This window comes from Pseudomonas sp. PI1 (assembly GCF_000812405.1).
Classification (GTDB): Bacteria; Pseudomonadota; Gammaproteobacteria; order Pseudomonadales; family Pseudomonadaceae; genus Pseudomonas; species Pseudomonas citronellolis.
Genome location: NZ_JWMC01000036.1, coordinates 1 through 56,500, shown reverse-complemented (window position 1 = coordinate 56,500; position 56,500 = coordinate 1). Strand labels below are relative to the sequence as shown.

General features: G+C 57.0%; 48 protein-coding genes. 33 read left to right on the top strand and 15 right to left on the bottom strand.

The genetic code is table 11. The features are described from left to right. Positions 1-139: 139 nt before the first annotated feature. Complete coding sequence (locus tag RN02_RS33245) at positions 140-1,042, bottom strand: hypothetical protein (RefSeq protein ID WP_152623755.1); 903 nt, start codon at positions 1,040-1,042, stop codon at positions 140-142. 853 nt (positions 1,043-1,895) lie between these two features. Between RN02_RS33245 and RN02_RS32310 the strand changes: the two genes are divergently transcribed. From RN02_RS32310 to RN02_RS33240, 3 genes are read left to right on the top strand one after another with little or no spacing between them, the layout of a single operon-like run. Next, a complete protein-coding gene (locus tag RN02_RS32310; protein WP_082033786.1) occupies positions 1,896-3,731 on the top strand; it encodes a Mu transposase C-terminal domain-containing protein in 1,836 nt (611 codons plus the stop codon). Then, positions 3,731-4,597, top strand: a complete 867-nt coding sequence (locus RN02_RS32305; RefSeq protein ID WP_082033785.1) for a TniB family NTP-binding protein — start codon at positions 3,731-3,733, stop codon at positions 4,595-4,597. Before RN02_RS32310 ends, RN02_RS32305 begins: the two co-directional genes overlap by 1 nt. After that, the gene (locus tag RN02_RS33240) at positions 4,594-5,712 is read left to right on the top strand and encodes a TniQ family protein (RefSeq protein WP_152623754.1); all 1,119 of its coding nucleotides are present in this window, start codon (positions 4,594-4,596) and stop codon (positions 5,710-5,712) included. The genes RN02_RS32305 and RN02_RS33240 overlap by 4 nt, the downstream gene beginning before the upstream one ends. A 474-nt stretch (positions 5,713-6,186) precedes the next feature. Here RN02_RS33240 and RN02_RS12735 read toward each other — a convergent pair whose 3' ends face one another. Continuing rightward, on the bottom strand, positions 6,187-6,633 hold the full coding sequence (locus RN02_RS12735) for a hypothetical protein (protein ID WP_043314832.1): 447 nt from the start codon (positions 6,631-6,633) through the stop codon (positions 6,187-6,189). An 84-nt stretch (positions 6,634-6,717) separates the two neighbouring features. Here RN02_RS12735 and RN02_RS12730 point away from each other — a divergent pair, with 84 nt between their 5' ends. Beyond that, the gene (locus tag RN02_RS12730) at positions 6,718-7,005 is read left to right on the top strand and encodes a helix-turn-helix domain-containing protein (RefSeq protein WP_043314830.1); all 288 of its coding nucleotides are present in this window, start codon (positions 6,718-6,720) and stop codon (positions 7,003-7,005) included. Positions 7,006-7,600: 595 nt separating this feature from the next. Here RN02_RS12730 and RN02_RS12725 read toward each other — a convergent pair. Together RN02_RS12725 and RN02_RS12720 are read right to left on the bottom strand one after the other, a co-directional pair. Next, positions 7,601-8,710 (bottom strand): hypothetical protein, encoded by a 1,110-nt coding sequence (locus RN02_RS12725; protein ID WP_236695183.1) that lies wholly within the window; start codon positions 8,708-8,710, stop codon positions 7,601-7,603. A gap of 475 nt (positions 8,711-9,185) precedes the next feature. Next, positions 9,186-9,809 carry a TetR/AcrR family transcriptional regulator gene (locus RN02_RS12720; RefSeq protein ID WP_043314829.1) on the bottom strand — a complete coding sequence of 208 codons (624 nt, stop codon included), beginning with the start codon at positions 9,807-9,809 and terminating at the stop codon, positions 9,186-9,188. Positions 9,810-9,995: 186 nt separating this feature from the next. Between RN02_RS12720 and RN02_RS12715 the strand changes: the two genes are divergently transcribed. From RN02_RS12715 to RN02_RS12615, 21 genes are all read left to right on the top strand, one after another. Then, a complete protein-coding gene (locus RN02_RS12715; protein WP_052267724.1) occupies positions 9,996-11,444 on the top strand; it encodes an aldehyde dehydrogenase family protein in 1,449 nt (482 codons plus the stop codon). Positions 11,445-11,472: 28 nt separating this feature from the next. Next, on the top strand, positions 11,473-12,309 hold the full coding sequence (locus RN02_RS12710; protein WP_043314828.1) for an enoyl-CoA hydratase-related protein: 837 nt from the start codon (positions 11,473-11,475) through the stop codon (positions 12,307-12,309). A 46-nt stretch (positions 12,310-12,355) separates the two neighbouring features. Continuing rightward, the gene (locus tag RN02_RS12705) at positions 12,356-13,876 is read left to right on the top strand and encodes a phytoene desaturase family protein (RefSeq protein ID WP_043314827.1); all 1,521 of its coding nucleotides are present in this window, start codon (positions 12,356-12,358) and stop codon (positions 13,874-13,876) included. After that, positions 13,869-15,032, top strand: a complete 1,164-nt coding sequence (locus RN02_RS12700) for an FAD-binding oxidoreductase (protein WP_043314826.1) — start codon at positions 13,869-13,871, stop codon at positions 15,030-15,032. The genes RN02_RS12705 and RN02_RS12700 overlap by 8 nt, the downstream gene beginning before the upstream one ends. Positions 15,033-15,108: 76 nt before the next feature. Then, positions 15,109-16,785 (top strand): AMP-binding protein, encoded by a 1,677-nt coding sequence (locus RN02_RS12695; RefSeq protein WP_043314825.1) that lies wholly within the window; start codon positions 15,109-15,111, stop codon positions 16,783-16,785. 43 nt (positions 16,786-16,828) lie between these two features. Continuing rightward, positions 16,829-17,626, top strand: coding sequence for an SGNH/GDSL hydrolase family protein (locus RN02_RS32300; RefSeq protein WP_236695182.1), 798 nt, complete (start codon positions 16,829-16,831; stop codon positions 17,624-17,626). A 115-nt stretch (positions 17,627-17,741) separates the two neighbouring features. Beyond that, on the top strand, positions 17,742-19,571 hold the full coding sequence (locus RN02_RS12685; protein WP_043314822.1) for a DUF1302 domain-containing protein: 1,830 nt from the start codon (positions 17,742-17,744) through the stop codon (positions 19,569-19,571). A gap of 20 nt (positions 19,572-19,591) precedes the next feature. Beyond that, a complete protein-coding gene (locus RN02_RS12680; protein ID WP_043314821.1) occupies positions 19,592-20,941 on the top strand; it encodes a DUF1329 domain-containing protein in 1,350 nt (449 codons plus the stop codon). A gap of 173 nt (positions 20,942-21,114) precedes the next feature. Continuing rightward, positions 21,115-23,151: an NADPH-dependent 2,4-dienoyl-CoA reductase gene (locus RN02_RS12675; protein ID WP_043314820.1), complete on the top strand. Its 2,037-nt coding sequence runs from the start codon at positions 21,115-21,117 to the stop codon at positions 23,149-23,151. Positions 23,152-23,186: 35 nt separating this feature from the next. Next, positions 23,187-23,621 (top strand): nuclear transport factor 2 family protein, encoded by a 435-nt coding sequence (locus tag RN02_RS12670; protein WP_043314819.1) that lies wholly within the window; start codon positions 23,187-23,189, stop codon positions 23,619-23,621. A 54-nt stretch (positions 23,622-23,675) separates the two neighbouring features. Further along, on the top strand, positions 23,676-24,860 hold the full coding sequence (locus RN02_RS12665; RefSeq protein WP_043314818.1) for a saccharopine dehydrogenase family protein: 1,185 nt from the start codon (positions 23,676-23,678) through the stop codon (positions 24,858-24,860). Then, positions 24,857-25,975, top strand: a complete 1,119-nt coding sequence (locus RN02_RS12660; protein ID WP_043314817.1) for a DUF2855 family protein — start codon at positions 24,857-24,859, stop codon at positions 25,973-25,975. The genes RN02_RS12665 and RN02_RS12660 overlap by 4 nt, the downstream gene beginning before the upstream one ends. 147 nt (positions 25,976-26,122) lie before the next feature. Continuing rightward, entirely contained in the window at positions 26,123-26,707 is a 585-nt protein-coding gene (locus RN02_RS12655) for a TetR/AcrR family transcriptional regulator (RefSeq protein WP_043314816.1), read from the top strand. Positions 26,708-26,833: 126 nt separating this feature from the next. Next, entirely contained in the window at positions 26,834-27,871 is a 1,038-nt protein-coding gene (locus RN02_RS12650; RefSeq protein ID WP_043314815.1) for an NADP-dependent oxidoreductase, read from the top strand. A 126-nt stretch (positions 27,872-27,997) separates the two neighbouring features. Beyond that, positions 27,998-28,240 (top strand): hypothetical protein, encoded by a 243-nt coding sequence (locus RN02_RS12645; protein ID WP_052267723.1) that lies wholly within the window; start codon positions 27,998-28,000, stop codon positions 28,238-28,240. An 88-nt stretch (positions 28,241-28,328) separates the two neighbouring features. Further along, positions 28,329-28,796 carry a (2Fe-2S)-binding protein gene (locus RN02_RS12640; RefSeq protein ID WP_043314814.1) on the top strand — a complete coding sequence of 156 codons (468 nt, stop codon included), beginning with the start codon at positions 28,329-28,331 and terminating at the stop codon, positions 28,794-28,796. After that, positions 28,783-30,975, top strand: coding sequence for a xanthine dehydrogenase family protein molybdopterin-binding subunit (locus tag RN02_RS12635; RefSeq protein ID WP_043314813.1), 2,193 nt, complete (start codon positions 28,783-28,785; stop codon positions 30,973-30,975). Before RN02_RS12640 ends, RN02_RS12635 begins: the two co-directional genes overlap by 14 nt. Before the next feature lie 10 nt (positions 30,976-30,985). Beyond that, a complete protein-coding gene (locus tag RN02_RS12630; protein ID WP_043314812.1) occupies positions 30,986-32,206 on the top strand; it encodes a cytochrome c in 1,221 nt (406 codons plus the stop codon). 13 nt (positions 32,207-32,219) lie between these two features. Continuing rightward, entirely contained in the window at positions 32,220-33,407 is a 1,188-nt protein-coding gene (locus RN02_RS12625; protein ID WP_043314811.1) for an XdhC family protein, read from the top strand. Positions 33,408-33,432: 25 nt separating this feature from the next. Continuing rightward, on the top strand, positions 33,433-33,771 hold the full coding sequence (locus RN02_RS32295; protein WP_082033784.1) for a putative quinol monooxygenase: 339 nt from the start codon (positions 33,433-33,435) through the stop codon (positions 33,769-33,771). Then, positions 33,768-34,736 carry a GTP 3',8-cyclase MoaA gene (locus RN02_RS12615; RefSeq protein WP_043314809.1) on the top strand — a complete coding sequence of 323 codons (969 nt, stop codon included), beginning with the start codon at positions 33,768-33,770 and terminating at the stop codon, positions 34,734-34,736. Before RN02_RS32295 ends, RN02_RS12615 begins: the two co-directional genes overlap by 4 nt. A 55-nt stretch (positions 34,737-34,791) precedes the next feature. Here the strand turns inward: RN02_RS12615 and RN02_RS12610 are convergent, their stop codons facing one another. The 10 genes from RN02_RS12610 to RN02_RS12565 form a co-directional block, all read right to left on the bottom strand. After that, on the bottom strand, positions 34,792-36,069 hold the full coding sequence (locus RN02_RS12610; RefSeq protein ID WP_043314837.1) for an outer membrane protein transport protein: 1,278 nt from the start codon (positions 36,067-36,069) through the stop codon (positions 34,792-34,794). A 283-nt stretch (positions 36,070-36,352) separates the two neighbouring features. Further along, positions 36,353-37,477: an alkene reductase gene (locus RN02_RS12605; RefSeq protein WP_043314836.1), complete on the bottom strand. Its 1,125-nt coding sequence runs from the start codon at positions 37,475-37,477 to the stop codon at positions 36,353-36,355. 91 nt (positions 37,478-37,568) lie between these two features. Further along, on the bottom strand, positions 37,569-38,960 hold the full coding sequence (locus tag RN02_RS12600) for an NAD-dependent succinate-semialdehyde dehydrogenase (protein WP_043314808.1): 1,392 nt from the start codon (positions 38,958-38,960) through the stop codon (positions 37,569-37,571). Between the two features lie 69 nt (positions 38,961-39,029). Then, complete coding sequence (locus tag RN02_RS12595; protein WP_043314807.1) at positions 39,030-40,130, bottom strand: NADH:flavin oxidoreductase/NADH oxidase; 1,101 nt, start codon at positions 40,128-40,130, stop codon at positions 39,030-39,032. Between the two features lie 113 nt (positions 40,131-40,243). Further along, positions 40,244-41,329 carry an L-dopachrome tautomerase-related protein gene (locus tag RN02_RS12590; RefSeq protein ID WP_177331056.1) on the bottom strand — a complete coding sequence of 362 codons (1,086 nt, stop codon included), beginning with the start codon at positions 41,327-41,329 and terminating at the stop codon, positions 40,244-40,246. Between the two features lie 124 nt (positions 41,330-41,453). Continuing rightward, positions 41,454-42,275 (bottom strand): NADPH-dependent oxidoreductase, encoded by an 822-nt coding sequence (locus RN02_RS12585; RefSeq protein ID WP_043314806.1) that lies wholly within the window; start codon positions 42,273-42,275, stop codon positions 41,454-41,456. A 71-nt stretch (positions 42,276-42,346) separates the two neighbouring features. Further along, complete coding sequence (locus RN02_RS12580; protein WP_043314805.1) at positions 42,347-42,649, bottom strand: DUF1330 domain-containing protein; 303 nt, start codon at positions 42,647-42,649, stop codon at positions 42,347-42,349. A 10-nt stretch (positions 42,650-42,659) separates the two neighbouring features. Continuing rightward, the gene (locus RN02_RS12575) at positions 42,660-43,337 is read right to left on the bottom strand and encodes a type 1 glutamine amidotransferase domain-containing protein (RefSeq protein WP_043314803.1); all 678 of its coding nucleotides are present in this window, start codon (positions 43,335-43,337) and stop codon (positions 42,660-42,662) included. A 71-nt stretch (positions 43,338-43,408) separates the two neighbouring features. Beyond that, positions 43,409-44,566, bottom strand: coding sequence for an iron-containing alcohol dehydrogenase (locus RN02_RS12570; protein ID WP_043314802.1), 1,158 nt, complete (start codon positions 44,564-44,566; stop codon positions 43,409-43,411). Positions 44,567-44,631: 65 nt separating this feature from the next. Beyond that, positions 44,632-45,234 (bottom strand): TetR/AcrR family transcriptional regulator, encoded by a 603-nt coding sequence (locus RN02_RS12565; RefSeq protein WP_043314801.1) that lies wholly within the window; start codon positions 45,232-45,234, stop codon positions 44,632-44,634. Between the two features lie 359 nt (positions 45,235-45,593). On the opposite strand from RN02_RS12565, the gene RN02_RS32290 reads away from it, so the two are divergent. The 8 genes from RN02_RS32290 to RN02_RS33225 all read left to right on the top strand — a co-directional run bounded on the left by RN02_RS32290 (position 45,594) and on the right by RN02_RS33225 (position 54,217). Further along, positions 45,594-46,364, top strand: a complete 771-nt coding sequence (locus tag RN02_RS32290; protein ID WP_082033783.1) for an RNA polymerase sigma factor — start codon at positions 45,594-45,596, stop codon at positions 46,362-46,364. Beyond that, on the top strand, positions 46,361-46,924 hold the full coding sequence (locus tag RN02_RS33235; protein WP_152623753.1) for a hypothetical protein: 564 nt from the start codon (positions 46,361-46,363) through the stop codon (positions 46,922-46,924). Before RN02_RS32290 ends, RN02_RS33235 begins: the two co-directional genes overlap by 4 nt. Further along, positions 46,925-50,314 carry a UvrD-helicase domain-containing protein gene (locus tag RN02_RS32285; protein ID WP_082033782.1) on the top strand — a complete coding sequence of 1,130 codons (3,390 nt, stop codon included), beginning with the start codon at positions 46,925-46,927 and terminating at the stop codon, positions 50,312-50,314. An 88-nt stretch (positions 50,315-50,402) separates the two neighbouring features. Continuing rightward, on the top strand, positions 50,403-51,158 hold the full coding sequence (locus RN02_RS32280; RefSeq protein WP_082033781.1) for a multiubiquitin domain-containing protein: 756 nt from the start codon (positions 50,403-50,405) through the stop codon (positions 51,156-51,158). Next, positions 51,133-52,314: a ThiF family adenylyltransferase gene (locus RN02_RS32275; protein ID WP_082033780.1), complete on the top strand. Its 1,182-nt coding sequence runs from the start codon at positions 51,133-51,135 to the stop codon at positions 52,312-52,314. The genes RN02_RS32280 and RN02_RS32275 overlap by 26 nt, the downstream gene beginning before the upstream one ends. After that, positions 52,311-52,784: a DUF6527 family protein gene (locus tag RN02_RS32270; protein WP_082033779.1), complete on the top strand. Its 474-nt coding sequence runs from the start codon at positions 52,311-52,313 to the stop codon at positions 52,782-52,784. Before RN02_RS32275 ends, RN02_RS32270 begins: the two co-directional genes overlap by 4 nt. 37 nt (positions 52,785-52,821) lie before the next feature. Next, positions 52,822-53,487 (top strand): hypothetical protein, encoded by a 666-nt coding sequence (locus RN02_RS33230; protein ID WP_152623752.1) that lies wholly within the window; start codon positions 52,822-52,824, stop codon positions 53,485-53,487. 79 nt (positions 53,488-53,566) lie between these two features. Continuing rightward, positions 53,567-54,217 carry a hypothetical protein gene (locus RN02_RS33225; RefSeq protein WP_152623751.1) on the top strand — a complete coding sequence of 217 codons (651 nt, stop codon included), beginning with the start codon at positions 53,567-53,569 and terminating at the stop codon, positions 54,215-54,217. A gap of 226 nt (positions 54,218-54,443) precedes the next feature. Here the strand turns inward: RN02_RS33225 and RN02_RS12535 are convergent, their stop codons facing one another. Beyond that, positions 54,444-55,739, bottom strand: coding sequence for a tyrosine-type recombinase/integrase (locus RN02_RS12535; RefSeq protein ID WP_177331055.1), 1,296 nt, complete (start codon positions 55,737-55,739; stop codon positions 54,444-54,446). Between the last annotated feature and the right edge of the window lie 761 nt (positions 55,740-56,500).

Sequence of the window (56,500 nt, the reverse complement as noted above, 5' to 3'; positions counted from 1 at the left end):
TGTACGAATGCCTTAAAAGCTGTAAAAGCATACGTCTTTGATTTTAAAGAATTTTATTAATCTTCAGCCATTAAAAGGTGGAAAAAACCTCCTTGCGATGTGCAGGTTCCACCTTTTAGATGCTCAACGAGGCCTGTCTCTAATCCGTTAGGAATAGGCTCTCAAAAACCACCCAACTCTTGGGGCCCATCAGTTTTAAAATGGCCTGGGCTTGATCGTGCCATGACATCTTGTGACGTTTCTCTTGAGCACTGTTGAGGGCGAGATGGTGGAGCGACATTGCGTCGGCCATGATCTCGTCGGTTCTTCTGTAGATGCTATTACTAGGCGATGGATCCAGTGACAAGACATTCTGCAAAAAATAATCGAGCAGAGGACGCGCAAGATTCCGCTCTTGGAAAAGCATCGCGTAGATAAGAAGGATCCTGTAAATGGCGATCGCCAATCGACTTACTCGGCCGGGGTTATCGTCATAGGCGGCTTCATACAGCAGCCAGACGAGCGCCGTTAAGGCGTCAAGACTGGGCACGCGAAGCAAACGATTTACTAACCCCACTGAGAACGGAGTACGTCGCCAGCCGTATGGCGAGTTTTTGTATAAGAGTTGCTGGATATCGGGCGATAGCCTGAGGAGCAGCGCTTCGTCACAGGCCCCATTAGCTGGGCGATGCTTCAACACACTCCAGAGTGGGTGGTTGAGTTCGTTTTTTGATCCTGGATACAACCCCTCCAGCCGCGAGACCAGTCTGTTTTGTGGGGTATTAACACCTGCCTTGAAATTTTTCCATTTTCCGGAGTTGCAGCTCTTGCCGCTCTGATGCCGACGCTTGATTAGGTCAGGCTCCAGCTTCGCCTCAATGGCTCCTGGTGTGTCAAGTCCAAGCCGCATTCGCAGCCCCTCATACCAGTAGCGCACCCGAATCACATCGATTAGATCTCGAGTTGGAGCGGATTTTTTTCCCGCGCTGGAATTTCGCATCTCAATGCGAAATTCTGAGTAAAGATTAGAAACCTCTTCAAAATCAAATGCTTGTGCTCGCATTGCTAGTCCTGGGTACAGTAAAAAAGCACTGGATTATATGGGTTTTACGCCTGTCTCCTGTGCTCTAGAATCCGAGCAACAAATCTGAACTGGGCGAACATGAGCGAACCAGGCGATATCCAACAGAAATTGGCGAACGAATTGGAGCGCTCGCTCACTGAACGGTATGGGGAAATTCTCAATACTGCTGCGCTTGCGCGCGAGCTGGGATATCCGTCCACAGCCGCATTCAGAATGGCGGTACTGCGCGGAAGAATTGATCTGCAGGTATTTGAGATACCCAATCGGAAAGGGAGATTTGCGCTCGCTAGAGACGTCGCCGTCTGGATTGCACAACTACGCCATCAAAAATAGAGGGGAGCCCAAGGACTAGGCTGGATTCTTGAAAGATTTTACGAATTACGGAAATGCAAAGGGCCTGGAGTTGCAGCTCCAGGCCCCTGCGGATGTCAGGTAAGGACCATGACCTGCTCATTCTGCGTTTCCCTGTGCTCAGAGTCAATCCCTCTGAGTGGACGGTCGTTCTGACCATTCGAACCTAATCGAAGACAACTTGCAGTCTAACTGCACGTGTTGGAAGGGAAATTACATGAAAGCTGCCCTCTTATATTTCTGCCCGCAATAAATTGACTTTACACAAACCATCGATCTGAACGCTTGCTTCAGTTACAGCAAGCGTTCAGCTCTATTGATGTCTGAGTAATTTATTATTGCGTTCATTCGTTAGGCCTGCGGCTGGGTCTTAATTAACAGCCATAAACTCTGGAAGCACACTGCGAATGCACATTCGATGGCGTTTGTCGGCGTTGCTTTGCCAGAAAATTTACCATGCATGTACTAATCAGGAGTGTGTATGTTGAAGGAAGAATTACGGCCAGGACTGGTCGTGATTGCACGCGGTACTGCGGCAACCGTGGTGCACTGCCTTCCCGATCTAAAGGTTCAGGTTATCACCAACCTGCAAAGAGAGACATTAATTGTCGGAGTTGATGAGCTGGAGATCTTGCCTGTTAGGAGTGAGGAGAATATTGGGGCGATTTCGAGCTCTCTGGTCGCACGAGCGGAAACTGCCGATGCAGAGGAAATTGAGGCCGCCAAGAATAGATTTAAGGTTATTTCTCAGTACCTAGAAAAAAGCATATCAAGGAAACAGGCAGTACAAGAATTGGGCGTTTCAAATAGCATGTTTTATAAGTTGTTGAGGCTCTGCGAAGGGGAGTCGGGCTATTTAAGTCTTCTTCGCATGAAGAGAGGACGACCGGATGGCGTGAAATTACTGGGCGAGAGGATGGAGGATATTATATCCAAGGCAATCAACGAAAAGTACCAAGGGAAAGCGGCAACCTTTACTGTGGTTTGGCGGGAAGTAGAAAGGCTTTGCCTGAAGGAGGGTATACCCGTTCCCTCACAAAAAACGGTGACCGCTCGAATCAAGTCTCTTGATGCCAGAGAACTACATCGCCTCAAATTTGGCGCGGAATCCGCTAGCCAGAAATTTGATGCGCGATCTGGAAAACTAATAACCACGGCTCCGTTGGAGTTCGCCCAAATGGACCATACTCTCGTGGATGTGATTGTGGTCGACGACGTGTACCGGAAGCCGCTTGGTCGTCCATGGTTAACCGTAATCATCGATAAGCATACCCGAGTGATTCTTGGCTATTACCTAAGTCTCCATCATCCGTCGACTCTATCTGTAGCCTGCGCCATCACTCATGCAGCGCTGCCAAAGCGAAAATTTCTCGAACGAATGAACCTGCCGGATACGGTTTATCCTTTTTATGGTATTCCGAAAATTATCCATATGGATAACGCCAAAGAGTTCAAAAGCGCAAAACTTCAGCGAGCATGCGCCATTCACAAGATCGAGCCTAAGTGGCGTCCGTACGGAGCTAAACACTATGGTGGACACGTTGAACGCCTCATTGGAACACTCATGACTGATTATGTCCACTTCCTACCTGGGAGCACTTACTCCAACGTTGTACAACGTCGTGGATACAATAGTGAGGAGAAGGCTGCATTGAGTTTCAAGGAGTTCTGCCGCTGGTTTGCAGGGGAGGTTGCTGTTTACCATGGCCGCCGGCATAGAGAACTAGGATGCTCTCCGAGAAAGGCGTGGGCGAGACACTTTGGCGAGAATCCTACAGGGATACGACATCCAGAACTCATTTCAAAGCCATGGGAGTTTAGACTTGATTTTATGCCCGAAGAGTCACGGGTCGTCCAGCCACAAGGCGTTGCGTTTAATGGAAAGTGGTACTGGAGTCCTGCGTTAGTCCCGCATATTCGACGTGGAAAAGTAACCGTGAAGTACGATCCATTTTCGATGGGGACGATCTGGGTAAAATTAAATGGGGAATACCTTTCTCTCCATTTTGCCGATGCCACGAGCACGGATTTCTCATATGAGGAATACAGAAATTCACTATTGGCAGACAGGATTTCTGGTAACAGCAAGGCCCCACGTCTTGAAGACTTGTCGCTCGTCAATGTGATGGCCGGAAACGACAATATTATCAAGGAAAGTGTTAAGAAAACCAAGGCTGTTCGAAAGAAAGAAGCCGCCAAGAAAGAGTACTTGGAAAGCTCTAGTTTGGGCATTGACTCTATGCCTAAGCGTGATATTCGGATCATGGAAAAGCCGGACTACTCAAAGCGGGCTGTTCCCTTTTCAAGGAAGAAATAATGACTCACATGGAACATCTTGTGCCGAATAGACGCTCCCTTCTTTCCCTATCGGATGAAGCGAGAATTCATGAGATTCAAAAGGATGATATTTATATAGATTCACCCGCTCCGATGAGCATTATAAGTATTCTGAGGAATATGCTAAAAACCTCTGATAGAGTTCAAGCTCCTTGCTTGATCGTTACCGGAGAGGGGGGGTCAGGAAAGACCAGTATTATCAGACAGATTCAGGCGGATCGCCTTATGGGTGAGCAGCTTGTTTTTGTGGCATTGAATGTTAATCCTTATAACTTGAAGTTTGGGGAGCTGCTAGTAGAAGCCTTGGGTGTTCCTCCTGGAAGTTCTGTGTTTGGCAAGCCACGCAAGGATCTGCTGCCACGCGAACTTGCGGAGCTCATCAAGTTGCGTGGTATTAAGGGCTTGGTCATCGATGAGCTACATGATGCCATGTTAGTTCCGCGTGCAGAGCAGCAGCGCAATTTGTCAATTTTAAAAGGCTTGTCAAACTCACCCTATGGTTTAACAGTGGCAGGATTTGGAACGTCCGCTGCGAGAAACGCGTTGAGTTATGATTATCAACTGAGCCGCAGGTTCCATAAAGTAGAGCTGGGTGACTGGTATGAGTCGGAAGATTTTCGCTCATTTCTCGCTGGAATCGAATTCAATCTCCCGCTACGACTGCCCTCCGGTTTGGATGGGCCTGAAATGGTTTCAATGTTGATTGAGATGACAAGTGGGAGAATGGATGATGTCGTAAAACTTATTAAGTCTGCTGCTTGCTATGCAATATGCAACGGGGATGAACGTATCACGCTCGAAAATCTGCGTGTGGCTGTTGCATCCCCATGGGGGTATGAGCAATGAACGCACTGTTGCTCATGCCGCCTGTTGCTGATGAAACCTTTTCTTCTTGGGTGTTTCGTTATATTAATAGCAGTGATGCCCGAAAGCGCGGCGTCGTCAGGGCTGACGACTTTGCGATGTTAGAGTCGGACGATCCAGACTTTGATGGGCACTCATCTTTTTTAGCGCAAGTGAAGAGTATTCTGGTGGATGTGGAGTTTCGCGAGGATATATTCGGAGCCAAGTCAGATTGGCTGCTGCCTTGGATGGATAGGCGCCATTATTGTCATAAATGCTTGCGTGATGATATTGCACAGAAGCGGCTGCCGTCCTGGCGAAAAAGCTGGTGTTACGTATTTTCGACACATTGCGTAGAACATCGTTGCCCATTGTCCTATTATGATTTCTATGAGTCGTCCATTGATAAAGGCTGGGAAGCTTTTGCTGCTCATATATGGCCTGGCGCAGAAGATCCCGCAAAGGTCCGTCTATTGGGACCGAGGGACCGAGGAAGGCTGGATAGAATTCTCTATGTGCTCGTTAGGAAAGCCATAACTTGGTATTTGTGCACGCCTCCTGAACAATTAGAGGAAGTGGACGATTTTCTCGGGCGGCGCCAGTGTTTTTTGGCGTTTTTTCGGATATTTCTTCAGCTTAAGACTAAAAAGATACCAGTTTCTTTGGTGCTTGATGACTTCACAGGGGGGCGTCGAGGATATTCACTTTCCAATTTTGGCTACCCAATGGCTATAGATCTCGGGGTGTATCTTAGTACGGCTCATCAAAGAGCATGCTCGATAATTATGGCCGGGATCCTCATGTCAGCTTTCTCTCCAGCCGAAGTGGACTTGCTGCACCGAATAGCCGAAGAAACGAAGTGTTGGTTCTCAGCGCCGCAAGATTATATTGGGCGAAGCGCCATCTCTGTTTGTAAAGTAAGTGACTACTACTACATTCGCTCCCTGTTCTCAGGGGTATCGTCTGTCGTCCTGAAGGAGGTTAGTGAGTTTATCTGGGGGGTGGAGTCCAAAACGTGGATTCAGGGTGCTCCTGTCAGTTCTAGGTACCGGGAGAAAGTATGGATGAAATGGCAATTCGATCCACATGAGACGCCTGAAGCTTGGGCTTATCCTTGATAAGCGTCAACGCAGCCCGCTCAACGCCTGGGGGACCTCGAAAGGCTTCGACGCCACCAAACTGACCTCTCGAAGAAGCGCTAGGTTGCGTTGCAAGAGGAAGAGTGGGTAGTTGTACAGGATGAGGGTGGGATAGAACGTGGGCGCTTCTATTCGCGCCATCGCGCCAGGCTTGGTAGATCAACCGCAAAAGTCAGCTCTGGAGTTCAGCGGAGGCACTCGCCGCTCAGCAGATTCCCGTCGATATGTTCTGCCCCTTGAGGCCGTCGCCAGCGTAGCGCTTGATTTCGGAGACGGAATTATTTGATGTTCTATGCCCAACCAATCTTGGACATGGCATGCAAAGTTACGCTTCTCGCTTGGTTTGTTTGCCGCGATGCACGGTCTGGAGCCACCGACAGTGCTACTGCGTCTTTCGAGCGCACGGTAGATTCCGGTCGATGTTTTTTTGGGGGGGAAGCGTCGGCGAATGGGTCAATTACGACGCAGGTCCGACTCGGCCGAGAACAGTACCTTCACCAGAGTCAGATCATCCAGATTTCGCTGTGAGTGCAAGGAATAGCGTGTGTCGCTCTCGGCGCGGAACACAAGACCTCGCTCGCCACTTCCATCCTGCATAAGACAGACTTCGCGTAACGGCTCCATTGCCCAACCTGCATTTCCGTTGAGATGTGCCGGTATCACGATCTGCACCTGCTCGATCCAGGCCTCGGGTGTCTGCTGGCTGACCAGATATTCCAAGTCATGCGAGTACTGCAGGAACAATGTGTTGACGATCACATCCTCCATATCGCGTCGGGCGATCTGAACCAGGAACCACGGCCATTGGATGTCCAGCTCAACTGCAGCCCATAGTTGGCCAGGGGTGAATTCAAGCCTCGGATCTAGGCAGGCCTCGGCGTGACGATACGTGATGAACATGGTTGAACCTCCAAATGAATCCCATAGATTGTAGTCCTATAGTGTACGAAAGGGCTTCATCGTTCCTTTTGCGGAAAAGGCAAAATGGAACTGACGACTGCATTCGGCTTGGCCCTCAAAAACCTACGTAAACAGCGCGAATTGACCCAGGAGGATTTCTCGACGGTGAGTAGTCGAACCTACCTCAGCACCCTGGAAAGAGGGCAGAAGGCGCTGACAATTGAAAAGCTCGAGCAGTTGGCGGGCGTATTGGATGTGCATCCCGCCACCTTGCTGATTGCGGCTTACCTGCAGAAAGAGCCGCAGGAGGACGGTCGCGCGGTCATCGCCCGCCTAAAGAACGAGCTGCAGGCGCTCGGCCTTGCCTATTAGCGCAGCCAGATGGCAGAACTTTCACAGGCAACTGAATTGGTTTGCTTGCTTTCAGCAACTGGCTGATTGTTCTGGGAGATCTCATCCCTAAGTGGTCATGCAGAGGGACTGTCCTTCGCGTTCTGGGTAGGGACTTCCAGTGATGAACTCCATTCTTCAGCAAGGCTCGGTGGCGATCGGTCAGGTTTGCGTTGCGCACGCAGACGGCTCTCTCCGGCCAAGACTCCAACCGGTTCCATCGTCTGCCCCCTCGACAAGGCCACCGCTATCCAGCGTCGCTCGTTCTCGCTCGCGCCGCCGGCCAGGCGGCGGGCCTCTGCTTCGAACTCGGCAATGAGTTCCGCTTGCATTTTAGACTGTCGCTTGGACATATTCGCTGCGCCTGTTTGGGCTTTCGCTGATGCTATTTCGGAGAGACGGGGAGGGCAAGAAGCAAGAGATGGACGATATCTGATGCATCCTACGTCCGTGTGCACTAACTACTGCCCCTGTTAGACCTGAATGAGCAGTCCGCCTCTAAACCGCAAGGTGCCATTCGCCGGCCTCGTACCTCCATAGGCAGCGGAGCTGTTTATCCCAACTGCGATCTGAGTTTTTAGAGCGCCTTCCATTTCAGCGCTAGTTTCTCTCGGAGATGGATCGCCAATTCCTTATTTCTTCCACGCCCGTCGAGCAGATCGAGATACTGGATATATGGACTGGCGAAGTAGCCGGGATACAACTCATGGCGCTCTCGAAACTGCAGACTGGTGCCGCCACGCTCGATGATCGTGACGTTGCTGCCTTTCGGAGCAGGTTTCATCTTCAGGGCCGCCCCCAGAATGACTGCATGCCCAGGGGGAACGATGATTTCAGCTGAATCAATACTGGTGAGCAAGGGGGCATAGAGGTTCGCCGCCGCAGCCCCGGTAAAGGCCCAAGGAAAGTTGACTCCGGACTCCTTCACCAGATCGGTAAGCCGATCGATCAACAGGCGCGGGTTTTCCACGAAGACGTACCCACGGCTTCTACTTACACTGGTCTGTTGCCAATGTGCGGCCCAATCATCCAAAAGCAGGTCCGGCTGAATGAGCCTGCGCCGCTTGGTTCTACCTGAGCCTTGAGTTTCGCACCACTGGCGGCGCTCTAGCTCCTGTAGAACAATCGAGCAGGTGTAGGTGGAGGTCTGCGATTGTTCGGCGAGGTCGGCTCCTGCCATCCATCGGAAGGCGTTTTGGAGTAGTCCATGTACGGCCGCTTCACGGGCTTCGGTGAACACATCAACTGCGTGTAAACGGGCTGGCGACTTCGATGGGCGCTCGATGTTGATGAGCAGTTCTTCCGTGCGCAGGAAAAGACTGCCGCTGCGCTCGAAGAAGGCGTAACCGTTGTTTTTGAGTGTCGACTTCGCTCCGGGGCTGAGATGCTCCGCTGCGACCAACTTGATGAGCGTTCCTGTCTTTGCTGTTCCTGGGCACAGTGCGAGCTCTTCAAGGCGCCAGACCACCCCATGGATATCTCGGGGATAGGCGGTTCGGATGACCTCAACCGCCACAACTACAGGTTTTCCATCCCAGTCGAGTTCGAGTACGCCATCGGGGCGCCCGGAAGTCATGAATGGGGAGTCGGTTGCTAGCTGCACGTCTCTGTCGAAAGCCTCGATCAGGGCCTGCCTGGCGAGCTCAAGCATCTCTCGCTTGAGGCGAAATTGCCGGTGCTCGTCCAAAGTGCGCCTCCGCAGATCTAGTCATCTAGGTGCCTAGCGGGCCAGTACGCCAAGCTAATTCGCTATCTAGCTTAGCGAAAACCCTATGATTAGCTGTACAGCTAATCAATGAAAATGGCGAATAAAGACGAGGACGAGCCCCGCAGGCCAGTGGTCTAGGTCTGCGGTGAGGCAGCACGCAAGATCCTGACCAGGACGACCTCTGGTCTTGGAGGAGGGGAAGCCTGATTTCGGGCGCAGCCGCGGGTAAGTCGATACAAGCAGCTGACGTATTGGAGTGGACTGTTCACCACGATCACTGAGCATGGATTCGGATTCGGATTCGGAGCTTCTGAGTAAGAGCTACCAGCCTCACTTGAGCGACAAATTAGCGACTATGGATTCAACCGGCTCACACCAGATCCTGCGCGTTGCGTGAGCCGGAGATGGTCCTGATCGTCTCGCGCTGAGACGCGCTATTCGGACAGCGTGGACATCAGCGCCGCTGTCCCGCAAGGAAAAGTTGCTCCAAGCCTTGAAGAGTGCTGTCTACGAAACGCTCGTTGGTGGTGCCGGCAGGGAAGTGCAGCACATTGTGAATCACCAGCGAGGCCAAGCCGTGGATGTATGACCAACTGGAGAGCGATGCCCGCCGCACTTCGGCGCTGTCGACCTTGCTCTCAAGTAGCTCGGCGATGATACGGCGGAGTTCGCCAAAGGCTTCTTCACGCGCGTTTTTCAGCTCGATTGTCATGTTCCCATCCGCGAATTCCGGGCCAAACATCAGCTGATATAGGGCTGGATTACTTCGAGCGAAGGCAAAGTAGGCGAGGCTGGCGTTGCGCAACCTCTGCGTGCCCGCACTGTTCGCATCCTTGATGATCAGAACACGAGCCAGTTCCCTGAATCCCTGTGCAGCCAGGTGGCCGATTAGCTCCGCCCGATTGGCATAGTGGTGATAGGCCGCTGTGGCGCTAACCCCCACTCGCTCCGAGACCGCTCGGAGCGAAAGCTTCGTCGGCCCCACTTCCTCAAGCATTTCCCGTGCGGCAGCCAGTAGCTGTGGGGCCAGGTTGCCCACGTGGTAGGTGTCACGAGTGCGGGGGGCGGTCTTGGACATCGGCGAGGACGCATGGTGATCTGAAGGTGGACTGGATCTTAACATGGGAAAATATCTTGACAGTGTAAAGATTGAATCTTAACTTGCGCTTCATAACAAAGCCGCTGGGGGTTTCCCCCTTGGCAACAGCCCGGAAGCCGGTGTGTGCAGGAACCCTCCCACGCATTGCACAACCAGGAGCAGAAAATGACCGCCAACACGCCTGAGCTCGAACTGCCACTCGATCCTCTCCGCCAGAGGATCCATAGGGCCTTTGAGTCCCAACGAGTCTTCGCTCCGTCCTTGCGCGGGAGCACCGCCAGCGAGCGCATCACCAAGATTCGTCGACTTAAGACGACATTCCTGGCTTCCCTGAATGAATTGAGAGCTGCTGCACAGGCGGATTTCGGGAAGCCTTCTGCCGAAGTGGATTTCTGGGAAGCCACCGCCGTGGTGGCGGAAGCGAACCATGTGATTCGCAACTTGGCGCGCTGGATGAGGCCGCGCAGAGTTGCCTCGACACTGGCACTGATGGGGACCTTCAGCCAGGTTCGTTGCGAGCCACGGGGTGTTTGCTTGATCGTGGCGCCGTGGAACTATCCGTTCAACCTCAGCTTCGTTCCGCTGATTGACGCAATCGCTGCTGGCAACACAGTAATCCTCAAGCCGTCGGAATTGGCTCCGCACATGTCGGCGGTCATCGCGAAGATTGTTCGAGAAACATTCGATGAGCATGAGGTGGCAGTTTTCGAGGGAGATGCTGAAACAGCAGGGGCGTTGTTGGAACTGCCCTTCGATCATGTTTTTTTCACCGGCAGCCCTAGATTGGGCTGCGTGGTGATGGCGGCCGCCGCCCGGCATCTATCGAGCGTCACCCTGGAGTTGGGTGGCAAGTCACCGGCAATCGTCGATGAGAGCGCCGACTTGGATCATGCGGTGAGTCGGTTGCTGTGGGGCAAGTTCAGTAACGCTGGCCAGACCTGCTTTGCTCCGGACTACGTGCTAGTGCACGAGAACGTGCAGGAGGCATTCCTGGCTCGCTTCAAGGCCGCGATCGAGCGCACTTATGGCCAGGATGCCGAGTCGCGCATGGCCAGTGGCGACTTCGCCAGGATCGTCAATGACCGACACTTCCTGCGCCTGCGATCTCTGCTGGATGATGCCAAACAGCGTGGGGCCAGGGTGGTCGTAGGAGGGGAGGTGAGCAGCCCCGACCGCTACATCGGGCCGACCGTGATCGCTGGTCTTCCGTCCGATGCGGCGGTGATGCAGGAGGAGATCTTCGGTCCCTTGTTGCCCGTACAGAGCTTCCAGCACCTGGATCAGGCGATTGCCGAGATCAACCGGCGCGATAAGCCGCTGGCGTTATACCTGTTCAGCAAGCAACGCAAGCGCATCGGACAAGTGCTGACGCAGACCTCTGCCGGTGGAACCTGCATCAATGGCACGGGCCTGCAGGCGATGAACCCCAATCTGCCCTTTGGCGGCGTGAACTCCAGCGGTATCGGGGCCTACCACGGCATTCACGGCTTTAGGGCGTTTTCCCATGAGCGCTCGGTGATCCGCGTTCGGTTCACCAGTCTCGATATGTTCCACCCTCCGTACACGAACCTGGTGAAACGCATGATCGCTTTCTCCATGAAGTGGTTCGTCTGATCCTCCTTGCCTAACGCGAGAACCGACCATGGCTGCACCCTACGAATGTTTCGAGATTTCCGTCGAGGACGGAATCGCCCACCTGCAACTGAATCGTCCGGACAAAGCTAATAGTCTGACTTTGGCCTTCTGGAGCGAACTACCCGAGGCAATCGACAGCCTCAACCGATCCGGCAAGGTGCGGGCGCTGGTGGTGTCCGCCCAAGGCAAGGTGTTCTGTGGTGGTCTGGACTTGCAGATATTTGCTACGTCAAAGGAGTTTCATGCCACCAGCCCGGTGGAGCGTGAAGCCATGCAGGCCGGTCTGGAGAAGATGCAGGATGCCCTGAACGCCTTGGAACGGGCCCGCTTCCCGGTCGTTGCCGCCGTACAAGGAACCTGTGTTGGCGCGGGGTTCGACCTGATTGCAGCTTGTGATCTGTGCTTTGCCTCGGAGGCCGCCAAGTTCCGCATCGAGGAAACCAACGTGGGCATGATGGCTGACCTCGGGGTGCTGCAGCGTCTGCAACACCTGGTGCCCGCCGGCGTGGCTCGCTACTTGGCACTGACAGGTGAAACCCTGTCAGCAGCCGAAGCGTTCCGTCTCGGCCTATTGGTGAATGTCTTCCCAACCAACGAGGCGCTGCTGGATGGTGTGTTTGCAGTCGCCAAGCGTATTGCCGAGCGTCCGCCAGTCGCTATCAGCGGTATCAAGAAGGCGATGCTCTACAGCCGCGACCATGGCGTCTATGAGTCGCTGCAGCATACGGTGTTGCTACAGAGCGCCATTCTCAGCGGCGAGGACATCCTGCGCTCAGTGCAGGCCAGGGCGGCGGGTACGCCTGCACGCTTCGCCGACCTGGCAGCGCTAGGGAAGGCCTTGTAAGCCATTTTTTGACTAAATCTTAGCAGTGATAAGTTTGAGGTGAGAAATGAAGCACTATGACGCCGTAGTGATCGGCGCCGGGAATGCCGGGTTAACGGCGGCGGCGGCCTTGCAGCGAGGAGGTTGCAGAACGCTGCTGCTGGAGCGGCACAACATCCCCGGTGGCTGCGCGACTTCCTTTGTGCGCGGTGACTTCGAATTCGAGGTCGCTTTACATCAGCTCAGTGGTCTGGGCACCGAGGACAAGCCGTTCATCATGCGCAAGCTCTTCGAGAAGCTCGGCGTGATGGATAAGGTGGAGTTCGTACAAGAGCACGCTCTGTATCGTCTGGTAGTGCCGGGCGAGATCGACGTCACTCTGCCGGCGAGCTGGTCCGGATTGAAGCGCACGCTGCAGGAGCTGTTCCCTGCGGAAGCCGAGGCAATCGAACGTTTCCTGGTGGTTTGCGAGAAGGTTACGCTCGAGAGCTTCACCACCTTGCCCCAGGCGCGTCGGGCCAACAACGAGGAAGCACTGAAGTCGATGTGCCCGTACTTCGTCGAGTACGGCTTCCGTTCGGTGAAGGAGGTGCTCGACGAGTTCTTTGTCGACGCCAAGCTGAAAAGTGTGCTGGCGACTTACTGGCTCTACCTCGGCGTACCACCGAGCATGCTGCCGTTCCCTGATCTGGCCGCGATGATCTACGCCTACGCGGTGTTCAAGCCCTGGCACATCAAGGGTGGATCCCAAGCGATGTCCACCGCGCTGGTGGAGTCCTTCCTCGAGGCGGGGGGCGATGTGCGCTTCAACTGCGCCGTGGAGAGGATCATCACTGATGATGGCCGCATCTGGGGTGTGCGGCTGGAAGATGGTGAAACCATCACTTGCGCGGCGGTGGTTTCCAATGCCAGCCCGCTGATCACCTTCAACGAGTTGCTGGACCTGGATCAGCCTCTGCCGAAGATCCAGCAGGACTTCAAGTCGCGTCGCATGGGGACATCCGCCTTCGTGGTGTACCTGGGGCTGGACTGCACGCCGCAGGAGCTGGGCGTGGAGACGGCTTCCAGCTTTATCTACGAGACGCTGGACGAGGAGGCGATCCATCAGCGCATGGGCAGCCTGGAGCCACCGCTGGGCGGCATGCTCACCTGCTACAACCTCGAAGATCCCGACTTCGCACCGGCCGGCAAGAGCCAGGTCGTACTGGTGTGCCTGCAGTACGGCGACGTGTGGAAGTCAGTTCCGGCAGAGCGCTATGCCCAGACCAAATATGACTTCGCCGAGAAACTTATCGAGGTGATCGAGAAGGTCTACCCGAAAGTTCGCCAGTACATCGAAGAAGTCGAGGTGGCGACCCCGCTGACCATGATGCGCTACCTGAACACCCCCGGTGGCGCGATCTACGGCTTCCAGCAGAGTGCACAGGATTCCCCGCTTCTGCGCGAGCGCCTGGACGCTGTGCCAGGTCTCTACATCGCCGGATCCTGGACGTCCATGGGGGGCTTCCAGCCGACTTACATGGCGGGCGAGTCCACCGCTAGGGCAGTGCTCAAACAGTTGAAAGTAAAAGAGGTGCAGCATGTCTGAGCAGAACCCGATGAACCTGGTAGCCGGCTATAGCGAAGTTAGGCAGGCCAAGGACGCGCTGGAACGTAGCGGAACCGATTTTCACGAGGTGCGCGGTGATGTGCGCAGTACCGTCGTACAGCTGCATCCCAAGCGCCTCGAGCTGGAGGTTGCCGAGGTCATCGAGGAAACCCCCAGCACCAAGACTCTGCGTCTGGTCGCCGCCGACCGCAGGGCTTTGCCACCGTTCCAGGCAGGACAGTACATCAACCTGTTCGTGACCATCGACGGTGTCGCGACAGCACGGCCCTACGCGATCTCATCGTCACCATCGCAACGGATTTACTACGACCTGACGATCAAGCGCGCGAAGGATGGTTTCGTTTCCAACTACCTGCTGGATCAGGTTATGGAGGGCCAGCAGCTGCTCAGCTCGGGTCCGATGGGGACGTTCCACCACAATCCGTTGTATCACGGTGATGACCTGGTGTTCCTGGCCGGTGGTTCCGGCTCCGCACCGGCACGCAGCATCCTGCGAGACCTTATCGATCGTGGGTTGAGACATCGATTCCACCTGATCTACGTGAACAGCTACCTGGATGATGTGATTTTCGACGAAGAGCTCCGTGCGCTGGCCATGCGCCACGAGCAGTTTACGCTCTCCGAAGTGATCTCTCGGCCGCCAGCGGGATACCGAGGGTACATGGGGCGCCTCAACCAGGAACTGTTGCAGTCGTTGCTTGGCGAAATCGGCAACAAGATGTTCTACATCTGTGGTCCGACGCCCTTTAACGACAGCTGCATCGAGCTGCTCACAAGACTGGGTGTCAATAGCCGACGCATCCGTGTTGAGGCCAACGGCGCGCCAAAGGCACCGAACGAGCAGCCCGGCTGGCCAGAAGGAATTGCCCTGAACGATGAAGTTACCGTAACCGTTCAAGGTCGCGGCAGCTTCAAGAGTCGCGTTGGCGAGCCGTTGCTGAACGCCTTGGAGCGAAACGGCTATTCCGCGGAGAACGCCTGCCGGTCCGGCGAATGCAGCCTGTGCCGGGTCAAGCTGGTGTCTGGATCGGTGTTCAATCCTCAGGAAGCCCATTTGCGCAAGTCCGATCGTGACTTTGGCTGGGTGTACTCCTGTGTGGCGTTTCCGACCAGCGATATCGAAGTCCTCCTCTAGTGCGCGAGCCTGACGCCGGGCAGGGATGCCCTGTCCGGTAGCTCATCGACAACAAGAACGAGTCTGGAGACTGGAAATGAATACTGCCCGTCGTTGGGAAAAGAGCTATCCGGCGAGCTTGCAAGGTTATCGACTTGCCCCCGAAACACTGCTAGGAAATGTTGCCGACTTCGCCCGTACAGGTGCCGAACGCTTCGGAATGGCTCCTGCATTCACGCTTGTGCTGCCAGGCGGCCTACAGGCGGATCTCTCATTCGAAGAGGTGGATCGCCTGTCGGACGCATTCGCCGCTTACCTCGTGCGGGAGCGTGGCATGGCAGTAGGGGAGGTAGTGGCTATCCAGCTGCCAAACAGCCTGCACTATCCAATCGCGGTGTTGGGGGCCTGGAAGGCCGGCCTGATTGTGACCAACGTTAACCCGCTGTACACCGAACGCGAGCTGAATCTGCAATTGGCCGATAGCGGAGCCCAACTGTTGATCGCCTGCGACCTCTTTGCCCAACGTGCAGAGTCTGTCGTGAGAGAGCGTGGGATCGGGTTGGTACTGACGAGTCTGGGGGACTTCTTCCCGAGTGCTGTCGGCCAGGCCGTTCAGCAGCGCCTGGAAGAACAGGCAGGGCACAACCTGACACCCAACATCGCTTTCCAGCGATTCGATACAGCCTTGTCGATCGGTAAGGAGCTAGCGCCAGCGGAAGCCAGGCTTCATCCGGTGGCACTGTATCAATACACCGGTGGCACCACCGGCCGTAGCAAGGGGGCGGTGCTGACTCACGCCAATCTGCTCGCGGTTTTGCGCATGGCAGAGGATTACATCAATGCCTTCGGTGCCTTCATCGAACCCGGCGACACCATCGTTACGGTGCCGCCGCTCTACCATATCTTCGCCTTCAACTTTAACTTCCTGCTGTTCCTCCAGCGCGGCGGCCGAAACCTGCTGATTCCCAACCCGCGCCCACTGGCAAATGTGTTCCCGGCCTTCGACAAGTTCCCTGTGCGTTGGATGACCGGCGTTGACACGCTGTACGCCGGGCTGCTCGCCGAGCCCTGGCTGCAGGCTAATCCGCCGAAGCTGAAACTGGCAGTCTCTGGCGGGACGTCGTTGCGCCCCACCACAGCTGAACGCTGGCTGGAGACGGTAGGCCCTATCCTGGAGGGCTATGGTCTGACCGAGACCAGTTGCTTCGTCTCGTTCAACCCACCGGGCGCCGTCTCGCGCCCTGGCACTGTGGGTCTGCCGATGCCGGGTAGTGACGTGCGTGTTGCGAGCGCCGACGGTGATGAACTGCCAGCCGGTACGCCAGGTGAGCTACTCGTGCGGGGCCCGCACATCATCGAGCGCTACTTGAACCGCCCAGAGGAAAGTCGCGAGGCGTTCTTCGATGGTTGGTTCCGTACCGGCGATGTCGCGGTGATGGATGAGGATGGCTACATCCGCATCGTCGACCGCAAGAAGGACATGATCCTGGTTTCGGGTTTCAACGTGTATCCCAACGAGGTCGAGGATGTGATCGCCGAGCATCCTGATGTCAGCGAGGTCGCGGTGATCGGGGTGGCCGACGACAGCACCGGCGAAGCCATCCGAGCGTTCGTGGCCTTGCACCGGCCCGGCCTTGATGGCGAGACATTGATCCGCCACTGCCGAGAGCGCCTGACCGCATACAAGGTGCCCAAGCAGATCGTGTTTCGCGAGCAGCTACCCAAATCACCGATCGGGAAGATTCTCCGGGCCGCTTTGCGGGTAGAAGGTTGACTCTTTTAGGCCGCCATAAACGAGCGTGAAGGAGGCCGGCGGGATGCCACGCCATCCCGCTTTTTTTATTTCAAGGCAGGGCCATGACCCCGGCCGCATCGATGACCTCGACATGTTTGAACTGCTGACCAAGATCACGTTGGGGCCTCTGCTCCTGGCGCAAGGAATGTATACCCGCTGGAGCACGCCAAAATTGCCGGAGGCAGAAGGCGAGCGCGATGGCGTAATGGGTGAGGGAGCACCGCTTCGCCTGCTCATCCTGGGTGACTCCGCTGCTGCGGGTGTAGGCGCCAAGACTCAACAGGAAGCACTGGCGGGTAAGCTGGTCGCGAGGCTTGCGAAAAACCATCGGATTACCTGGAAGCTACTAGCGCAATCCGGGCTCAATTCGAGGGAACTCGTGCAGCTGCTGGAGCGCAGCCCGTCCGAGCGTTTCGATGTAGTAGTGGTTTCGGTGGGTGTTAACGATGTGACTGGCAATGTATCGCCGAACGCTTGGGCAGTCGCACTGAGCCGCCTGATCGATCTGCTGCGCTGGAAGTGCGATGCCTCGCTGATCGTGTTTTCCAGGGTGCCACCGATGCATGCCTTCCCCGCCTTGCCGCAACCCCTGCGTTGGTATCTGGGGGCTCGGGCCAAGCGTCTGGATCACCGTCTGGCAAACATCGTGGAGCACCGTCGTGGCTGCGTACGACTCAATAGCCGTTTCCCCTTGCTAGAAGAGTTGATGGCCGCAGACGGATTTCATCCCGGGCCACCACTTTACTCCCTCTGGGCCGACGACGTGATGGCACTACTAGGCCGTCACTGGAGCGCGGACATCACCCCCATTTCGCCTTAAGGAGACTGGAGCCAATTCAGCAGGCCGGGATCCGCCCAAATCTTATCAGTGTAAACATCAAGGCTGTCAGCTATCGCCGGCAGTTGTTTCCACCACCACAGATGGAGTTGCGTCAATGACAAGAACAAGAACGCCATGGCGCCCGGCACTTCTGCCGTTGGCCTTTGGGTTGACGACGAACCTGATTACGCCGGCTTACGGGAGTACCTTCCAGATTGGCGAAATAGAGGGCCGCTTTGACTCTTCGCTGTCGCTTGGCGCCAGCTGGAGCACCAGTACGCCCGACAAGGATTTGATTGGCTCGGCTAATGGCGGAACGGGCTTCACCCAGACTGGAGACGACGGTCGTCTCAACTTCAAGCGTGGCGAAACCTTCTCGAAGATTTTCAAAGGTATCCACGATCTCGAGCTGAAGTATGGCGATACCGGCGTATTCGTGAGGGGTAAGTATTGGTACGACTTCGAGCTCAAGGACGAGAGCCGTCCCTTCAAGGACATCGACGACCATAATCGCAAAGAGGGGGCTAAGTCTTCAGGCGCCGAGATTCTGGACGCGTTCGTCTACCACAACTACATGCTGGGCGAGCTACCGGGCAGCGCACGCGTGGGCAAGCAGGTGGTTAGCTGGGGCGAGAGCACGTTCATTCAGAACTCCATCAATAGCATCAACCCTATTGATGTTGCTGCGTTCCGCCGCCCAGGCGCTGAGGTCAAGGAGGGGCTGATCCCCGTCAACATGCTCTATTTGTCTCAGAGCATGACCGATCAGTTGTCGGCCGAGGCGTTCTACCAGTTGGAGTGGGACCAGACCGTCATCGACAACTGCGGCACTTTCTTTGCGCCAAACGATGTACTGGCTGATGGTTGCACGCGCAACTACCGCGTGCTGGATCGCGCATCTCTCGCCGCCCTCCAGGCAGGCCCCGGCGCCCGGGTGCTCGCCGGGCGCGGCGTAGACATCGATCGCGAAGGCCTCTTGGTGCCTCGCAGCGCAGATCGAGATGCGCGCGACTCAGGGCAGTTCGGCGTTGCACTGCGCTGGCTTGGCGACTCAGCCGAGTACGCTGCCTACTTCATCAACTACCACAGCCGGACCCCTAACGTCGGTTACCGCAATGCCAATGCTGCCGACATTCGGACAGCGTTGACGGGTCTAGGGGCCCCTGCGTTGACGGCGCCCACGCTCTTGGGACGCGGTAGTTATTACTTGGAGTATCCGGAGGACATTCGTCTCTACGGTCTGAGTTTCTCCACGACCTTGCCTACCGGCACGGCTTGGCAGGGGGAGATCAGCTACCGGCCGAACATGCCGCTGCAACTCAATACCACAGACATGACCGCGAAGCTGACCAGCCCTGCATTGGCCGCTCAGGCTGCTGGCGGTGGGGCTGCGGGGATGGCTGCTGCCCTGGCGCTCGCTGACGCAGATAACCGTGGTTACAACCGCAAGGAGGTCACCCAACTTCAGACGACGCTCACCCATTTCTTCGACCAGGTGCTGGGGGCCGAGCGTCTGACCCTGGTGGGGGAGGTCGGTTACACACGCATTGGTGGTCTGGAGAGTCTGAGCGAGGCTCGCTACGGCCGCGACTCCATCTATGGCTCGCCGTACGGCACACAGGCCTCGAATGCGCTGGCCGCGCAAATGTACGGCTACCACGGCTTCCTCACCTCATCGTCGTGGGGTTACCGCGCGCGCGGCATCCTCGACTACAGCAACGTATTCGCCGGCATCAATCTCAAACCGAATCTCGCCTGGTCCCATGACGTTGACGGCTATGGCCCGGTATTCAACGAGGGCTCCAAGGCCATCAGCTTCGGCATCGATGCCGACTACCAGAACACCTACACCGCCAGCCTCTCGTATACCGATTTCTTTGGCGGGGACTTCAACACCACGACCGATCGCGATTTCGTCGCGCTGAGTCTCGGCGTGAATTTCTGAACCAGCAGGAGACAGAACCCATGCATTTGAATATTCCTCTGAAGGCACTTTGCCTCGCTCTCGGAATGGCCACTGCGCCTGTTTTTGCCGCTGTACCCGCCAGCGAAGCAGCGAAGTTGGGGGCTTCCCTGACCGCAGTGGGAGCCGAAAGCGGAGGTAGCGTAAACGGCGAGATCCCCGCGTGGAACGGCGGGCTGCCCAAGAGCGCCGGTGCCGTCGATGCCAAGGGTTTCCTTGCTGACCCCTTTGCCGACGAAAAGCCACTGTTCGTAATCACTTCGCAGAATGCACAGCAGTACAAGGAGCATCTCACCCCGGGGCAGCTAGCTCTGTTTCAGCGCTACCCACAGAGCTACCGCATCCCCGTGTACAAGACGCACCGTAGCGCCACTTTGCCCGACCAAGTGCTCCAAGCGACGAAGGGCAATGCCGTTAATGTTCAGCTCGCGGAAGGAGGCAATGGTCTGGTGAACTACCATGCCGGCGTTCCCTTCCCGATTCCCCAGAGTGGCCTGGAGGTGATCTGGAACCACCTCACCCACTACCCGGGGGGCGGCATGCGGCGCCTGTTCATCCAGGCCACGCCGCAGCAGGGTGGTGACTTCAATCCGGTCCAGTTCCAGGATGAGATTCTTTCGTTCTACAAGATGAAAGATCCAGGTAATCGCCTGTTCCTCCTGAAGCAGGAGGTCACAGCTCCGGCACGCTTGGCAGGGAACGTCCTGCTCATCCACGAGACGCTCAATCAGGTGGAAGAGCCTCGCCAGGCTTGGCTCTATAACGCAGGGCAACGGCGAGTACGACGCGCTCCGCAGGTCGCTTACGACGGTCCCGGAACGGCATCGGATGGAATGCGCACCAGCGACAACTTCGATATGTATAACGGCGCGCCAGATCGCTACGACTGGAAGCTTGAGGGGAAGAAGGAAATCTATATCCCCTACAACAGCTATCGCCTTGACTCGCCGACTCTGAAGTACGCGGACATCATCAAGGCAGGGCATATTAATCAGGACCTGACACGCTATGAACTGCATCGCGTGTGGCATGTCACAGCGACCCTGAAGCCAGGTGCCCGTCACGTTTACGCTAAGCGCGACTTCTATATCGACGAAGACACCTGGTTGATCGCCGAAGCTGATCACTATGACGGCCGTGGAACGCTCTGGCGAGTTGCCGAGGCTCATCCGCAGTACTACTACCATCGTCAGCTGCCCTGGTTCACCTGCGAGACCTTATACGACCTGCAATCAGGCCGTTACCTGGTGCTCGGTCTGAAGAACGAGGAGAAGCGCGCCTGGGACTTCGACTACTCCCCTGTCGAAAGCGAGTTCACCCCGGCCGCCCTGCGTCAGGACGGAGTGCGCTGAGCCGAGTCGGAGCGCTATCTAGCGAGCGCTCCGGTTGCCTTTCTGTGCACTGCGATCATTCGACTGTCGTTTTCGATCATTGAGAGAGCGACAGTCGAGACGTATCGTCGCCTGACAATAACTTAACAGTGCAAAGATTAATTTGCCGCGAATTGCAAGCCTGGAGAATATCCATGACATCTTCGTTGTACCCACACCTTCTTGCGCCTCTCGACCTGGGCTTCACCACCCTGCGTAACCGCACCCTGATGGGGTCCATGCATACCGGTCTGGAGGAGAAACCCAATGGCTTCGAGCGTATGGCTGCGTTCTTCTCCGAACGCGCCCGTGGGGGCGTCGGCCTGATCGTCACTGGCGGTATCGGGCCGAATGAAGAGGGGAGCGTCTATGCGGGGGCGGCCAAGCTGACCACAGAGGAGGAGGCGGAGAAGCACAAGATCGTCACCCGTGCGGTGCATGAGGCTGATGGCAAGATCTGCATGCAGATCCTCCATGCGGGTCGCTATGCCTATAGCCCGAAGTCGGTCTCGGCAAGTGCTGTCCAGGCTCCGATCAATCCGTTCAAGCCACGTGAGCTGGACGAGGAGGGTATCGAAAAGCAGATTCGCGACTTCGTCACCTGTTCAGTGCTGGCGCAAAAGGCGGAGTATGACGGGGTTGAGATCATGGGTTCGGAAGGCTACTTCATCAACCAGTTCCTGGTTGCCCATGTGAACCAACGTACGGACCGTTGGGGTGGCAGTTTCGAGAACCGCATGCGCCTGCCGGTGGAGATCGTCCGCCGTGTGCGCGAGGCTGTGGGGCCGAACTTCATCATTATCTACCGTCTGTCCATGCTCGATCTGGTGGAGAATGGCAGTACCTGGGACGAGATCGTCACCTTGGCCAAAGCCATTGAGCAGGCCGGGGCGACCATCATCAATACGGGGATCGGTTGGCACGAAGCGCGTATTCCGACCATCGCCACGAAGGTGCCGCGCGCTGCATATGCCAAAGTCACTGCCAAGCTCAAAGGCGCGGTATCGATTCCCTTGGTTGCCACCAATCGTATCAATACTCCGGAAGTCGCCGAGCAGGTGCTGGCCGAAGGCGATGCCGACATGGTCTCCATGGCTCGTCCGTTCCTCGCCGATTCGGACTTCGTGAACAAGGCTGCCGAAGGTCGAGCTGATGAAATCAATACCTGTATCGGCTGCAATCAGGCCTGCCTGGACCATACCTTCTCCGGAAAGGTCACCAGTTGTCTGGTGAACCCGCGCGCCTGCCACGAGACCGAACTGAACTACATCCTGACCACCCACGTGAAGAAGATCGCCGTGGTCGGCGCCGGCCCGGCCGGGCTGTCCGCCGCCACTGTGGCCGCCGAGCGTGGCCACGAGGTGACTCTGTTCGACGCGGCCGGCGAGATCGGTGGTCAGTTCAACGTCGCCAAGCGCGTGCCGGGCAAGGAAGAGTTCTACGAGACCCTGCGCTACTTCAAGCGCAAGGTGGAAATCACCGGCGTGGACCTACGCCTGAACACCCGCGTCAGCGTCGACGACCTGGTCGAGGGCGGTTTCGACGAGATCATCCTGGCCACCGGCATCGTGCCGCGCACCCCGGCCATCCCGGGCATCGACAACGGCAAGGTGATCAGCTACCTGGACGCGATCCTCGAGCGCAAGCCGGTGGGTAACCGTGTGGCGGTGATCGGCGCGGGCGGTATCGGGTTCGACGTCTCTGAGCTGATTACTCACCAGGGGGAGCCTACGAGCCTGAACCGCGATGCATTCTGGCAGGAGTGGGGGATCGACCTCTCCCTCGAGGCTCGCGGTGGTATCGCCGGAGTCGAGCCCCGGCCGCATGCGCCGGCGCGCCAGGTATTCCTGCTGCAGCGCAAGAAATCCAAAGTCGGAGACAAGCTCGGCAAGACCACTGGCTGGATTCACCGGGCAGGGCTGAAGAGCAAGCAAGTGCAGATGCTCAACAGTGTTGAATACCTCAAGGTCGACGATGCCGGCCTGCATGTGAAGATCTCCGACTGGGAGCCCCAGTTGCTGGCGGTGGACACCGTAATCGTTTGTGCCGGTCAGGAGCCGCTGCGCGAGCTCCACGATGGTCTAGTGGCCGCTGGGCAGAACGTGCACCTGATCGGTGGCGCAGATGTTGCTGCAGAGTTGGACGCCAAGCGTGCCATCAACCAGGGCTCACGCCTGGCAGCCGAGCTGTGAGCACTTTCCCGAACGACAACAAGGAATCATCTCTGATGTCCGAGCTTCAACTTAATCCGCGGGCGTCTGCTTCGCTACAACGTTGGCATGCCATGGTCGCTCAGGGCGATCTATCTGCATTGCCTGAAATACTGGCCTCCGATGTTGTATTCCGCTCCCCCATGGCCCATGTGCCCTATCCAGGGAAGATGGTGGTCTCGACCATCCTCAATACGGTCAGCCAGGTCTTTGAAAACTTCGCCTACCATCGTGAATTGGCTTCGGCGGACGGGCTGAGTGTTGTGCTTGAGTTCAGTGCCGACGTAAGCGGTCGGCAGCTCAAGGGTATCGACATGATCCGATTCGACGAGACTGGCAAGATCGTCGAGTTCGAAGTCATGGTTCGGCCACTTAGTGGCCTGCAGGCGCTCGGTGACGAGATGGGACGCCGCCTGGCACCGTTCCTGGCGGCCGCCAAGGGCAAAGGCTGATCGTTCAATCGGGGGAGCCGGTGCTCCCCTTCGTTTATCGCCAGGAGTATGAGGATGACGCAACAACCCGAGTTCGACCTCGTTGTCTATGGCGCTTCCGGATTCACCGGTCGTCTGGTGGCAGAATATCTGGGCCGCATGCGGTTGGCAGGCAGCAAGATTCGCTGGGCCATGGCCGGGCGCGATGCCGCCAAGCTAGCAGCGGTGCGCAGCGAAATCGGTCTGCCTGAGACCATTCCACTGGTGATCGCCGACACCGCCGACCCAGCCAGCCTGCGATCGATGGCAGAGCGTACGCGTCTTGTGCTGACCACCGTCGGGCCCTATCAACTGTATGGGGAGTCGCTGTTGGCCGCCTGTGTCGAGGCGGGCTGCGATTATGTGGACCTGTGTGGAGAGCCGGCCTGGATGCGGAGAATGATTGATCTGCATGAGCAAGCAGCCCAGCGCAGTGGGTCGCGCGTGGTGTTTTCCTGCGGCTTCGACTCCATTCCTTTCGACCTGGGAGTGTTCTATCTGCAGCAAGCGGCACAGCGGCGTTTCGGCGTTCCGTTGGGGCGAATCAAAGGCCGGGTTAGCCGGATGAAGGGCAGTTTTTCGGGGGGCACTGCCGCCAGCCTTCAAGCCACCCTTGCAGCCGCCAAGGCAGACCCGCGGATACGTGAATTGCTGGCTGATCCGTTTGCACTGACCCCGGGCTTCAATGGACCTCGTCAACCGGCAGCTGACAAGCCCGAATACGACGAGACCCTGGGAAGCTGGGCTGCTCCCTTCATCATGGCGGCTATCAATACGCGCAATGTCCATCGCTCCAATTTCCTGTCGGGGCACACCTATGGCGAGCAGTTCGTCTATGACGAGATGCTGCTAACAGGCGCCGGGGAGCAGGGAAGGGCCATGGCTGAAGCGGTTGCCTCGGATCGATCAATGGCGAGCGACAAGGCGCCCAAACCGGGCGAGGGGCCGAACCGGGAGGAACGGGAGAGCGGCTTCTACGAGGTGCGCTTCCTAGGCGAGACGGCGGACGGTAGAACGCTCGAAGCCATCGTTGCCGGCGATCGTGATCCGGGCTATGGCTCTACCTCAAGAATGATCTCGGAGGCCGCGCTATGCCTGCTGCATGATGCCGAGCGCACACCTGGCGGCATATGGACGACGGCGCCCGCTATGGGGCAGGCGTTGATTGCCCGATTGACCGAGCATGCAGGATTGACGTTCCGCTTGAAGGAGGACGCATGAGCCTTATCACCATGCAGGAATTCTTGGTTGATCGTAGCGACCTGGCACATTGTGAGCTTCGCCAGCCGAAGTTGGACTTAACGACCCTGCAGCCAGGTCAAGTCGTGCTGCAAATCGACCATTTTGCACTGACCGCCAATAACATCACCTATGCCGCCATGGGGGAAAGCATGCGCTACTGGCGGTTTTTCCCAGCACTGCAGGGGTGGGGAAGCATTCCGGTGTGGGGCTTTGCAGAGGTACTGGCGTCCCGTTGCGAGGGGGTGGCAGTCGGGGAACGGGTATATGGCTTCTACCCAATGGCCAGCCACCTGGTGATTGCACCAACCCAGCTGCGCAGCGGGAGCTTTGTCGATGGCAGCCCGCACCGTCAGGATTTGCCAGCGCTGTATAACCAGTATCTTCGTTGCGCAAAGGATCCCCTCTACAACCCGGCCAACGAAGGGCTGCAGATGCTTTTGCGCCCGTTGTTTACCACCTCCTTCCTGCTTGATGACTTCTTGACCGAGCAGAACTACTTCGGCGCCGCAACCTTGGTGCTGACCAGCGCCTCGAGCAAAACGGCCATCGGCATGGCCTATTTGCTGCGCCAAGGCCGCGAAGGGAGAGGGCAGCAATACCAGATTGTCGGTTTAACTTCCCCAGGGAACCGGGCTTTTGTAGAGACTCTGGGGTGCTATGACCGGGTCTTGGCTTATGACCAGTTGGCGGAACTGGATGCGCAAACAGCAACAGTGACAGTCGACTTTGCGGGCAATGGCGAGTTGCTTGGGGCTCTGCACGAACGTTTTTCCAGTCATTTGCGCTACAGCTGCCTGGTTGGTGCGGCACACTGGGATAAGCGTCGCGGGTTGCCGAAAGAACTGCCGGGGCCTGCTCCCCAACTGTTCTTCGCGCCGGCGCAAGCCGAGAAGCGTCTCAATGAGTGGGGGCCGTTGACCTTCCAGCAACGACTGACTGGTAGCTGGCAAGCATTCACGGCTTTCGTTGAACCCTGGATGCAGGTGGAACAGCAAAGTGGTCCTCTATCGGTGGAGCGGGTATACCGCCGATTGCTTGCAGGAGAGGCGCATCCGCAGTGCGGATATCTTCTCTCATTGGCAACTGCCGGCTAGATTTTCCGTGTTTGCGGAATGGTGACGCCACTATCTCCATTCCGCCTTTTTCCAGACGCTCCGCAGCAATCAAGCGCTAATGCTTATAATGGTGCAATCGTATTGATGATCTAGACGACTGGTCTAATCTTGGATATCCTGCGCACCATGAAACCCAGCTACGACGACACCCGCCAGCAATTGCTCGACACCGGCCATCGAATGATGGCTGTCAAAGGTTTTACCGGTGTCGGTCTTAACGAGATCCTGCAGACGGCGGGCGTGCCCAAGGGCTCGTTCTACCACTACTTCAAATCGAAGGAGCAGTATGGGCAGTCGCTGCTGGAGGACTATTTCCATGATTATCTGGCCGATATGGATCAGCGGTTCGCCGCTCCGGAGCAGAGTGCCCGTGAGCGGCTGATGGGATATTGGCAGAAGTGGTTGGACAGTTATTGCGAGCCCTGTGACGAGCAAAAATGCCTGGTGGTCAAGTTGAGCGCTGAGGTTGCAGATCTTTCTGAGGCCATGCGTATCACCTTGCGTGATGGCGCCGATCGGATCATTGATCGGCTTGCCGATTGCATCGAGCAGGGCCAGCGCGAAGGGTCTCTGACTCAAGGCAATGCTCACCGCACAGCTACGGCGCTGTATCAGCTGTGGCTCGGTGCAAGCCTGTTGAGCAAGCTGCATCGCAACGGGCGTCCGCTGGAGAATGCCATGGCCACGACCAAAGTCATGCTGGGCATCTAAGCCGTCCAGCCAAAAATACCCGCCCGAATGGGCGGGTATTTTTTCGATCAGAACTAGTTGACTGGTCTAATTATTAGTAAGCACAGTGCGTTGTCCTACGCAATCACCGAGCAAAGGAGTCTGATGATGTCCCAATCCAAGCAGTTCAATCGCAGCATCGTCCTGGCATCGCGTCCCCATGGGGCTCCAGTACAAGCGAACTTCCGCGTCGAACAGAGCCAGCTCCCTGAACCTGGCGATGGGCAAGTACTGCTGCGTACCGTCTACCTCTCTCTTGACCCCTACATGCGAGGTCGCATGAGTGATGCACCTTCCTATGCTCCCCCGGTAGAGGTGGGTGGTGTCATGGTTGGGGGAACCGTGAGTCGGGTGGTCGCCTCGAAGAATCCCGGCTACCGGGTTGGCGATTGGGTGCTTTCCGCGAACGGTTGGCAGGACTATGCACTATCCGACGGCGCCGGTTTGACGCGCCTGGGGGAAGCGCCCGAGCACCCATCCTACGCTCTGGGAGTATTCGGCATGCCCGGGTTCACCGCCTACATGGGGCTGCTGGACATTGGCCAGCCCAAGGCGGGGGAGACCCTGGTTGTCGCTGCAGCCACAGGGCCAGTGGGTGCCACGGTAGGGCAGATTGGCAAGATCAAAGGTTGCCATGTGGTCGGGGTCGCCGGTGGCCAGGCCAAGTGCCGCCATGCGGTGGACGTGCTCGGCTTCGATGCTTGTCTTGACCACAACGCCCCTGATTTCACCGAGCAACTGGCCAAGGCCTGCCCGGCAGGAATCGACATCTACTACGAGAACGTTGGCGGCAAGGTGTTCGATGCGGTTTTCCCGCTGCTCAATACTAAGGCGCGCATCCCTGTCTGCGGCATCATCGCCCACTACAACGACACGGAATTGCCTGCAGGCCCTGATCGCCTGCCCGCTCTGATGGGCGCCATTCTGCGTAAGCGCATCAAAGTGCAGGGTTTCATCATCTTCGACGACTACGGACACCGCTTCGACGAGTTCCAGCGTGACATCAGCAAATGGTTCGCCGAGGGGCGCATCCACTATCGCGAGGAGCTGGTCGATAGCTTGGAAAATGCCCCGCAGGCATTCATCGGACTCCTGGAGGGAACGAATTTTGGCAAGTTGGTGATCCGTGTGGGGACGGATGACTGAAGCAGCATTTTCGTTCTCTGGTCGCCAGAGAGAAGCGTGCCAATGTTTTGCCTCGCCACTTCGAGCTCCTGGGTGGCGGGGCGTTTCTTCCCCCGACTGGCGCAGAGCGCCTAAAGGTAATTTTCCATGCAGTCGCGTAACAGCAGTGGACTGAGATCGGTCCCTGCGCTGAAACGGATTCTGGTGGGCTACCTGGGGCTGTACCCGACCTTGCTGGTGGTGCTCAGCATCCTGACACCTTTCACTCGGCACCTGAGTTTCCCTCTCACGGTTTTGGTCGAAGTACTCGTTCTAGTACCTATTACCCAGTTGCTGTCCTACCCCTTGGCCGGCTGGCTGGTTGCGCGCGTGCGCCGCCCCCAACCCTAAGGAGCGAGCGGTTGCTTGCCAGGGCCCACCCTCAACGACCGTCACAGAAGAAGTGACGGCGCTACCAAAATCAGCCTGAGGAAAGACCATGCAAACGTTAACGATCAACGACCAACCACGGCAGGTCGATGTACCCGACGACATGCCGCTGCTATGGGTTTTGCGCGACGCACTGGGCATGACCGGCACCAAGTATGGCTGTGGCATCGCCCAATGCGGCGCATGCACCGTGCATCTCGATGGACAGCCGATCCGTGCCTGCGTGACCCCGGTGGCCGCCGTGGCCGGGCGCGCGATCACGACTATCGAGGCGATCGGTGAGACCCCGGTTGGCCAGGCCGTGCAGCAGGCCTGGTTGGAACACGAAGTAGTGCAATGCGGTTACTGCCAGTCAGGGCAGATCATGGCCGCCACCGCCCTGTTGCAGCACCAGCCACACCCCGACGACCAGGCCATTGACACCGCCATGGCGGGCAACTTGTGTCGCTGTGCGACCTACACACGCATTCGCGCGGCCATCAAGAGCGTAGGGGAGAAGACAAATGCAAAAGCCTGATGAGCAAACGCTGGCGCTGTCCCGTCGCCGACTCCTTCAGGGCGGCGGTGTCGCCCTTGGTGGGCTGGTGCTGAGTACCTGGCTGCCGCCGCTGGTAAGCCGTAGCGCCGCAGCTGAGGCAGCCGCTGCGGGACAACTGGGCGATCGCACTGCGGAGGGCTTCGGCGCCTTCGTGCGGGTGGCCCAGGATGGTCGGGTAACGGTGATCTCGCCAAAGATCGAAATGGGGCAGGGCGCCCAGACCGGTATCGCCATGATGGTCGCCGAGGAGCTGGAAGTGGGCCTGGATTGCGTGAGCATCCAGGAAGCACCGCCGAACTCAGCGCTGTATACCGACAGTATCCTGCAGTTCCAGGCGACCGGAGGCTCCACGTCCACCCGCTATACCTGGGAGCCACTACGCCGGGCTGGCGCCACTGCGCGCATTCTGTTGGTGCAGGCGGCGGCCCTGCGTTGGAAGGTGGCGCCTAGCCAGTGCCGGGCGGAGAACGGTCGAGTGCTGGGACCTGATGGTCAGCAGGCTGATTACGGTGAATTGGTCGATGCCGCCGCGACATTGCCGCTGCCGCAGAGCGTACCGCTGAAAACACCGGAACAATTCAAACTGTTGGGCACACCCGCCCGTCGCCTGGACACACCGGACAAGGTCAACGGCAAGGCCCGTTTCACCATCGACCTGCAGGTCCCAGGGATGCTCGTTGCCTCCAGCCTCACTTGTCCGGTGCACGGCGGACGCCTGCGTTCTCTCGATGAAGGCCTGGCCCGCCAGGTTCCCGGAGTGCTCGATATCGTGCGGCTGGACAATGCCGTGGCGGTCACCGCGAGCAATTTCTGGGCGTGCCAACAGGCGCTCAAGGCCTTGCGCATTGAATGGGATCTGGGGCCGCACGCCGGCACCAGTTCCAAGCAATTGGACCAGGCGCTGATCGAGGCGAGCAGCCGCGATGGCGTGGTGGCCAAGCGCGCAGGAGATATTGAGCAGGCCAGGAAGCAGGCTACGAGTCAGTTCGAGGCAGTCTACGAGCAAGCCCTGCTGTCTCATTCGCCGCTGGAACCGATGAGTTGCGTGGCCCACGTGCGCGCCGACGGTTGTGACCTCTGGGTCGGAACCCAGGTACCCGTCTTCGCCCAGCAGACTGCAGCCAAGGTCACCGGCCTGCCAGCGGAGAAGATCCAGGTGCACAACCAATTGATCGGTGGTGCCTTTGGCCGTCGCCTGGAGTTCGACTTCATTACCCAGGCTGTTGCCATTGCCCGCCAGGTGAGCTACCCGATCAAACTCATCTGGAGCCGCGAGGAGGACATGACCCATGACCTCTATCGCCCGCTCTACGCCGACCGACTGCAAGCCGCGCTGGATGAGCAGGGCCGTCCCCTGGGCTGGGAGCATCGCATCGCTGGCGCCTCAATCCTTGCCCGCTATGTCGGCAGCCTGCCCCCCAGCGGAGTGGATGCCGACGCGGTAGAAGTGGCAACCGATCCCATCTACCGACTGCCGCATCTCCAGGTGCGCTACATCCGCCAGGATCCGGAGGTGGTTCCCGTTTCCTGGTGGCGCGGTGTGGGTCCGCTGCGTAGCACATATGCCTTGGAGTGTTTCATCGACGAGCTGGCGCACAACGCCAAGGCCGACCCACTGAACTACCGCCTGGGCCTGATGGAGGGCCAGCCGCGCGCCCAAGCAGTGCTTCGTCTACTGGCCGAGAAGAGCGACTGGAGCCATCCGCTGCCGGCAGGGCAGGGCAGGGGCGTGGCAGTCAGCGCAGTGTTCGGCAGCTATGTTGCGACCCTCGTCGAGCTGGAGATGCACGGCGATTCGGGCTTGCGCATCAAGCGCCTGGTCAGCGTAGTGGACTGCGGCTTCGCTACCAACCCAACCTCAGTAGTCGCGCAAATTGAGGGTGGCACCTTGTTCGGCCTGTCCGCCTCGTTGTTTAACGAGATCCTCGTCGAGAACGGCCAGGTGCAACAGAACAACTTCCATACCTACCGGCAGCTGCGCATCAGTGAAGCGCCACCGGTGGAGGTGCACCTGGTGCCTAGTCTGGAAGCGCCAGGCGGCGTTGGCGAGGCCGGCACCGCCCTGATCGGGCCCGCGCTGGTCAACGCCCTACATGCTGCGTCCGGCAAGCGTATTCGCCGTCTGCCGTTGAGCCGTTCCGGCTACTACCCGGTTTGAGGACTCTCCAATGAAGCTAATAACGACCCTGATGGCATTGGCCGGCGGCGCTTTGCTAGCGCAGGCAGTGCAGGCCGATGACGAACTGCTGAGAAAGGGTGAATACCTGGCCCGCGCTGCCGACTGTGTGGCCTGCCACACGGCACCGGGCGGCAAGCCGTTTGCTGGTGGCGTCGAGTTCAAGCTGCCGTTCGGCTCGCTGTTCTCACCCAATATCACCCCCGACAAGGACACTGGCATTGGTGCGTGGACCGATGACGAATTTGTCAGTGCCCTGCAGAAAGGTGTTGGACTCGACGGTAAGCACTATTACCCCGCGTTCCCCTATACGTCGTACACGAAGATGTCACGGGATGACATCCTGGCCATCAAGGCCTACCTCGGCAGTCTGGAGCCAGTCAGCCAGACGCCGCCGGAAAACACCTTGGGCTTTCCGTACAACCAACGGTGGGGCATGGTCTTCTGGAACTTGATGTTCCTCGATGATCAGCGCCTGCAGGCGGACTCCCAGCGCTCTGCGGAGTGGAACCGCGGCCGCTATCTGGTGGAGGGGCCGGGCCACTGCGGCGAATGCCATTCGCCGCGCAATCTGTTCCAGGCTGTGAGCGCCGACCGCTCGCTGGCCGGCAATCTGATCCAGGGCTGGAACGCCTACAACATTAGTTCCGATCCGAGTCACGGCATCGGCGCCTGGCCTGCGGACGTGCTCGCTCGCTACCTAAAGGAAGGCGCCGCACCTGGCTGGGGCGTTGCTGCCGGGCCAATGGCCGAGGTGGTGGAGCACAGCCTGAAACACTTGAACGACGCGGACCGCCAGGCGATTGCCGTGTACCTCAAGGACACGCCAGCCCGGGATGAGGGCGTGGCGCGCCCGCAGCACCCAGCAGTGTTAGAGCAGACGGCAAACAATCCGCTCGGCCACAAGCTCTTCGCTGATGCCTGCGCCAGCTGCCACCGCTGGGATGGGACCGGTGCGCAGAGCCCCACGGCAGCACTGGTGGGCCTGAAGACGCTCAACGACCCCAGCGCAAGTAACCTTCTGGGCATGCTGTTGAGCGGCCACGGCTCGGGCGATGCCAGGGTGGATCGGCGCATGCCGGCGTTCGGCAAGATCTACGGCGACCAAGAGCTTGCTGCCTTGAGTACCTTCCTGCTGCAGCGTTTTGGCGAAAGCGGCGCCCAGGTGTCGGCGCAGGCGGTCGCCACGCGCCGCGGCGAGTCCCTGCATTGACAGGACGTTGCCCATGTCCAGCCTGATCTCACTGCTGAATGCACTGCTGGCCGAGCGCGACACCGGCCATGAAAGCGTGCTCGCCACTGTCGTCAAGGTCGAAGGTTCCGCCTACCGGCGTCCCGGCGCGCGCATGCTGGTCTCGCGCTTCGGCCGTCCGGAGGGGACCATAAGCGGCGGCTGCCTGGAAGCGGACGTGGCCAGGAAAGCCTGGTGGCTGACAGAAAAAGGGCCTGTGGTACGCAGCTACAGCACGGCACTAGAGGACGAGGACGGCGAAGAGGCGCTGAGCTTTGGCCTGGGCTGCAACGGCAAGGTCCATGTTCTGTTCGAGCGGCTGCCGGCCAGCGGGCCCTGTCCTCTGCTCGATACCTTCGACCGGGTTCGCGACACGCAGCAGCCGGCAGCCATTGCTACCGTGATTGCCAGCTGCGGCTGTGACGCGCCTCAGGTCGGCGCGCGCCTGTTGCTCGCACCGGAACGGCCTGCCGCCGGCGAGCTGCTGCAATCCCGGCTAATCGGTGAGATAAGCCGGGACTTGCAAAGCGCACTGTTGCACGGCCGCTCCTCACGAGCGCTGTATCAGTGCGAGCAAGGTGAGGTCGAGGTGTTTCTGGAGTACCTGCCGGCCGTTCGACGCCTGGTGTTGTTCGGTGCCGGGCACGATGCCCAGCCACTGGTGCGCATGGCCAAGGAACTGGGCTGGCACGTCACGGTGATCGACGGCAGGGTGCACTTCGCCAGGGCCGAGCGTTTTCCCGATGCCGATCAGGTAATTGTGGGCGATGTCCAGCAACCATTTCCCTTTGGCGAGTTAGTGCGAGGTGCGGCGGTAGCCGTGATGACCCACAGCCTGGCGCAGGACGCACACTGGCTGGAGGGCGTGCTACGAAGCGAGCCCTGCTATGTCGGTCAATTAGGCCCCCGCGATCGCACCGAACGGCTGTTGGCCGGTATGGGCGAGTTGCCGGGCGTGGAGCGCCTGCATTACCCCATCGGCCTCGACCTGGGCGGGGACACCCCGGAAAGCGTAGCCATGGCAGTACTTGCGGAAATCCAAGCGGTACTCAACAGCCGCACTGGCGGAAGCCTGCGATTGCGCTCCTCGAAGATCCACGAGATCGATTCGCTAACTAGCGACGACTCAGAGAGCGAAAGAGCCAACTCTCCTGCAGGGCGGCTGTTCGCTTTGCATCGCTGAAGTACAACCATCGAGTGAAGTCGACATGAATCAAGAAATACGGGTTGTTGCGGTACTACTGGCACGGGACGGCAAAGAGCAGGAGGTAGAGCGGATTCTGCGCGCCGGTGTCCTGCCATCGAGGGCCGAGAATGGGTGCTTGTCCTATGTATTGCATCGTGACCTCGACGAGCCGGGGCGCTTCGTGTTCATCGAAGGTTGGGCGGACCATGCAGCTATAGATCGGCATCGCCTGACTCCGCATTACAAGGCAATGGCCAATGCTCTCATCGACTTGTTGGTCGATCGCCAAGTGTTCCTTCTTGACGAGTTGAACGCGGAGCTACACGTACCTTCGGCTTCAAGCAAGAGACTCGTGGAGTGATAGCAGACCGGTTTGGCCGACGCTTTCGCAAGCTCCGGGTGAGTCTGACCGCTGCGTGCAATTACGCCTGCACTTACTGTGTGCCGGATGGCCGTCGCTTGGTGGCAGCGCGTGATGAGCTTTCCGCAGCAGCAATGCTCCGGGCCATCGAGATGCTGGTCGACGTTGCGGGCATCGAGGCGTTGCGTTTCACCGGTGGTGAGCCGTTGCTGAGTGAGAAGCTTGGCCCACTGCTCGAAGGGGCCAGCACCCTAGGTCTGAGAGACCTCAGCCTCACAACCAATGGACAGTTGCTCGCGAGAAAACTGCCTTTGCTGCTTGGCGCTGGCATCAAGCGGATTAATGTTTCGCTGGATACGCTTGATGCTTCCAGCTTTCGCCTGATTGCCAGAGGAGGGGATCTGCTGAGTGTGCTACTGGGTTTGGATCAGGCGCGCTTGGCGGGCATTGATATCAAGATCAACATGGTTCCGATGCGCGGCCAGAACCTAAATCAGGTGCTACCCATGCTTGAGTTCTGCCTTGAGCAAGGTTTTGAACTGCGCTTGATCGAGCTCATGCGTATGGGGCACCTGGCTTCCCAGAGAGATGTGCTAGCCAGGCAGTTCGTCAGTCAGCAGGAGCTTCTGGACCTCATTGGCCAGCGCTACGCTTTTACGCCGGAGGAAACTCCGTCAGGCTCTACCGCTGCACGTTACCGGATTAATTCACAAGGCTTCTTCGGCATTATCGCTAATGAGAGCAGCCCATTCTGTAGTGGTTGCGACCGGCTCAGACTGTCTTCCTCCGGCTGGCTCCATGGCTGCCTGTCCTCGGGGCATAAGCACTACCTGGGCGACTTACTCGACCGTCCGCTCAGTGAGGCGAAAGGTCCGCTTCGGCAGCTCCTCGGCAAGGCGCTTGCGGACAAGCAGGAGGTTGCCTTCACGGGGAGCCGGTTGATCATGAAGGCGGTCGGTGGATAGCACTTGCTTCGCGGAATCCCCCGGCCCTTTCGGGGCCAGGGGTTGGTATGCCGGCCTAGAAGTGATAGGTCAGCTGGGCGGTAAGCCCGTGCGCACTATTGTCATACTTGGCGCTGTATGCAGGCTGTAACCCGGATTCGTTGGCCTGGTGGAGCGACGCGGTGTTTTCCCAAAGATAGGCGTAGGCGACATCCAAGGTCAGGGTTTCACTTGGTGAATAGCCAAAGCCCAAGGTAACCGTTTTCCGATCTCCCACTGGAATGCGGACAGTGCGATCAGCGTTGGTCGTGGGGGAGGGGTCATATGCGAAGCCCGCGCGCAGGATCCATTGGTTGTCGAGCTGATAGGACCCACCAACCGCTAGCGCCCAGGTGTCATGCCAGTTCATCGGTTCGGCGATGTGCTCGAACCCTAGGCGCTGGCCCAATGCAGGCACACCCTTGTTCACGGCCTCGATCTGGTCAAGTCGGCTCCAGCGCGTCCAGGTCGTTCCCAGGTAGCCGGTCCATCGCTCATCGAAATGATGTGTGAAGGAGATATCCAACGACTCGGGCAGCGTGACGTCCAAGCTGGTGTCGTACTTACCATTCAGACCGAGGAAGGACGGCGAGTTCTCGACTTGGGTATGCCCCTTCAGGTGGTAATCGACCTTGGAGTGATACGTCATGCCGAAGCGGGTGGCCTCGTTCAGGTCGACCAGCAGACCGACGTTGTAACCAACGGCAGTGTCATCCCCCTCGATCTTCAGATGCGCATCTCCCTTGCCCGGATTCAGCGCCGCGGTGGCCAGATCGTTCTTCAAGGTGCCTTCGATGCGGTTGAATGTGGGGCCAAAGCCAATGGCAAACCGATCGTTGATCTTGTAGCTCAGCGTCGGCTGCACAGTGATCACCTGTACCTTGCTGTAAGACCCGTGGTACCGGCCTTGGAAGCTGCTCTCGTAGTCATTGATGATGCCGTAGGGAACGTACATACCGAGACCGAAGCTGAAGCGGTCATCAATAGGGGTGGCAAGGTAGGCAAATGGCACCGCGGCCAGCGGGACCGAGTCCCCCTTGCTGGTACCTGCCGCAGCGCTTTGAGCGCCACTGATGTCATCTTTCGCATTGACGACAGCAAGACCGGCACTGATTTGCGTGCCTTTCAGTTTGGACAGCCCCGCCGGATTCCCGTAAAGGGTACTGGCATCTAGAGCCGAGGACGCACGGCCAGCATAAGCTGTTCCGGCACCACTGGCGCTTTGTTCGTTAATTGCAATGCCATTGGCAGAGGCGTTCAGCGACAGCGCGCTGGCCGTGAAAGCCAAGGCGCCCTGAATCAGGTGTTTGTTCACTGCGGGTACTCCGAACAGGAAAAGCGCGACGGACACCTTCCTGCCGACAAGACCGGAGAAAGGTGTCACGAATGAAGCGTTTTTTTAAGGAGGCGAGGGGAGGTCGATCTTAGTTACATAACGATCTTATCGGCGATAAGATTAGGTCGCCGTCCTTCAAGCTTGCAATGATCGAAATCGACAGATTCATGATCCTGAACAACAGGCCTACCGATCAATCGATCGGAATGCAGGCTGATAGGGAAGAGGGCCGGGCAGCCAATGCTTGCCACCCGGCCGGTGCTCAGTCGGCGTAAGTTGGGTAGTCCGTGTAACCAGCCGCGGCCCCGCCATACATGGTCTCAGGGTTCAGCGGGTTCCACGGCCAGCCGTGGGCGATACGCGCCGGAAGATCGGGATTGGCAATGAAGGGGCGTCCGAAGGCGATGAGGTCGCCGAGATTCGCCTCCAGAATGTTCGCGCCACGTGTCGCGGTATAGCGACCGGCGTAAATGATGCAACCGCTGAAGGCGTTTCTAACGTCTCGGCGAAAGTCTTCAGGCAGATCCGGAGCGTTGTCCCAATCGGCCTCGGCGATAGAAAGGTAGGCGATGCCCGCGGCCTCCAGCATATTGATGGCCTCGATATAGGTGGTGTGGGGGTCCTCCTCGACAAGCCCTAGGTAGACACGCGCTTCATCGGTACTGGCGAACAGCGGGGCAAAGCGGACACCAAGTCTGTCGGGGCCTACCACACCGGCCACGGCCTGGACGATCTCGCGCAGGAAGCGCAGTCGATTCTGAAGCGAACCACCATATTCGTCGTCGCGCTGGTTGGTTTGTGCCGAAATGAACTGATTGACCAGGTACCCGTTGGCGCAATGAATTTCCACACCGTCGAAACCTGCATCCAAGGCATTCCGGGCCGCTTGGGCGTAGAGCTGTACTAGCTCCTTCACTTCTTTCGTGCTCAAGGCGCGCGGCATTGAAGGAGTAGCCAAGGTGCCTGTGCCAGGGCCCGTCTCGATGAACACGCTGACTTGATTCGCAGGAATGGCCGAGGGAGCGACAGGAGCGTCGCCATTGGGTTGCAATGAAGTATGTGACACCCGGCCGACATGCCAGAGCTGAGCGAAGATGATGCCTCCCTCCGCGTGCACGGCATTTGTGACCTTACGCCAACCATTGATCTGCTCGGGGGTATGGATGCCTGGTGTCCAGGCGTACCCTTGGCCCCGCGGCTCGATTTGGGCCCCCTCACTGATCAGAAGGCCGGCACTGGCGCGTTGCCGATAATAGGACGCCATCAGTTCGTTGGGCACATTTCCGGGCTGGCTGCTTCGTTGGCGGGTCAGCGGAGGTAAGGTGATGCGATTGCGAAGGGTATAACGCCCGAGTTTCACGGGTTGAAAGAAGCTCTGGGTACTCATGTCTATGGTCTCGAAGTGCAAGTGCGTCCGGTATTAGCAATAGGGACCCGCCTCCCGCCAAACCGGCAGGAGGTCCAGGAGGTAGTCGGGATTAAAAGGGCGCGTCGATATCGACGACGTCGATCAGCTTATGGTTGACGAATTCCTTGATGCCCAGGCCAATGAGCTCGCGCCCGTAGCCAGAGCGCTTGATGCCACCGAAGGGCAGATCGGCCTTTGAGGTGCTGGGATGGTTAACGAACACCATGCCAGTGGAGATGCGCTTGGCCACCTCGGCGCCATGTTTGGCATCGGCGGTGAACACCGAGCCACCCAGGCCGAACGGCGAATCGTTGGCGATACGTACGGCATCCTGCTCGTCCTTGGCGCGGAAGATCATCGAGACAGGGCCGAAGAACTCCCAGTAATAGGCTGGATTTTCAGGTGTTACGTTGGTCAGGATGGTCGGCTGAACGAAGGCTCCCTGACTTGGCACCCTGGGCCCAACTTCAATGGCCGTCGCACCGTCTTCGACGGCATCACGGATCTTCTGGCGAATTTCGTCAGCGGCGGCCTGTGACGACAGGGGCGCCAGTGTGGTGTCGGGGGCAAAGGGATCTCCAGCCTTGAGCTGGGCTACCCCGTCTGTGTACAGACGCAGGAACTCGTCATAGACCTCGTCCACCACGATCATGCGTTTGGAGGAAATGCAGACCTGGCCCGCATTCCAGTGACGCCCGAGCACGGCCCATTTCACCGTCTTTTCCATCTCGGCATCGCGCAGCACTACGAAGGCGTCCGCACCACCCAATTCCAAGGTCGACTTCTTCAGTGCCTTGCCGGCCTGCGCAGCGATGATTGCACCGGCCCCTTCGGAACCGGTCAGAGCAACACCATGCACGCGGTCATCATTGAGGATGGTCTCGATCTGTCGACGTGTGGCGTACAAGTTGCGGAATGCACCCGAGGGCAACCCGGAGTCGCAGAACAGCTTCTCAAAAGCTGCGGCACACTGCGGTACGGTTGACGCGTGCTTGAGCAACAAGGTGTTGCCGGCGGCCAATTGCGGCGCAAGGATGCGCGCGATCTGATAGTAGGGAAAGTTCCACGGCTCGATGGCGAGGATGATGCCCAGGGGCTCGTGAACAAGCGTTGCATCGCCCTCAGATGGATCAGCCACCGGCAGTTTCTCAGGGGCCAGCAGTGCCTCTGCATGTTTGGCGTAGTACTCGAGGATTCGCGCCGAGATCTCGACTTCCCCCAGCGCCTCGGCGGTGATCTTGCCCATCTCCAAGGTCAGCAGATAGGCATAGTCGTTGGCCTGTGTGCGAAGCAGGTCGGCGGCGCGCTGAAGAATTGCGCCGCGCTCGGTGAAGGAGCGCTCCTTCCAGTCAAGGAACGCGTTGTGGGCATCGTCCAACGCCTGCTCGACTTGAGCGTCAGTAGCCTCGGGGAAGGTCTTGAGCAATTCCCCGGTATAAGGGTTGATAGTGGCGTAGGCCATGTGTTTCTCCTTCTCGTGGAATGAAATTCTCTGCCGTGGGGGAGGTGGAGCCAGGCGTTGAAAATCAGCTCATTCAGCTGGTGTGTAGCGTTCCAGCCAGTGGGCATACGGTGCCGGCAATACCCATGTCGGGCGCTCAAGACCCAGAGCGAGGGCAGCCACATATGGCCAATGCGGGTCAGCGAGGTGGGCACGGCCGACCATGACCAGGTCCACTTGTCCATCGCGTACTACGCGCTCGGCCAGGGTGGGTGAGTCGATACCCCAGGCTGTTGCAACGGGAATATCAGCCTCACGACGAATCCGTTCGGCGATTGGCGCAAGGAATGCTGGAGCCCAAGGAATGTCTGCGTCCGGGATGTTGAAGCCCATGCTCACATCAATCAGGTCGGCGCCTGCATGTTTGAGGCCTCGAATCAGGGCAATGGATTCGAGCAAGGTCTGCTCGTCCTGCCCGTCGTACTCGATCACGCCGAGTCGCACCGTCAGTGGAAGATTCTCTGGCCAGACTTTGCGCACCGCAGACAGCGTTTCGATGAGGAATCGACCACGGTTCTCCGCAGAACCACCGTAGATATCGGTGCGCTGGTTGGCGTGTGCCGAGAGGAAACTCTGGCCCAGGTAACCGTGCGCGAAATGCAGCTCCAGCCATTCGAAGCCCACCGACAAGGCCCTGCGGGCTGCCATTACGAAGTCTTCGCGCACGCGCGCAATGTCGTCCAGACTCATCGCCCTGGGGACTTTCGGTAAATGAGCGCCAAAAGCGATGGCCGAGGGTGCGATGGTTTGCCAACCCCGTGGGTCGCCGTCGGCGATATGGTCATCGCCCTCCCATGGGCGATTGGCGCTGGCCTTGCGGCCTGCATGGGCGAGCTGAATGCCAGCCACGGAGCCGGCAGCTTTGACCGCCTGAACAACAGGAGCGAATGCCGCAGCTTGTTCGTCGTTCCACAAACCAGCGCAGCCAGGCGTGATGCGCCCTTCAGGGGAAACAGCGGTCGCTTCCACTATCACCAGCCCTGCGCCACCACGGGCCATGCCCGCGTAGTGGATATGGTGCCACTCGTTGACCCGCCCTTCGTCGGCGAGGTACTGACACATCGGCGGTATGGCAATCCGGTTGCGCAGAAGAGTGCCTTTGAGCTCGAACGGTTCGAAAAGCGCAGACATCTTGGTTCTCCGATTGAGTTCAGGGAAAAATTCACCCGCATCGCCTGGCTGGAGCCCTGCAATGGAGAGTCGGTAACGCGTGGTTGGTAGGTGCGAGTCAGCCGGGTGTCAGTTCAGCGAGCAGGCTCGTCCAACTGCAGCCCGTAGAGCATGTAGGGCTTCACTCGCTCGTCCTTGCCATCGTGAAATAGCGCCTGCCGGTGTAATTGGTTGGCAGTGAAGTAGAGCCAGCCACCGTGCAGCGCGAGGGTGTCTGGCCACTGGATCCGCGGATCTCGAGCGAGCGTCGTCCAATGCCCTGCGGCATCGCGACGGCGAATGGCACCTTGCTCATAATCCGTGGCGTAGATGCGGCCAAACGAATCGGCTTCTATGCCGTCGGAGGCACCTTTCTCCCCCAGGTCCTGTACCGCAGCCGCGATCTCGTCTTCTGTGAGGCTTCGATCACGCAGCAACCTGGTAGGGACCGAGAATAGGTGTCGGCTCGAGAGGGGCGAGTAGTACAACGTTGCGCCATCCTGCGACAGGGCTACACCGTCGGCCCCCACAGCGAATCGGGAGGGCGTCTTACCAGGCAACCTGACCATCAGTGCCTGCCCTTCCAGTTGTGGCACGAAATCAGGGTCCGGCTGGACCGATGCATGGCCGCTCAACCGGCGCCATGCTTCGCCGCTGGCCAGATCCACCACTATCAGAGCCGCTGGGCCGCGACTGGCGGAGTCGGTGATATAGGCATAGCCGGCGGAGCCGTCGTGGAAGTCAAAGCGTACATCGTTGAGGTAGGTTGTCGGCAGCACCACGGATGCCGGAAGCACCAGGCGACGCACGACCTTGTTGGCCTTCAGGTCCACCTGGACCAGTTTGGCGCCACCGGGGATAGGCTGCCCGAGGCCGGGTGCCGCCGTATCGAGAATCCAGAGGCTGCCCCGCTGATCGGCAACGACGCTTTGCACGCTGATGAGACCTTGCCCAGGATGCGCCAAGTCCTGCTGATTGATCGTCAGACTGGGGAAGGGAACGACGTCTTGCCCACGAATCTCCCCGACGGTGTAAGGCACTTCATCACCCCAACGCGGAAAGTTGACAAAAATCCGGCCATCCTCGCTGACCGTTATGCCAGTTGGCATCGCTCCTTTGAAGGCGAAAATTGGCCTGATGTTATTGCTGACTTGATCCTTCGCAGGATCGATGTCACTCATAGCCTGTGATGATGGGGCTACTATCGCTGCGGCGAAAAGCAGCGACGCAGTGGCAATGCAAATTCTTCGGAAATCAGTACTCCGATTCCGGGCTGCCGAAATTGGCATGGGATACCTCTCCACATCAGCGCAAGGCAAAACCCAGCGCGTTCAAAGCATCACGCAAACGGTGTCGGCCGCTCAGTGAATCCGGTCCCTGTACTCGCTCCGCGGCCTGGCTCGACCAGGAACGATCATCGCGCTGTTGACGCCGTTGGAAGTCACTCATCTGCAAGTCGTAGGCGGTAACGGCCTCCGCCTCGGCAGCGGCGTCATAGCACTCGCGGTGAAGCACCACAGATTGCGCCAAGCGTGGCTTGATCTCGGCGAGCAGTTCCGGATGGGGATAGCCGACACACATGCCGAACACCGCAAAAGTGCCACTCGGCAACTTCAACTCTTCAGCCACTGCTTCCGGGTGGTTACGCATCCCACCGATGTAGACGATTCCCAGTCCTTGGGCTTCGAAAGCGAGCGCGGCGTTCTGAGCGGCCAGCGCCGCATCCACGACACCGACGGTGTAACTTTCCAAGTAATCGGTACCCTCTGTTGGCACGTGCAAGGCTTGGCCTAACCGGCGCAGACGCGACCAATCCACTAGCCAGACCAGAAGCAGGGGAGCGTTCTCAACATGGCGCTGGTTTCCAGACAGCCGGGCGAGCCGCGCAAGACGCTCGCGATCTCGCACAGCGAGCACACTCCAGGCTTGCAGGTTCGAGGAGGTCGAGGCTGACTGGGCTGCAGCGATTGCCCAATTCAATGTTTGCTCATCAACAGCCACATCGCTGTAGGCACGTACCGAGCGATGCCGAAGAATCTGCCCGATCAACATGTCGGGCATGGGTAGGGCGGTTGGCTCGCCATAACGAGCTTGCCAAGCATCAAGAACTTCGTGTTGAAGGTTCATGGTTTACTTCCCGGGGAAGGTGCCTGCACAAGTCGTGATCAACAACGCTGATCGCGACTTGTGCGGGCTGGTCAGACTGGTGAAATGTCAGTGCCCTCGATCAGGAACACGCGGTACTCCGCCCCCTTGAGACGATGCTGCAATGCCGCCTGATAAGCTGAGCTGGTGTACCAGGCTCGAGCGGCTGCCATATCCGGGAAACGCAGAATGACTGCCCCCTCGATCGGCGTACCTTCCAACACCTCCAGCTCACCGTAGAAAGCCAGACGGGTGACATCATGTCCTTCTCGGGCGGCCGGAGCCTCCTGCGTATAACGTTGCAGTTCGGCAGCGTCAGTCGTGCGCTCGCGGGTGAAGACCACAAAGGCGGACATCCGGGCCTCCTTAGCTCAGTATCTGGAGCAGCGCGCGAGCTGTCGCTTCGGAGGAGGCCGGGTTCTGGCCGGTGACGAGCAGCCCATCGACTTCCACGTGGGCGTTCCAGTCGGCAGCCTTGCTATAGCGACCACCGTTCGCCTTGAGCATGTCCTCTACCAGGAATGGCACAACCTGAGTCAGGCCTACGGCATCCTCCTCGCTGTTGCTGAATCCGGTGACCGCCTTGCCGAACACGAGCGGCTTGCCATCACTTCCTTTAACGTGACGGAGCACAGCCGGGGCATGGCAGACAGCGCCGACCGGTTTGCCGGACTGGATCGCCTTCTCGATCAAGGCAATCGAGGAGGGATCCTCGGCAAGATCCCACAGCGGACCATGGCCACCAGGGTAAAAGACTGCATCGAACCCGCCGACGTTGACGTCACTCAGCTTCAGCGTATTAGCTAGTGCCTGGGTGGCAATCGGATCAGCCTCGAAACGGCGAGTAGCCTCGGTCTGGAAATCGGGAACATTGCTTTTCGGGTCCAGCGGCGGTTGGCCGCCTTTGGGAGATGCCAGGGTCAGTTCTGCACCGGCATCAATGAAGGCGTAGTAGGGGGCTGCCAGCTCTTCGAGCCAGAAGCCGGTCGGCTCGCCGGTGTTGCCCAGTTTGTCGTGAGAGGTGAGGACTAAGAGGATCTTCATGAGGATGTTTACCTATCGGTACGGGGGAGGGGAATGCGGCAAGTGGGCTGATCAATGACCCTACCGCAGTGTCAAAGGCTTGCTTCCAGAACACGCCGACAGACTGCTGGCGTGACATCTCCTGATTCACCGAGCCTGGTCAGTCGGTGGGTTTCGAGTTGGCTTATCAGGGCATCAATGTCGTTGACGCCCAGTTGGTAGTCCGCCAGATGCGTCGGTAACCCAAGTTTTTCGAAGAACGCACGAGTTCGCTCAATCGCTGCATCGATACGCTGTTCTTCGTCCCCTTCGGTGATCTGCCAGACGCGCGCGGCGTATTGCAGCAACTTGTGGCGCTTTGCTTGGCGCCGAACCTGAAGGTTGGCAGGAAGCACGATGGCAAGAGTGCGTGCATGATCGATGCCGTGAAGCGCAGTGAGCTCATGCCCGATCATGTGGGTGGACCAGTCCTGCGGAACACCAGCTCCAATCAATCCGTTCAATGCGAGGGTGGCGGACCACACGAGATTGGCGCGGCTGTCGTAATCGGCGGACTCATCCAGAACCTGCGGAGCGATTTCGATCAGCGTCTGTAGAAGGCCCTCGGCGAAGCGGTCTTGGACCCGGGCGTCGACGGGGTAGGTCAGGTACTGTTCCATCACATGGGTGAAGGCATCTGCCACACCGTTTGCCAGTTGGCGAACGGGAAGCGTGTAGGTTTTGCTCGGATCAAGAATCGAGAAGCGCGGGAACACATGTGGACTGCGGAACGGCAGCTTGGCCTGGGTCTCCCGACGGGTAACCACTGCGCTCTGGTTCATTTCCGAGCCGGTCGCCGGGAGGGTAAGCACTGAGCCAAATGGCAATGCTCCCCGAATATTTACTCCCCGTGTCTCCAGAATGTCCCAGGCATTAGCGTCGTAGCCAACAGCCGCGGCAACGAACTTGGTGCCATCGATAACCGAGCCCCCACCGACAGCCAAGAGAAAATCCAAGCGCTGGCTGCGGACCAACTCCACAGCTTGCATCAGAGTTTCATAGCTGGGGTTTGGCTCTATACCACCGAACTCTTGCACTTCCCGGGAGCCCAACGCCTCGCGAACCTCACCGAGCGTGCCGTTCACACGGGCGCTCTGGCCGCCGTAAAGCACCAGGACACGCGCCTCGGCTGGAACCAGTTCATCCAGGCGGGGGATAGTCTCGTTGCCGAAGACAATTCGTGTGGGGTTGTAAAACTCAAAATTGAGCATTGGGCTCACTCCGAATAAGTAGACCAGTCGACTAGTATTTGGGTAAATTTTTTACATCGATTGACTCACAAGACGGATGTCGGACCGAGCAGCAGAAGGGTGGTTTCGAAAGCAGCCTCTAACGGCACCCGATCGCGGGTGATCTTGGCGCGCAGACTAGCTCCGAGCCAAAGCTGGTACAGCATGGCTGCCAAGCCACGAGCATCGGTAGTGTCCGGCAGTGAACCGTCGACGACAGCTTCATTTACTGCATTGGCTAGGCGATCAATAACGCGCTCAGTGCCATCCCGGAGTACCACGCGCATCGGCTCCGACAAGTCACTGACTTCGGCTGCCAGCTTGACTGCCAGGCATTTCCCCTTGGGATCACAGGTTGCTTGGGTTTCCAGCCAGTTTGCCCAGTAGCTCAGCAATCGCTGCGCGGCGGACGCTCCAGGACAGCGCAATAGAGCTTCCAATTGAGCCATGTAGTCGCCGAAATAGCTCTCCAACAGCGCTTCACCGAAGGCCTCCTTCGAGGTGAAGTAGTGATAGAACGATCCTTTCGGCACATTCGCCGCCTGAAGGATTTCGCTCAAGCCAACGGCAGTGAATCCTCGGCCGGCGATGAGGACCTGGGCTGTGCCCAGGATGTGTTGACGAATATCAGTGGTGATCTGTGTGCTCATGGATCCCACCTTAACAATAATTAGACCAGTCGTCTACATTCTGTTTTAATCAGCCAATCGAAGCTGGCGCGCAGGAATGCGGGAGCATGACACTTGAGCGCGGAAAGCATCCGGAGATGAAGCTCTCTGGCCATCGCCGTAATTTCCTCTTCGGCCGCAATGTCCGCGAGGTTTCGGCACCAGAAAAGTGGCCAGCGGCATGGTCGCAAGGAAATTTGAACCAGCGCCTGGCTCCTGGGTGATAGCATGCCGCCATCAAGCTCAACGTCCCCTCGATAATAGGTGCCAGAAACGTTGTGACTCCCCACGAACGAGTGTGAAGTCAAATTAGCCGTCACCCGTTTGATAGGAGCTAGGCCATGGTAAGGCCTTTAGAAAAGCTGACAGGAAAGGGGGAGCGCTACACACGACGCGCCTCTGTTGAGGTAGAGATTTCTGAGTTGGAGGACATCGCCCTCGATGAGCTAGTCAAACACTGCAAATTGCGACCAAAGACGGTATCCACTGAGGCACTTCTTTACTTTGTACGGATCACACCAGCGTCGTCGCCAAGCCGTGAGCAGCTCTTCACTGAGCTGATGCGAAGGACGTTGGCAGCACTGCCAGGAGCAGGAAGCGAAACCGGTGGAAGCACGGGCTTCAGCAACCTAGCAATTCGCGATCGAGTGTTCGATTCCTTTGTTGATCAAATTTTGGCCGAACAGACGGAATACAACGAGCAACTCGATTACTATGAAGTCAATTTCAATCATGCGCTGAAAGCGGACTGCGCCGATGCAAAACGCCAGATCTGGAAGGAGGAAAATCGCTCGGAAGGATTGGTTAACGATCAGGGGGAGATTTCCGCGGAGGTGGAGGAGGCTGCTGCAAACTATGCCTCGCTCGACGCCGATGAGCTTGATGAAGATTATTACCGGCGGCTGTTGGACGGCGCGATAGATACCTTACCGCCCATTCAGAGAAGAATTTTAGAAATGCTGCGTCTAGACTTCCCTATAGCATCTACCAATGTGGACACCCCCACAATCAGCAAAGCACTGGGTAAATCGGAAAAAACCATTCGTAATCAGCGTGACCGTGCATTCGCAACACTGCGGCGACGGTTTGAGCGAAAGGAGGAAATTCGATGAACCAGCAGTTGCCCATGTCCCGCGCCGAAGTACTACGAGCTTTTGCCGTGGAGCAGACCCCCGGGAAAGATACGCTCGCTCGCTATCTAACAGCGTATCCGCAATACGCCAATGACCTAGTAGACCTCTCTCGGGAGCTAAACAGCCCGTCACTCGATAGAGAGTTATCAGCAGAGGAGGTGCGTGCCGTGGATGCAGCAACGGCACGTTTCCGAGCTGCAGGCGGACTGCCAATCGTGCAAGCATTGAAGCCACAAGCATTCGTCTCAGCGGCGGCCAGCATGCAGCTCCCACTGCAGTCAATGATTGCACTCCGTGAGCGGCGGGTAGAGCTGAGTTCAATTCCCGCCAGATTTTTGCAGCGTCTTGCCCTGGAATTAGGGACTAGTCTAGAGCAGCTAAGCGATTATCTGGGGCAGGCAGCTATGGCGTCAGCGGCTCGGCAAAATAAGTCTTCCATGAAACCGGGGCCTGCAACCAAGGTGTCATTTGAGAAGGTATTGCTAGACGCTGGTGTACCTACCGAGCGTGTCCAGTCGCTTCTTGAGCAGGGGGAGTAGATGGATGCCATCGAGATTGCTAGGCAGCGGGCAACCGAACTTCATCTCGATGCGGTCAGAGAAGGACGTAATCCTTGGGCGCCCTATGAGTTTGCCGTCGCCGAGGCCAACGCTAGAGGGCTGCTAGTCGAGAAGTGTGCCCCGGGGGCGGAAATCCTAGATGGTGGTCGCGCAATTTTTGACGCTGACTACCGCCTGATCGTCCATGAGGACGCGGGCACACCTTTCGATCAGGCCTTCTTGGTGGCACATGAAATTGGTCACGCCGAGCTAGGTGATGATGAAGGCGCTGAGGGATTTGTAGAGATAGACCCTGCGCGCTCCGTAGAAGCCGCGCCAATCGGGCTAGATCGGGTGGTCGACTATAGCCCCCGTCAACGCCGCGAAGTACAAATGGACCTATTCGCCCGAGAGTTCCTTTTACCACGTCCTGTGGTTAGGGAATTACATATCGAGCAGGGCATGGGGTGCAGCGAAATTTCGACGCGACTCGGCGCCCCCTTTGATGTCGTCGCGCAGCAAATGCTTGATTCCCTGCTGCTTCCAATCGCGTCCCAGCCGGAGCGCGATACACCAGATGCTGAAATCCCACTTAACGAAGAGCAACGGCACGCAGCTGCTCATCGGGGGGACGCTTTCCTGCTCCAGGCCGGGCCCGGAACTGGCAAAACGCGTACGCTTGTCACGCGTGTTGAAGGACTGCTGGATGAGGGCGTCGACCCGCGCCGCATATTGCTCCTGACTTTCTCCAATCGGGCCGCAGCAGAAATGGCCGAGCGGATCGCTCGTAAGCGCCCGTCAGAAGCTGCAGCGCTATGGATTGGCACTTTCCATCGTTTCGGCCTAGATCTCCTCCGGCGTTTCCATGAGCTAGCTGATCTACCGTCTGCCCCCCGACTAATGGATCGCACTGAAGCAGTCGAGCTGCTGGAGTACGAATTTCCGCGCTTGGGCTTAGTGCACTACCGCGACCTTTACGATCCGGCACAAAGCATTTCGGATATTTTGACGGCGATCTCACGAGCAAAAGACGAGGTTGTTGACGCGCAACAGTATCGAGCCATGGCACAAGGTATGCTGGATGCAGCCCCAAGCCAGGAAGCTGTTGCCTCTGCAGAGCGCGCTCTGGAAGTAGCAAAAGTATATGAGGTATATGAAGGACTGAAGCGGCAGGCAGGTTGCCTGGACTTTGGTGATCTGGTCATGAGGCCGGTGCAAATGCTGGAGTCGAATGAAACAGCACGAGTCCAACTGCAGCAAACCTACGATCATATACTGGTCGATGAATACCAAGACGTGAACCGCAGTAGCGTGCGGTTGCTTGCAGCGTTGAAGCCTCAGGGCAGGCATCTGTGGGTGGTCGGTGACGCCAAACAGTCGATCTATCGCTTCCGAGGTGCATCGTCGTTCAATATTTCCCGCTTCGGCCGGGAAGATTTTCCTGGCGGCGTCAGAGGCTACCTAGAGCGAAACTATCGCTCCGTCCCAGCGATTGTCGAGACCTTCTCCGAATTTGCCACGGGTATGGCCACTGGCGGAGCGCACAGCCAGCTGAAGGCAGATCGCGCTCCTATATCCCAATCTGACGCACCGGAACTTAGAACTGTCACCTCTGCAGCCGAGACCAGCGCCGCCTTGGCCGACAGTATCAAGAGAATGAAGGAGACAGGCTTCCCCTATCGCGACCAGGCGGTGCTTTGCAGAGGGAATGAAAAGCTCTCGGAGCTTGCACAAGAACTAGAACGGTTGGAAATCCCAGTACTGTTCTTAGGCAGCCTATTTGAGCGGGAGGAAGTGAAGGACCTCGTCGTTTTGTTATCACTCTTGGTCGATAAGCGAAAAATGGGGTTGCTGAGAATTGGATGTTGGCCTGATTTTGCGATGCAGCTTGAGGACGTACTACCGCTCCTCGAACACCTTCGCGAGAGCGAGTGTCCGGCGGAGGGGTGGGGCGAGGCGTCAGCCGGAATATCTGTCGCTGGGGTGACCTCCGTAGGACGATTGAGGCAAGCCCTGGAGGGTTTTGATCATAGATCTGCCCCTTGGACCGTTCTGGCAACAGTCCTGCTGGATCGTACACGAACGGTCGCTAGGATCGCGTCGTCAGATCGAGTGACCGACCAGGCCCGCGGAATAGCCATCTGGCAGTTCTTGAACTTCGTGAGAGCTCAGCCGGTCGGGGACGGGCTCCCCGTCGTGAAGCTAATGGACCGCATACGCCGACTGTTGAGATTGCGCGATGAGCGAGATCTGAGGCAGTTACCAAGCTCTGCGAAAGGCATTGATGCAGTCAGGCTGATTACCATTCATGGCGCGAAAGGCCTCGAGTTTCCAGTTGTGCATCTGACAGGGTGCAATCAGGACAGTATGCCTGGAGCCTATCAGTCAGCCAAATGCCCGCCACCAGACGGCATGGTAATGGGAGCGGTGGGCACGCCAGACTCAGTGGGCCGTAGTGCCCATCTCCACGAACAGGAATGCCTCTTTTATGTAGCGATGTCGAGGGCGCGCGACAGGCTCTACTTTTATGGAGTTACGCGAAAGAGTAATGGCCATACTCGGCCGCTTTCGGAATATCTCCAACGTCTAGGCAATCTGCGCCATGAGGAAGACCATCCGTCTCTAAGGCTTCCAACCGCGCTCGACACCTTGCCATTACAAGTCGAGTTTTCCGGCCAACCTAGCTTCAGCTCCCAGGCTGTGGCGCTTTACGACTCGTGCCCGCGGCGCTTCTTGTACACGCACTTAATGCAGGTTGGGGGGCGGCGTCAGAGCACTGCATTCATGCAAATGCACGATGCCGTGCGCGATGTTCTAAAAGACATAGTTGGAGCAGGGAACTTCTCCTCGTACAACTGGGAAGAGAGGCTCGAACAATCCTTCCTGGACAGAGGGCTACATGAGCATGGTTACGTGGATGATTATCGAGACATCGCTCAATCCATGCTGCGATATTTTTTGACGTCTCGAAGTGGTGCAACCGTCGAACCTTTACAGGCCTGGACTCTCGATTTCGGCAGTGAGGTGATTGTCGTGCATCCGGATGAGATTCTAGTTAGAGGCAGCGTTCGTACGCTCCGCAAAGTCTTTACTGGCCACGCTCGTCGCTCCGAATCCAAAGACGTCGGAATCGCAGCAGTTCTACTGGCAGCCGAAGCTGCCCAGCCTCCATCCTCAGTAGAGTTGGTCTATCTGGCTGATGAAGAGAGTAGAGGAATGAGCCTTAAGCAGAAGGAGCTCACGGATCGCCAATCCAAGCTCAAGAGTATGCTGGCCAATATCCGAGCGGGCCTGTTCGAGCCCAAGCGATCAGAGTACACCTGTCCGGGTTGCCCAGCCTTTTTTGTGTGCGGAGCAACCCCGCCTGGGTTGCTTCGCAAAGAATTCTAAAAAAAATTACCGGTGACGCTCCGTCAGTCCGATTAGAGGGTGTAGCTAGGCGCAATCGCCCTAGCGCTAACCCTAAAGGTAACTGACCATGAGCTCCATTCAAGATGATATAGATGACGTAGGCGAAGCCTTGCGGGAAGGGCGTCCGTTGAAGGCGGCTCGCGGATATTTGATCCGCTTTGCCCTCGATAGCGTAGATTTCCGCTCCATTGAAGTTTCCGATCCTTTACCCACCGGCCGCCAAATTTTTTCAGCCGCAGGTTTGGACTACCGCGCGGATCTGAGCCTTTACGCCATTTTGGCTTCCGGCGATTTCGAAGATGTGTCCCTCGATGAAACGTTCGATTTGCGCGGCAAGGGCGCCGAACGCTTCATTGCCTTCCGTACTGACCGTGACTACAAGCTCACACTCGATGGTCGCCAACTGCTCTGGGGAATGCCCGTAATCACAGGGGAGGCCCTTTACACCTTGTCTGGCATCGACTCCCACCACGCAGTATTCCTTGAGGTCCGTGGTGGCACCGATCAAGTAATCGAGCCAGGCGATAGCGTCGACCTCACTCAGTCGGGTGTAGAGCATTTCATTACTGCCGTTCGGCCGGTTAAAGGGTACGTCATTGTTGTGAACTCCCGTGACGAACCCGTACCGGGCAAGCAGGTCACCTTCGAACAGGTTGTACAGCTGGCATTTCCTGGCGCTCCTGTCGAGCCGAATGTTCGCTATTCCATGACCTATCGCAACGCCGCATCGAAGCCTCATGCTGGAGAACTTGCAGAGGGTGGCTTCGTAGAAGTTAAACATGAAGGGACGATCTTCAATGTCACAAAAACTGTTCAGTCTTAACCCCGACCTGACCCGTTTGAGAGAGGAAGGATACTTCACCCAGTTCCAAGGTGGATTCTTGGTATTGCGCGAAGTACCGTACGTTAACTCTCAAAAACAGGTGAAACTCGGAACACTAGTTAGTGCTCTCGATCTTGCGGGTGATATGACCCGCAAGCCCGAGACCCATGTTATCTATTGGGACGGGGAGTTTCCGTGCCGGGCAGATGGAACGCCACTTAGTGAAATAAAACACCAATCTGGGGCGTTCAGCCTAGGGCACGGCGTAACGGCGCAGCACTCTTTCTCAAGCAAGCCGGGCCCCGAAGGCTATCCCGACTACTATGAGAAAATGTCCACCTATGCAACGATTCTGGCAGGCCCCGCAGCGGTACTGCAGCCGGGCATCAGTGCAAAAGTCTTCCGCGTAGCAGACGAAGCGAATACCGATAGTGTTTTCAATTACATTGATACCGCTTCGGGGCGAGTAGGCATCGGTGACTTGGCAGAAAAGTTGGAAAGTGAAGTCATTTCAGTAATCGGCACTGGCGGGACTGGTGGTTACATTATCGATTTGGTCGCGAAAACCCCAGTACAAGAAATCCGCCTCTTCGACGCAGATGAGTTTTTGCAGCACAATGCTTTTAGAGCTCCCGGCGCTGCTTCTCTGGAGGAATTGCGTGAGGTCCCTAGGAAGGTCGACTACTTCAGAAAAATATACTCCAAGATGCATCGCCGCATTATTGCTCACCCACACCAACTGGATCACTCCAATGTAAACCTCCTAGAAGGGAGTACTTTTGCTTTTATTAGCATGGATGCTGGAGAAAGCAAGCGTGCAGTGGTGAAAAAACTGGAGGAACTAAATATTTCATTCATTGATGTTGGAATGGGACTCGAACTGGTAAATGGAAGTCTCGGCGGAATACTTCGAGTTACTTCAAGTACCCCGGACAAGCGTGAGCATATTCATTCGGGACGCATTTCATTCGGTGATGGGGGGGAGCGTGACATTTACGCATCCAACATCCAGGTTGCAGACCTGAATGCACTTAATGCTGTCCTGGCGGTAGTCAAGTGGAAGAAACTCAGAGGATTCTATCGAGATTTGGAGAGAGAGCATCACTGCACATACACAACGGATGGAAACCTATTGCTCAATGGTGATCAGGCATGATTCGTATCCGAAAGCTTGAGCATCGATTTATCCGCAGCATACCGCGCGAAATTGAGCCAGGATTTTTGTACGTGTCTATGGAGTATGGTACAGCTGTACATAGTTGTTGCTGCGGTTGCGGCGAGCAAGTAGTAACCCCTCTTACCCCCACGGATTGGTCATTGACGTTCGATGGTGAGTCGGTTTCATTGGCGCCGTCAATTGGTAACTGGTACAGCGCCTGCCGTTCACACTACTTCATTAGACGTGGACGTGTAATTGAGGCGGGAGACTGGAATCGGGCGCGGATTGAAGCGGAGCATGGCCGTGACAAGGCAGCAAAGGCACGCTTCTATGATGAGTCGGTAGAGAAATATAACTCGCCGCCTTCAGAAGAAACTGCGAGCGATTCAGTTGGTTCAGAGCCACAGTCATCTAGCGCTTGGTCGACCATTAAGGTCTGGCTATTGCGTTGGATTAAAAAAGACTGAACAGTCTTAAAGTAAAATTAACCCACAAGGAGGGTGCATGGGCATTCCATTTGACTTCTCTAGAATAAACAACATTTACGTATCCGCACTTAACAATGACAGACAAACCATTGTGTTTGAAGTTAGAAATGGGGTTGGGGTATTCGTATTCATGATGTTCTTCTCGGAGGAGGACGAGTCGAAAGATCAGCTTTTCCTCTATTTATCAAGAACACAGTGTATGCTCCAGTTCCTGATGTACGGCAAGCACACCACAAGAAATCCAGAGAGCAACAAGTTTGTGGTTTACATAAAGCCTGGTGATATAGAAAAAATTCGCGAAGAATTACACATTGATGGTGGGAGGGGGCAGTTTAATCTGGAGCAATTCCTGCTCGAGTTAAATAATGGCATACCTCAGCAGCTTGAGCTTCATGAGCTTCAACGGAACTGCCGACGACACTCCGAGGCATTTGCCGATCCACTACTCCGAAAGGTTATTGATCAGGGCGATAAAATTTACCTCATAGGCCCAAGACAATTGGCCGCAGGCAAAAAACCGCAAGAAAAAACACTTAGAAAACTATACTTGCATGTTGAAGGTGAAGTAGATGTTCTGGAGAGGTTTATTAGAGAGCTTAAGGCCAGAAATAAGACACTCGCCTGGACCGATAAAAAAGAATGGGCTAATGGTGACATTCGCTGGATGTTGAATAACATATAGAAACTTGGCTTCCGTGCAGCTTCCGTATAGCTGGCGCAGCGAACAGTCTAATTCTCCATAACTGACTCCGGGAGAAGCAATGTATTACATTTTTGCGGTCTTGATACTTTCCTTTCTGGCAGGCGTCACCTGGCTATCTATCTCCCTGGCCAGCCAAGAAAGGCCAGGCGACATTCGTACTATTTGGTATATATTTTCACTTTCACTGTTTTTGACGATTTTAATTGCAGTACACGCACTGAGCCAGGGGGCAATAGATGGCGACGGGAAATTTGTCGGGCCTTATGGAGAAGCATTAAGCAAGGCTCTTGAGATGGCTCTGGATATAAAAGGCGAATTAATCTTTATGCTTCTTTTCCTTGCCGCGATTATCATACCTCAAGTCATGAGTTACTTCCTATCGGGAATTTCGGGGTGCGCATCATCTCCAATTTTCGTGTCCAAGGGGTTCTCAATCTTCATCTGGACGATGGCAAAAGCTTTTGCAACATGTTCGGCCATTATCCTTTCTTTGTGCTTACTTGGCGCTCTAGGACACATACCGCTGGGCCTTGGAGAAATCATAACCTCTCTGTATACCGGGCTCGCCATGCTGTTTTTTGCATTTTCTATGATGTTTTTCTACAGAAAGTCAGAGTATCTTCAGGAGTTGGCTATGGATTATTTAATCAATAAGTCCAACGTGTTAACTAAGATGCACCGATGGCTCGCCAGGAAAAATATTGCCTAGCTACAGAAGCCGCCTCAGAAACAACCAAGCGGACTCCTAGCCTGCCATCCTATAGAGTGCTGCACAGCGTTCATGAGGCTGAGTAAAGGCGCAGCAAATTTTCTAGGCAGGTGAAGTCGCGAGTTAAATGAGATTGCTGTTGATTGCACTTCAGGCAGCCCAGAACTTCACGCATCCTCGTTGGAAATAAATTTAGAGTTACTAGATGGGAGTGAGTCGTGGCTGCCTATGCAATCTTAATTTTCATCTTCTTGACGGAGTGCGCGCGCTGCTCATCAAGAGAGTTGTAGTAAGTATTCTGTGTAGTGCTTAGGCTATTATGGCGTAGATCTGCTTGCAGATCCTTCATGTCACGATATGGTGCATCGAACGTAGCAGAGGTATGGCGCAGCCAATGTAGTGATGCTGAACGGAGTTGGTCGATCGCATCATCGCTCCATCCTTCAATTTGCATTCTCCGCAGAGCCTCATCAAAAACGTCCTGAAGTAGAAGCCTGATGTGGCGATCAGAGAGGCCACCTCTGCCTTTTAAAGTGCTGAGCAACGGCCGCTTTTCATGGGCAGAGGGCAGGGGAGGTAATTGCAAATATTTGCGGTATCGCGTCAAGTAAGAATCAATGAACTCATCGCGCACACTAATTTTCGCTGCCTTATTCCCTTTGCCGACGACGTGGAACCACCAGTTTCCGGTGGTATCTCGACGAAAGTCTCCCATCACGGGCTGCCAGTTATCACGCCCCACAAGGTCAGAGACACGCAGATACATAGAGAAGAGCGTGGCGGCGATAAATAGAGTGCGCTCATGAACAGGTTCAGCTGCCGCCATTAGCTCGGCAGTCTCAATGACAAAGCTCCACTGCAGTTGGGTAAGTGAGCGAGACGACACGTCCAAGGTATTGCGCTGCTTATAGATCGACTTCTGTTTAACTGCCCGAAAAGGATTCACCTCGGTAAATCCTTCGTCTATTGCGTGCTGAAAGAAACTGCCGCACACAGCAAATACCTGAGCCACGGAGCCCTGGGACATTTTGTAGGCGCTCAAGGGGAGGGCGGTCAGCGTTTCCGAAGCGATTTTCCTATCCCGTTTAGGAGCAATGGTAGCGAAAGGACGCCAATCCTCGTTCACGCCATACGTGTCACTGTCAGAACGCTTCCTTGCGCCAATACGCACAAAGCGAGACTTAACCATCGGGCCAATCCATTCAGCAGGCGGATTGAGGCAGAACTCCATGAAAGCTTCGGCATCGCGACGGCGCAGCTCGACGAGAGGCTTCTCGACGACCAGCGCAGACCACAGAAGCAGGCGCTCCACGTGAGTTCGGTAGGAGTTGTAGGTTGCTTGGTTGCCTGCATAGGACTTGAGGAACCCGCGGACGGCCAGGTATCCGTCAATAGCCATGCAGTGCTCAGGCATGGCACGGAGATAGCCGAGCACGATTGGAAGCTCACGACCTAGGCCCAGGAAGTTGAGTTCATGAAAACGTTCGAAGGTATCGAACAAGGGCTGGGGTGTTTGAGGCATGGCGGCGCCGCGAGCAAGTGATGCCTCTAGGATGAGAGTTTTGTGGCTATCCTGCAATATCCGGGTCTAGCCATTATCGGATATTACATATGAATTTCCCTCGCTCGATCGAGGTGTGCCCCTCACCAGTCGACCAATCTCAATGCCCACATTGCAGGCAGCTCCAGTCTCACATCAGGACTGCCCTTGAAAGGTGTAAAGCACAAGGGAATTTTTTACATATGCAATAAAATCAATTACTTAAAATTCAGAATCCGTCTCTAAAAAGTGGAAAAGCGCCCAAAAAGGAGGCTTTAGCACTCTTGGCGCCAAGCTGGGCAGCCAAAAAGACTTGCCGCTCCTGGAAAGTGCCGAAAAAGGTGCACTTTCACATGGGAAGATAAAAATCATCTTTTATATCAGTAGGTTGAAATCAATCAGCGGCGGGTAAATAGTGGAAAATCTACCGCCAACGGAGCAGAAAGGCTCCTGCACGTACGCTCTGTGCGCGTCTAACTGTGAAAGAAGGTCAGCTCCAACGAGAAAAAACAGCGTAGAGGGGCTTCGGTAGCTGCGCAGCAGATATTTTCTGAAGCGAATCTGACCCATTCGATGTAGCAGAACCCGGCGATTGAGACTGACTGTTGCGAGCGATTACACGTCTTAAAGACGTTTTGTGGACGCCAGGTACCCCCAAAACGAGCACGGAGCGCCTTGAAGCCTAATGCCACAGGGCTTCCACATTTAAGGAATGAAATTCCACTTTTTAGGGGCTCCTTACA

Coding starts and splice junctions, on each gene's coding strand:
- RN02_RS33245 (WP_152623755.1), bottom strand. CDS start 1,042: ATGCGAGCACAAGCATTTGATTTTGAAGAGGTTTCTAATCTTTACTCA.
- RN02_RS32310 (WP_082033786.1), top strand. CDS start 1,896: ATGTTGAAGGAAGAATTACGGCCAGGACTGGTCGTGATTGCACGCGGT.
- RN02_RS32305 (WP_082033785.1), top strand. CDS start 3,731: ATGACTCACATGGAACATCTTGTGCCGAATAGACGCTCCCTTCTTTCC.
- RN02_RS33240 (WP_152623754.1), top strand. CDS start 4,594: ATGAACGCACTGTTGCTCATGCCGCCTGTTGCTGATGAAACCTTTTCT.
- RN02_RS12735 (WP_043314832.1), bottom strand. CDS start 6,633: ATGTTCATCACGTATCGTCACGCCGAGGCCTGCCTAGATCCGAGGCTT.
- RN02_RS12730 (WP_043314830.1), top strand. CDS start 6,718: ATGGAACTGACGACTGCATTCGGCTTGGCCCTCAAAAACCTACGTAAA.
- RN02_RS12720 (WP_043314829.1), bottom strand. CDS start 9,809: ATGTCCAAGACCGCCCCCCGCACTCGTGACACCTACCACGTGGGCAAC.
- RN02_RS12715 (WP_052267724.1), top strand. CDS start 9,996: ATGACCGCCAACACGCCTGAGCTCGAACTGCCACTCGATCCTCTCCGC.
- RN02_RS12710 (WP_043314828.1), top strand. CDS start 11,473: ATGGCTGCACCCTACGAATGTTTCGAGATTTCCGTCGAGGACGGAATC.
- RN02_RS12705 (WP_043314827.1), top strand. CDS start 12,356: ATGAAGCACTATGACGCCGTAGTGATCGGCGCCGGGAATGCCGGGTTA.
- RN02_RS12700 (WP_043314826.1), top strand. CDS start 13,869: ATGTCTGAGCAGAACCCGATGAACCTGGTAGCCGGCTATAGCGAAGTT.
- RN02_RS12695 (WP_043314825.1), top strand. CDS start 15,109: ATGAATACTGCCCGTCGTTGGGAAAAGAGCTATCCGGCGAGCTTGCAA.
- RN02_RS32300 (WP_236695182.1), top strand. CDS start 16,829: ATGCCACGCCATCCCGCTTTTTTTATTTCAAGGCAGGGCCATGACCCC.
- RN02_RS12685 (WP_043314822.1), top strand. CDS start 17,742: ATGACAAGAACAAGAACGCCATGGCGCCCGGCACTTCTGCCGTTGGCC.
- RN02_RS12680 (WP_043314821.1), top strand. CDS start 19,592: ATGCATTTGAATATTCCTCTGAAGGCACTTTGCCTCGCTCTCGGAATG.
- RN02_RS12675 (WP_043314820.1), top strand. CDS start 21,115: ATGACATCTTCGTTGTACCCACACCTTCTTGCGCCTCTCGACCTGGGC.
- RN02_RS12670 (WP_043314819.1), top strand. CDS start 23,187: ATGTCCGAGCTTCAACTTAATCCGCGGGCGTCTGCTTCGCTACAACGT.
- RN02_RS12665 (WP_043314818.1), top strand. CDS start 23,676: ATGACGCAACAACCCGAGTTCGACCTCGTTGTCTATGGCGCTTCCGGA.
- RN02_RS12660 (WP_043314817.1), top strand. CDS start 24,857: ATGAGCCTTATCACCATGCAGGAATTCTTGGTTGATCGTAGCGACCTG.
- RN02_RS12655 (WP_043314816.1), top strand. CDS start 26,123: ATGAAACCCAGCTACGACGACACCCGCCAGCAATTGCTCGACACCGGC.
- RN02_RS12650 (WP_043314815.1), top strand. CDS start 26,834: ATGTCCCAATCCAAGCAGTTCAATCGCAGCATCGTCCTGGCATCGCGT.
- RN02_RS12645 (WP_052267723.1), top strand. CDS start 27,998: ATGCAGTCGCGTAACAGCAGTGGACTGAGATCGGTCCCTGCGCTGAAA.
- RN02_RS12640 (WP_043314814.1), top strand. CDS start 28,329: ATGCAAACGTTAACGATCAACGACCAACCACGGCAGGTCGATGTACCC.
- RN02_RS12635 (WP_043314813.1), top strand. CDS start 28,783: ATGCAAAAGCCTGATGAGCAAACGCTGGCGCTGTCCCGTCGCCGACTC.
- RN02_RS12630 (WP_043314812.1), top strand. CDS start 30,986: ATGAAGCTAATAACGACCCTGATGGCATTGGCCGGCGGCGCTTTGCTA.
- RN02_RS12625 (WP_043314811.1), top strand. CDS start 32,220: ATGTCCAGCCTGATCTCACTGCTGAATGCACTGCTGGCCGAGCGCGAC.
- RN02_RS32295 (WP_082033784.1), top strand. CDS start 33,433: ATGAATCAAGAAATACGGGTTGTTGCGGTACTACTGGCACGGGACGGC.
- RN02_RS12605 (WP_043314836.1), bottom strand. CDS start 37,477: ATGAGTACCCAGAGCTTCTTTCAACCCGTGAAACTCGGGCGTTATACC.
- RN02_RS12600 (WP_043314808.1), bottom strand. CDS start 38,960: ATGGCCTACGCCACTATCAACCCTTATACCGGGGAATTGCTCAAGACC.
- RN02_RS12595 (WP_043314807.1), bottom strand. CDS start 40,130: ATGTCTGCGCTTTTCGAACCGTTCGAGCTCAAAGGCACTCTTCTGCGC.
- RN02_RS12590 (WP_177331056.1), bottom strand. CDS start 41,329: ATGAGTGACATCGATCCTGCGAAGGATCAAGTCAGCAATAACATCAGG.
- RN02_RS12585 (WP_043314806.1), bottom strand. CDS start 42,275: ATGAACCTTCAACACGAAGTTCTTGATGCTTGGCAAGCTCGTTATGGC.
- RN02_RS12580 (WP_043314805.1), bottom strand. CDS start 42,649: ATGTCCGCCTTTGTGGTCTTCACCCGCGAGCGCACGACTGACGCTGCC.
- RN02_RS12575 (WP_043314803.1), bottom strand. CDS start 43,337: ATGAAGATCCTCTTAGTCCTCACCTCTCACGACAAACTGGGCAACACC.
- RN02_RS12570 (WP_043314802.1), bottom strand. CDS start 44,566: ATGCTCAATTTTGAGTTTTACAACCCCACACGAATTGTCTTCGGCAAC.
- RN02_RS12565 (WP_043314801.1), bottom strand. CDS start 45,234: ATGAGCACACAGATCACCACTGATATTCGTCAACACATCCTGGGCACA.
- RN02_RS32290 (WP_082033783.1), top strand. CDS start 45,594: ATGGTAAGGCCTTTAGAAAAGCTGACAGGAAAGGGGGAGCGCTACACA.
- RN02_RS33235 (WP_152623753.1), top strand. CDS start 46,361: ATGAACCAGCAGTTGCCCATGTCCCGCGCCGAAGTACTACGAGCTTTT.
- RN02_RS32285 (WP_082033782.1), top strand. CDS start 46,925: ATGGATGCCATCGAGATTGCTAGGCAGCGGGCAACCGAACTTCATCTC.
- RN02_RS32280 (WP_082033781.1), top strand. CDS start 50,403: ATGAGCTCCATTCAAGATGATATAGATGACGTAGGCGAAGCCTTGCGG.
- RN02_RS32275 (WP_082033780.1), top strand. CDS start 51,133: ATGTCACAAAAACTGTTCAGTCTTAACCCCGACCTGACCCGTTTGAGA.
- RN02_RS32270 (WP_082033779.1), top strand. CDS start 52,311: ATGATTCGTATCCGAAAGCTTGAGCATCGATTTATCCGCAGCATACCG.
- RN02_RS33230 (WP_152623752.1), top strand. CDS start 52,822: ATGGGCATTCCATTTGACTTCTCTAGAATAAACAACATTTACGTATCC.
- RN02_RS33225 (WP_152623751.1), top strand. CDS start 53,567: ATGTATTACATTTTTGCGGTCTTGATACTTTCCTTTCTGGCAGGCGTC.
- RN02_RS12535 (WP_177331055.1), bottom strand. CDS start 55,739: ATGCCTCAAACACCCCAGCCCTTGTTCGATACCTTCGAACGTTTTCAT.